Consider the following 57,671-nt stretch of genomic DNA (forward strand, 5'->3'; position numbering starts at 1 on the left):
TTTTAAGTTCAGAGTTTGCAAGGTTTATTGTTAATACATTTTGTATATTGTACAACTGAATTCGATTTGAGTACTAATTTTAAGTTTAATGAATTAGTGAATATTAACTAAACAAAAATAAAAAGAACCATCTCCACTACAGGAAACGGTCCTTTTTCACCTCACATACACATAGGCTTCATTTGCTGTTACATAGTATGTTTTTCCTTTGCTATTGTGTACTTTATATTGTGACAATCCATTGACATTTACTTTCGCATCTATCGTAAATCCTAATGCTGCATCTACAAGACCAGCAACATCCTTATCCTGCCAAGATGGAGATTCATAGAAGCGTAAATTGGCCTCTTTAGAAATAACCCTTTTACCAACTACAGTAAAGGCTTCTGTCCCATTGTAACGAATGTATGAGGAATCATAATAAATCCATTCATTACCTCCAAGGTCTAGCCAGCTTCCTACTTTCCTACCTACTTTATACGCTTCTCCTTTTTGTAGTTTGCGAATGACACTATTCCATGTTGATGGTCCAGAATGAAGGTTTACATTGTATCCCTCAATATATACAACACCATTTGCCTCCACTGTGCTAGATAAGTCATTTGACTTTTGTGGTTTAACATCAACCTTAACTGAATCTCTATTATAGGCATTTAGTACATCCGCTCGAAATTGAGCTTCAGATACACCATGACTACGAAGATAATCCAGAGGATCTTCATGATCTGTCCCACCTAATTTATAAGTAACATCCCTATGTGTCCATAGCCCTTTAGAAGGATGAATATTTCGTTCCCGCAAGATTGCTCCGATTAACTCTACATACCGTTCATAAGAACGTTTGAATTTCAATGAATTACTTGTTTCACACAATTCAACATGAACAAATCTTACATTTGCTGCCGGACCTGCGCCCCATGCTCGATATTTTGTTGATGCAATTTGAATCTTTTCATCCCAATCAACTGCATAGTGAACAAATGCTGAACGCCATGTACGAGACTCATATTTTTGAATATTAATTGCTGGTGCCTCAGGGGTAGCTGTAGAATGTGCCACAACACCTTCATAAGCATCAACACCGTAACGATAAGGCTGGTTAGGTACATCTGGAATAAGTAGCATTCTATCAGCAAATGTGTTTGTTCCAATTGATATTACTAAAATCATAGCAACAACTATGGATAGAATGTATTTGTATTTGTATTTCTTTTTCATTTCCTATTGTCATCCTTTTTTATAATTTTCTTATGGTCAAACAATCCACTTGCTGACAATCCGATAATCATTCCTTGAAATATATTCATTTTGATATCTTGAGACAAAAATAAAACACCCAGTATAATGCCAAGCGTCAAATTAAATATCGGAATATATTTTGTTTGCAATCCATTTGTTTTAGCAATTTGCGATAACCCTATAACAGCCCCAATCATTGCCGTAATTTCAATCATTACATACCGCCACCTTTCAAGAGGAAGGTCAGAGCTGCTCCAATTATTCCACCAATAATAAGGCGTAATATCCATGTTGTATTTGCACTAATCTTATCTAATTGCTTATTAATATTAATAATGTCTTTTTCATTACCTGTTGTCCGCATTTCTAAACTTCTAATCTCTAAACGTATTTCTTTAATATCTTGCCTTATTTCGTGAACATCCCCTTTCACCTCTAGTAAACCATCCATATTTCCACCTCTTTCCCACTTCTTATTTGCTTTAAAATAAAAAACCCTACACTACAATATGCTTGGCTTTATGTTTCATTATTTAGTTCCTTTTTTATCTTTCTCATCTATATGTCCCTCGATAGAATCCCCAACACCAACTTCTGCAGGAACTTCTACTATTGGATCCCCTGCTTTAACAATGGAAACCGTAATTGGACTACCTCTAAATAGCTCCACGTTAACATTAAAATTGCTAGCGGTAATAATCCCAGCATTCACTAAATTGTCTACAACATCATCAATTTCCATAAACTTATTATCATTACCTGGCATCATATCCTCATTCGGGGTTGGATTTTGAATGAATTGCATAACTAACTTCTCTAAGATAGGAATGATTTGATTGATAATTTGGCTCTGTAATTGATTGTCCTCTGGATGTTTATTTTGGTTAGGATTTGTCATCTTGTTCTCTCCCCCTAAAAAACAAAAATAGAGCAGCTGATAGCTGCTCCGTTTTTGTTTTCTTTTCAGTTGTATTTTTGTTAATTCTTCAGTTTTTAATTTTACTTAGAGATCTTCTATTAATACGTTTAAAAATATCTTCTAATGTGTTTAATTTATTTGTGATTACACAATCTTTTTTATTGATTTTTCACTTGAACCATACACCATTGTCTAAGCTAGATATAAATTACTACTCCAAAATCTCCAATGATTTGCTCTTTGTTAACTTAAATACGTGCTTTTTAATGTCTTTATAAAGAATAGTTTCAATATCTATGCAGTCTTTAAACAAACTGATTACTGATTTACTCAATTCCTTCTTGAATCAAGGCATGAGAACAACTTAGTTCAGGACAACAGTACCATTTTTTATTCCCGGTCTTAGCCAGAACCCAAAACGAATAGCCACTCAAACGAGTAGACCTAAACCTTTTATCGAATATCTACAATGTCAAAGTGTTTCTCTGGTGCCCAACGATTCCCACCAATATCAATCCAGCCTTCTTTACGGAAGAATACCGTAAGAGGTTCTTTTGAGTTAATACTGCCTTTGTATGCGCCGTTAATTCCATCACAATAGCTTACTTCATATCCTTCTGGAAATTTTGATATTGCCTTAAAGGGTCTCCAATAATAATGCTCTGCTTTTACCCAACGGCTTCTACCTAAGTCTAACCAAACATCATTATCTTCTCCCCAGTACGCATCCCAGTATAATACCTCTGCTGCTGTCGTAAAGTCCGCAATATATTTACCGTGTGGACTATCATGATAGTTAATTCCATATCCTTCCCAGTATATTGACCTTGCCATCCCAATCCCCTCTGGTTGCCGTGTACCAACAACGCCACCCTTACCTGTAAACCATTCAAGAGATTTTTCACCGTTTAAATAATTTAAATCTACATTACCAGTTACGCCTGCAAGACTACCTGTTTCTGTATACTGCCATAAATCACAACTATACGCTGGTTTATTCCCATAACGTGGAATCCAAAGGAAATCCGCATTCACAGTATTTAGTCCATAGCTTGTATACATGTGGTGTGATACATATAGACCCACTTTCCAGCCTGCTGTACGGCATGTATCAATAAATGCCTGCGAAGCTTTTGCTAAGTTAGCCGCTCCACAACTTGCTAATGTGTCATCTTCTACATCTAATACTAAAAACTTTGCTTCTTTATCAGCGCGTGCCATAAAATCATTTGCTTCTACAATAGCATCCTGAACACTTACATAACATCCATAAGCATAGTGGCCAAATGGGACACCATAGTCTTTACAGCCTTGCACATACTCTTTATAACGTTTATCAATTGTCCTAGATCCATATTGTACACGTATAATAGCAAGGTCTAGCTCCTTACTAGCTGCAGCCCAATTTATTGAATTATTGTGATGAGATAAATCTGCAATTTTCTTCATTTCCATTCGCCCTCTTTCTCCTATAAAAATTTAAGAATAAAAAAACAACTCTTAACAGAGTTGTTTTTATCGAATATCTACAATGTCAAAGTGTTTCTCTGGTGTCCAACGATTCCCACCAATATCAATCCAGCCTTCTTTACGGAAGAATACTGTAAGCGGTTCTTTGGAATTAATACTGCCTTTGTATGCGCCGTCAATTCCATCACAATAGCTTACTTCATATCCTTCTGGAAATTTTGATATGGCTTTAAAAGGTCTCCAATAATAATGCTCTGCTTTTACCCAACGGCTTCTACCTAAATCTAACCAAACATCATTATCTTCTCCCCAGTACGCATCCCAGTATAATACTTCTGCTGCTGTCGTAAAGTCCGCAATATAGTTACCGTGTGGTCCATCGTAGTAATTAATGCCATATCCTTCCCAGTATATTGACCTTGCCATCCCAATCCCCTCTGGTTGCGGTGTACCAACAACGCCACCTTTTCCCAAGTAGTCTAACGGATTCACAGCATTACTCTTATTCATATTCCAGCTGCCTTTATGCATTTCAAAATGTAAATGCTGACCATAGGCTTCTCCTGTTTCTCCCATAACCCCGATTGTTTGTCCTTGTGTAACATAATCACCTTGTTTAACTGTACGGGAGCCACTTCGCATATGAGCATATACGGTTTCCCATGTAACTCCATTAATATTATGGGCAATCATAATACACTCGCCGTAACTAGTTGAAAAATACGAACGACTAACTTGCCCGCCAGCTGCTGCATAAATTGGATGATAACCTGCTTGTGCAAGATCTATCCCATGATGATCTGGTCTGTCACCCCTAAAACCACTTGTTACTCTCGTTGTATCTGTTGGATAAATAAATGTTGCCATATAAATCTTCCTTTCTATTTCTATATTGTCTATATTTATTATTTTTAAATATATTGTAGGTTTTCCAACCTCAAAATGAACAAGACAGAACATTTCCCTATTGTTATCTACTATTAAAATATCCATCTTGTAACCATAAGTTAAATGTCACTGAAATTAGCCAAAAATATCGAAAGCTATTATTCTATATAGCTAACTCTTCTTACCTAAAACACCGTTTAAAGATAAAAAACAACTCTTAACAGAGTTGTTTTTTTATCGAATATCTACAATGTCAAAGTGTTTCTCTGGTGTCCAACGATTCCCACCAATATCAATCCAGCCTTCTTTACGGAAGAATACTGTAAGCGGTTCTTTGGAATTAATACTGCCTTTGTATGCGCCGTCAATTCCATCACAATAGCTTACTTCATATCCTTCTGGAAATTTTGATATGGCTTTAAAAGGTCTCCAATAATAATGCTCTGCTTTTACCCAACGGCTTCTACCTAAATCTAACCAAACATCATTATCTTCTCCCCAGTACGCATCCCAGTATAATACTTCTGCTGCTGTCGTAAAGTCCGCAATATAGTTACCGTGTGGTCCATCGTAATAGTTAATACCATATCCTTCCCAATATATTGATTTTGCGAACCCAATTCCTTCTGGTTGCGGAACACCGCCTGCAGTAAAATCTACATATTGTTTTACAATTTCAGCGTAGAAAAAATTCCCGCCATTTTTATATCGGTAACCACCATTGTAGGCCACAGCAATCGGGTTGCTATATCGAACCATGGCACCTGTTGTATTTCCAAGTGATGGCGCAACAACCGTTTTAGAGTACAGATCCGCTACCGGTAATGAATGTTGTTTATTGTTAGAAGCTAACCAGCGAAGGTAAGCTCGTCCAAAATTATATGATTGAACAATGGCACTTAAATCTGTAATACCATTTTTTTTCGCATCATCAAAAGCTCCTTTTAAATGCTTTACTCCATAATAAATTGAATCTTTAGGATTTTTAATTGTATTCATTGGCCAGCCTTGTGATTCACTTGACTGCATAATATCAGGTGTTTTTTCAGAATTCCCGTCACTTTCCACCATAATGATTCCAAGTACGTAAGGAACCAACTCAGAAACACCTTGTGCAGAACATTCACTTTCTACCATCGATTGCCAACGTAACACTTGTTGTGGCAGATTCTTTGTTTTAGCTGAAGCAGCTAATATACTCATTATTAAACATCTCCTTATTTCCCTATTATTTTTGTCTAAAATACTACTACTTTACGAAATACGACTATCAGTCAAATGCCCATTAATCTATAAAATTACTTCATGTTGCTCACCTTCTTTCATAACAAAAAGAGCAACCATCAAAATAGTTGCTCTTTCGTCGAAATCTTATATTACTACTATAAATCACTTTTTCAATACTTACTGTACACCGCATGTATCCTACAAAAAGGTAACATTAAAATCCATCTAAAAACTTGACAATCTTTCTTATTTCAGCATGTTTTCGTCGGATATAACCCGTACTATAATGCAAGTCAAACGCTATTTGTTCTAAAGTCATTCCATCAACATACTTCATTTTGAGTATTTGATGATCTAATCCTACAAACTTATTAATTAAAACCTTTAAATTAAACATTTCATTCATCTTATGTCCTAATTCATATTCAATAGCTTCAATCCGATTTTCTACTTTAGCCCCTTCCGATTCTGCAGTTAATCGTACATTTTTCAAGTCCCCACTAGTCCAACGCTTTAACTCTGCTTTTGATTTGTCTAAGTTATATTCTAAATATGTAATTTCTTCTTCTAGTTTCTGATAATCTTTCAGCCAGTCAAACATATAATAATCCCCCTATTTTTCTTTATTTTAATTCAGCTTTTATTGTTATCACTAAAGATAATGCAACCTTTATTATCCATTTAAATGAATTTACGAATATTAATTATGATTTATATTTTCTTAATAAATCTTTTAATCTCTCACGCTCTTCTTCAATAGTTAACTCATTATTTTGTCTAGGCTGCTCTTCTGGAACTTCTTCTATTTCACGTAGCCATTCTGGTACCAGTTCTTTTCGTTTGGTATACCCTGACCTAAATTGTTTTTTATTCTTACAAAAATCAAACTGTGCATCTAACACAACTACATCATTAAGTGTTTTTACTTTTTGACTTTCCCAATTTTTAAGAATTCCACGTACATACCTCCACTTTGGTATATTCTCATCAATTGATCTCTTTACTGCTTCCAAAATTAGTTCACTACCTAATGCTTCGCAAAATTCAACGAGCTCTGCAATAGCTATTTCACTTAACAGTATCCCATTCCTCAGCAAAAATTTATGACTTATTTTGAAATCTTCATTTGTCACTCTTTGTGAGAGTGATTTTTCCTTATTATCATGATGATCCTTATTTTGTGTATCAGTGTTTAGTTTTTTAGTACTTTGTATATCAGTATTTAGTAGCTTGCGATTTTCCGCCAGTAGATTCCCATCAACAGGATTTTCAGCAGGTAGGTTTTCCACTGGTGAAAAATCATCCACTGGGATTTCGTAAATAATTGTCTCCCATCTTACAATTTTATTTTTTTCGTCTCTAATCGGAAATCTTTTAATGTATCCATACTCTTTTAATTCCTTCATTCCAGCTCTTAAGCTATTAATACCATCTTTTGCATGTTGAGATAATTCCTCTCTATAAAAAACCCAATCATCTGGAAGTGTAAGTATGTATGCTAATATCCCCTTCGCCTTCCAAGAAAGCCTTTTATCTTTTAACCCTGTATTATTTATGACGGAATAATTATAATCCTTTTTAACTCTACAAATCCCCATAATATCTCCCCCTCCATTATTGTTTAGAACAAATATCTACTTTCAAAGTTCAGTACTCACTACCATTAACTTTCTCATTACGAAATCTATTTTCCACCCTTTTCACACCAACACGAAGTTAAAAAGAACTTAAAGTTCGATTTATTATTAAAAAAAATATCATCTACACTCATATCAAAAAACTGTGCAATCTTTTTAGCAATTCTCATTGAAGGGGTTCTTTCTTTTTGATCAATCATTCGAATATAACGCTCTGTAACTCCACAATAACTAGCAAGTTCTTTATATAACTTCTTTTCCAAATCGTACATTTTGTTACCCATTAGTCCACCTCCGTAAGAACAATTAGTTCTAAATACAGATTAAAGAACTAATTGTTCTTTGTCAATGCAAAAAAGAACTTTTTGTGCTACGATAAATCTATAAAGAACAATTAGTTCAATTAGAGAGGTGAACAATGTGATAGGAGTTAGAATAAAATCCTTACGAAAAAAAGAAAATTTAACACAAAAACAACTGGCTGAAAAAATTGGAGTATCCCAAAGAATGATAGGCTACTACGAATCAGAAGAAAGATTCCCTCCACATGATGTTCTAACTAAATTAGCGGATTGCTTTTCAGTTTCAGCTGACTATTTGCTAGGACGAGCTGTTACGGACGAAAAAAAGAAGCAATTAACGCCGAAAGATGAGAAAGACATAGCAAAAAGAATGGAAGAAATAAAAAAGGACCTTCAAGGAGAAGATGGGTTAATGTTCTCTGGTGAACCTATGAGTCAAGAAGCTGTAGAATCACTATTAGATGCAATGGAGTACATTGTCAAACAAACGAAAGTAATCAATAAAAAATACGTGCCTAAGAAATATCGTAGTCCAGACGATAACTGATGCGAGCTTAGGAGGGAATACATTGAAATTCGTCATTAGAGATCTAGTCCAACAACTTAGTACAAAATACAACACGACAAACCCCTATGAGCTTGCAGATTACTTAAAAATACATGTACTAACATGGGATTTACATGAAGAAATAAATGGTTTTTATAAATATGAAAAAAGAAATCGTTTCATTGTTATTAATACTAATTTATCTCCATCTATGCAGAAAACTGTTTGTGCTCATGAATTAGGACATGCGGTTCTTCATACTCATGCAAATACACCTTTTCTGCGTAAGAATACATTCTTTTCCGTTGATAAATTAGAGATAGAAGCAAACACGTTTGCTTCGCTTTTGTTAATTGATAAAAAGACCATTCAGCCTGGTGATACAAAAGCATGTATAGCATACAAAAATAATATTCCAGTTGAACTTTTGGAATTTTACAAGCCTTGCTAAAGGAATTAAGACATTTTAATTATTGGTTCAAACACTGACGAAAAAAAGAGAATATTCCATCGTTACAGCATAGGAAATGAAATAATATCTAATGTTTAAAAAATCTATACAGTTAAATCGAATATAAAAATGCACCTCCAATTGTTAATTATGTGTCTAACAATTGGGGTGCACTTCAATCACAGTCGGTCTTTTTCGAAAAATCTTTAACCTCTAATATTGTCCATACTTCCCTGTACGAAAATCGATACATTACTTAAAATATTATTTTGCTTGTACAGAAACGTGTAATATAGAGTAATCTGGATTTAGAGTAACTACTGACTCTCCAGGGCCTATTGAATGTAGAGGACTTATAGCTATTTCTACGCTATGATTATCTTTTTCAAAACGATTGATATAATCCTTATTATTTTTTACAAAACTATCAATTTCTTTTTTTAATTCTAGATTTGGATTTACTAATTTATCAATTTCTTTATCAAGTGTGAAATTCGGATTTATCATATGCATCCAGTTTTTCGCTAGCTCAACAGTTGATTTGTCAACGACAAACACGAAATAGAAATTTTCTGCATCCTTCCCAACAAACGAAAATGAACCATGAGAATCAATCATTCTTGGCAAATTAGGAGTATATAGATCAATTTCTGATGCTACGTATCTATATCTTAAATTCGCATTATATTTCTTATTTACTTCAGTAACAAGATTTTGACCTTGTTTAGAAATAGATTGCTCTCTTACAGGCGAAATTTCAATGGAATATCTATCAAAGAAAAAATCATCTGTCACTAACGCATTGGGAATACCTATTGGTGTTACTCCTGGTTTTGTTTCTGGCTTTGTCTCTGGTTTTGTTTCTGGTTTTGTCTCTGGTTTTGTTTCTGGTTTTGTCTCTGGCTTTGTCTCTGGCTTTGTTTCTGGTTTTGTCTCTGGCTTTGTTTCTGGCTTTGTTTCTGGTTTTGTCTCTGGCTTTGTTTCTGGTTTTGTCTCTGGCTTTGTTTCTGGTTTTGTCTCTGGTTTTGTCTCTGGTTTTGTCTCTGGTTTTGTTTCTGGTTTTGTCTCTGGTTTGTTCACACTTTTAATTCCATTGTATAGAAACTGTGCATATTGCTCACGTGTTACAACTCTTTTTGGCTCGAATAAGTTACTTCCTGTACCAGCAGCAATTTTACTTTCCTGCAATGCACTGATTGCCTTCGTAGCCCAATAATTCTTGTCAACATCCTTGAAAGTTGTGACAGTTGTTGCTTTTAATTGAAATGCTTGTGTTAGAACAGCTGCCAATTGTTCACGATTAAGGACCTCATTTGGTCCAAACTTTCCATTACCATATCCGCTCATAATCCCTGCATTTGTGATTGCTAAGATTTCCTTTTCGAACATAGTACCTTTTATATCCGTAAATGGATTTTGAAATTTAGCATCTACATCTACTGGTTTCAAGTATACATAAAGCAATCTAGCAACTTGACCACGTGTAATACTATCACCGAAACCATATATGCCATTTCCATAACCAGCTACGATATTTTTCTCTTTTAGATCCATAATTGCTTTATATGACCAATGATCAGTAGGAACATCTTTAAAAGTTGTATCTGCCTGTACATTTGTTAAAGACGTTAAAGTTGTTGCTGCAAGTACTGCACCTGTTAAAATCATTTTTTTCATTTTCATGCTATTTCCCCTTCTTCACCTAATTATTTTTGCGAACAAAAATATACTTTTTTTCCCAATATAAACATAATAACATAAATACATTATATTTATATATAATTATTTAATGTTATTAGTGATAAAAAAACTAATTCCCTCCAGAATGCTATAAACTCACTAAAAAACTCTTCTTGCCTATAGAAGAGTTTTTACTACTATGTGACTCATACATCAAGATTATTATCAATTTTATCACCTATAAATTAAACCTCATTAATACAAATATTGAGTTGAAATAAAGTATAATCAAAAATGTTCCACAAACCCATATGAAAAATAAGAAGACTCCATTTTGAAAAAAGGTTAATCAAAATGGAGTCTTGAGTTAGAAATTTGAATTTAGTTTATATATTTTTTCTACCTAAAACATCGTATTATTATTAGCTGCCTCATTTGGGATCTCTTGAATTACATCCCAGTGTTCGACAATCTTTCCATCCTTTATGCGGAAAATATCCACTATAGCAACTCCCTTATCTTGAGAATTAGTACGAGAATGTACATGAAGAGCAACTGTATCTCCTTCAGCTACTACACGTTTAATCTCTGCAGAGGAATTTGGATTTTTTACAAAGTCCTCCTTAAAGAAATCCATGAAGGCTTTTCGTCCATCAGCAACAAAAGGATTATGTTGCTTATAATCTTCACTTACATATTTAGGGATAATATCGATATTATGTTTGTTAAAAACTTCATTATAGAAATCAACTACCATCTTTTTATTCTTTTCTTTTTCTGTCACATTATCTTTTGATACTGGTGCAACATTCTCGCTCTTTGTTGAATGACCTTTTGTATTACCAGTTGAAGCTTGAAATATCAAAGTCGACACAATTCCTAAAATAAACACAGAAATAATTATTACTATTAAATTTTTCTCTATTTTCATATATACCTACCTCTTCTAATTTTATGATTCATATTCGATAACACACTCGATAAAGGATAAACCTTACCCAGAATGTGATGTAAGAGATATTGTTAGGAAAATCCATCTTTCCTAACAATACTCCCTATACGAGGCATGTCAGAAACTAGTAACTCTAACTTAATACCTCATTAACAGTTGCACTGTCCACAATTTGAATAAACTTTTTAACCTTATCGTTCTCATCAAACTCATAAAGATGACAAAAATCTGCTATGAATGATTTCCCTGTTACTTTATATGTTCCACTATATTTTCCATATACAATAACAGTATTGTTATTAAAAGCATAAATTTCATCTTTAGCGCTATAGTTATCCCATTCAGTTCCAAGACGTTCATGTACATTTTTCACTACTTCATCAGGACCTATATAAGTGCCCGCATATGGAAAGCCAGCAGCTTCTGTCCAAGATACCTTTTCACTTAAATACGTTTTGAAAGCATCCATTTTTCCTTCACCAGTTAACACATATGTTTCATGTAATAGTTTTTGATATCTATTCATAGCATTAACCCCAAGGCATTTCTTTTGTTACAACTTTTGCACTTAATTCTAATACACCTTTATTAGCATAGGCTGGATATGCTGTTTCAAGTTTTGCTACAAAATCTTTTGAAGTTTTACTTTCCTCAGAAGCCTGAATTGCAGTTCTTAAATAATCCATAGTTGCAGTAATCGCTTGATTATCTAAGGATTTTTCAATTGATCCATGGCTCGGTACAATTACGTCCGCATTTAAAGCCTGTAATACTTTCAAGTTCTCAATCCATGCCTCCATTGCTGCTTTTGAACTAGTATCTGCTAAGAATAGATGGATTTCGTTAAATACATCTATTCCCCCAATTAATAATTTCAGTTCTCTGTTAAATAAGCTAGTTCTGTAATGATCTAAGCCTACTAGTTCAAATGTTAGTCCCTGAAAATCAATAGATTTTTCCTTAAACACTTGTGGTAATACCACATTACTTGGTGCATTTTCTCCAAGTGCATCTTTCCAAACTTTCAATTTCCCTAATACAGAATGAACAATATGTTCAACCGTAGACTCTGTAGCATACGCTATAGCATCTGGGTAAGCAGCTTTAATACTTTCTAACCCAAAATAGTAATCAGGATCCCCATGGATAATAAAGATTTTATCTAGAGATAAGTTATTGTTTTTCAAATAATCCACAATTTCTTTCGAATCAGATTGAGTAAATTTTGAGTTTATTAAAAATGCATGTCCTGCTTTCTCAACTAAAGTTGCAGTGACCATAAAACTTTTTTCGTCTGAACTAAACACTGTCAATTTTACATCTTTTTGATTTATATCAATTGTTTTAAACATAGAATGTTATTCTCCTTTTGTTTAAGTTATTAATTAGTTACCATATTTTTGTCTTATTCCGACAGAAGCTCCCTTTTCAATTCACCTGAAAGTGTAATAGCACCAGCAAATATTCGGGAAATGTATGTCAGTTGGCGTAAGCTAACATGTTTACTACTATAGCCTAAACTTTCTTAGTATAAATTTTTAAAACGTGCTTCAATTTTATCTGGCGTCATTACCCCACCACCAATAGGAATAATTTGATTATCTTTTTGTAAAAGTAATGAAGGATAGCTATTAACCCCAAGCTGTCGAACCTTATTGAAATCATTTTGGACATCTACAATTGTTTCTTGCGCATTTAAACGCTCTAATACTTGTTCAGGGTCCAAACCATGCTCAATTGCAATCTTACGATATGTCTCAGGATCACTTAGGCTTTGTCCATCATAATAAAACGCTTTTTGCATAGCAGACGTGAATTCTAACAAACGGTCTGGTGCTAATGAGCGTAAAGCTGAAAAGCCAATTGCAGCATCTTTTGAATTCATTTTAAAAGTACCTTCTTCCACCAATTTTTGATAGGAAGGACCAAATTCTGCGCCTGTAAGTTGATTAATTCTTTTATTTCCCTCTTCTATATATGAGAAATTTTTTATTGGTAGATCATCTAAAAATAACCCCCCACATAAAACTGTTAACGGCATTTCAGTGTGGTCTTTGTAAAATCCTTTAATATTTTCTGAAAAACCATAGCACCATCCACAATATGCATCCCATACATATATAAGGTTATCTTGTTTTTTCTCCATTTAAATCTCCTACCTTCATTTTTATTAACCAGTCCAGCTATCAATTAATATTCTCAGCTTACTTTCTGGTTTATTAATTACATCTTTTTTCATATCTTGTTCTTTTTTGAAGCACCTTACTATTTTCCCCAAAAACGAATTCTTCTAAAGAAGGACCAACTAAAATTTTTATCAAAAGATATCACTAACGCATTAATCCTCGGAAACCGAAAATACTACAATTTAGAAAATGCATCTTTCATCTTTTAGTGACTTTCTAAACTGAGCGACATCATGTGGGCCAACTTCTTTAAATACATATACTAATCGTATTTTTACGTAAAGAAGAATACACTGTAACTAATTAAGTTACAACGTTTATGTAACTATAATAGTTACAACTAAAACAGAAGTCAATTCTTTTTTTAAAATTTATTAATATGTATGGATAAATTATCAAGGATTTGATTATACTCTTTGGCTCAACACCGAAGATAATTAAATACAATATTGCTGGGAGTAAAAAAGATAAGAAATTAAAACAAATATTATGGTTTATGAAAAGAGACTTTTAATTTTGCATAAAAAATATTGATTATTATATTTGAAAATTTCTTGAAAATAAAAGCAGTTATGATTTGAAGGATAACTTTTCCATTAAATAAAACATACAGTTTCCACATATAGTGTCACGTGGTTTCAAAAAAGTTTCTAACCCTATTTTTCAACTTTCTTTTCATAAAATTAATTAAATTAAGTCTAATAATATTAATAAAATTCATTACATTAAGAGAAATACATGAAAAATGATGTTTTTAATTACTAATTGTACAATCTATGGTTATGATATAAAACCGGTTTAATATCAATCTTCATACCGAAAATAACAAAAGGTATATATATACTAAATAGTATATATATACCTTTTGTTATTTTTAAAAAAATCCACCTGGCATCGCTACATAGGATTCACATTCAGTTTTTGCATCTGTTAGGGAGATCCAAGTTAATGAACAAGAACCATAAGTTACATTTATAAAAGAGAATACAACGTTATAATCATATTAAAAATATTTAGTATATCTTTTTCCAGTTTCTCAAATTGTTAATACTCATTGGATTTCTGCTTGTTGAAACTCTTACTACAGTATCTTTATCAACGTGTTTACTAATAGTTATTTCCTTTCTCCTTTTAGACTAATTAGAAATAAAATCCAACTCACGTAAAATAAATTTCCAAATGGATTCTTCACCCGTCACGACAGAAACTCTGCCTACCATTCCCATATGTAATTCATCAAATTCATTTGTATCAATTGAAGCTTCCATTTCATACATATATGTTTTGGAATCTTTATCAAAAATAGGATGGGCAGATATATAAGTTACAGTCCCAACTTGCTTATCGGTCTTTTTTAATTTAAAGGAATACTGTGCTTTGTCTCCTTTTTTTATCCCTTTTACTTCTTGAGCAGGCATTAATATCTTTATCTTTTTGATATTTTCCTTTGGAATAATCGATATTAACTCTTGACCTGGGTCGACTAAATCACCTGTTTGTAAAATAGAGGTGAATTGTATAACACCATCCTTTTTTGCCTTTATAACAGTCGTTTCACCTTGATAATGTAAGCTATCCATTTCTTGTTTTTTTACAAATAGTTCTTGCTCTACTGACTGAATACGCTGATTAATTGAAACAATAGCATCCTCTTTATATTTACGTAAAGTATATTTCTTTTGCTCTTGTTTTCCTTCCTTAACTGATTCAATTTTACTTCTTTCATTTTCTAATGTTACTTTTCTTTGTTCTACTCTTTTTTCTACATTAGTTTGTTGCGACTCTAATGATTGAATCCTTTCATTAATTGCATCGCTTTGTTCTGATGTCGTCTTTTCTTTCTGTTTTTGAGTAAACTTTAGCTCTCTTTGTATGTTTTCCTTTTCCGCAAGTAACTCTTGTAAAACCTCATCTTGTTCGTTAGGTAACTTATTATTCATGAGGGATTTAATCTCATTATCCTGTTCTTTTTCTAAAGCTTGATACCCTTGCTCATATGCCTTATATTCATCACGTATTTTTTGATCTAAATCCTTAGAAAAAACTGCTTTTTCAGATTTAATACTCTGTTTTAGCTGTTCTAATATTGCTTTTTGTTCTTCTACATGTTTTATAATGTTATTTAGTTGATTCTGTTTACCTGTTAACTCCTGGTTCTTCAATTGGAGTAAAGTCTCTCCTTTTTTTACTTCATCACCAGATTGCACGGAAATAGTGTCTACAATACCTACAATTTGCGTACGAATTGTACTGACATTTGATTTCCCTTCAACTATCGCAGTACCTTTGCTGACAATATCTACTTTACCTACATACGCCCAAATAGCAAAGACTAATAGACACAAAAAAAGAGAAATCAACAATATAGCTATAAAACGAGGCGGTTTTCTTTCTAATAACTCAACACTATCAGTTAATTCATCAAAAGAGTATATTTTAACCATATTGTCCACCCCGCATTGCATCAAATTCAGTCTCCAGATATTCCGCATGAACGGTTTGATTTTTCCATAGACGATAGTACTCTCCTTTTTGAAGTAATAATTCCTCATGAGACCCTTCTTCTAGGATATTTCCTTTTCCCATTACAAAAATTCTATTGGCATGTTGAATGGTACTAAGTCGATGAGCAATCATGATAACCGTTATGCCTTTGGATCCTAAGTCTTTTAACATATCTGTAATATGCTTTTCTGTTGTTGAATCTAAGTTACTGGTTGCTTCGTCTAAAATAATAATATCTGGTTTTTTTAACAGAGCCCTTGCAATAGCTAATCTCTGTCTTTGACCGCCAGATAGATTTGAAGCATTTTCCTCTAAAGGAGTTTCATAGCGTAAAGGTAAATCACAAATAAATTCATGCGCACATACACTCTTACAAGCATGAATAATTTCTTCTAACGAAAGCATTCGTTCTAGTCCAAATCGTAAATTATCATAAATAGATCCACTAAAGAAGAATGAATCTTGTGATACATAAGCAATTCGATCTCTTAGTGCTGTACGATTAACCTCTTTTATATGAAATTCGTCATAATATATGTCACCTTTTTGTGGTTCATAATAATTCATTAATAACTTAGCAATAGTCGTTTTACCTGAACCACTTTCTCCTACAAATGCGACTTGGTGACCTGATTGAATCGAAAAGTTGATATTCTCCAACACGTTTTTACGTGTTCCATATCGGAATGTAACATCTAAGCACTCTATCTTCCCAGATAATGCTTTAGGAGAAACTTTACGATGTTCTGTTTCATCTTTTTCTCCATCTAAATCTAAAATTTCATTTAATCGTTCGCCAGCAACTAATGCAGATTGCATCGTAGGTTGAATACCGATTAAATTTTCAATTGGATTTAAGAAATATCCTAAAAGTGCATTATATGTAATTAATTCGCCAATTGTCATATTTCCTTTTAGGACTTGTATTGCTCCCACCCAAAGAATAATAGTACCTCCAATAAGTGCCAAAACCATTTTAATAGAACCTTGTAAATTTGATAACATTCCTCTTTTAAATATATGTTTTAATAAGTTTACAAAGCGACTTTCTGTTTGAAAAAACACTTCTTTTTCCGCATTATAGGACTTTATTGTCGCAATTCCATTTAATGATTCCACTAAATACGATGTTAATTTAGCGCTGCTTTCCATTTCATTACGATTTATGGTCTGATAGGGCTTATGAAATAAAAAAATAACCCCTATATAAAATGGGATGAGAAGTAATGTAACCACAAATAAAGTGGAGCTTTGCACATATAATAAAATACCACCCAACAAAACCATAACTGTATCAATCATTAATGTAATAGTAATTGTCGATAAAGCTTCACGTATTTTACTTGCATCCATAAAGCGAGAAATAATTTCACCGACTTTTCGGGTTTCAAAAAAATTCATAGGTAAGCCTACAACATGATGGTAATATCCAAGCATTAATTGAATATCCATCCGTCTACTTAAATATAGAATGAGGTGCGTCCGAAAATAGGAGAGTAATACTTTAAAAATGTATAAAATAACAATTCCTATAGATACTATATGCAGTGTTTGTAACAATTGTTTCGTCACAATATCATCAATTAAGAACTTAAAATAAAATGCGCCAGCAAAACCAAATATATTTAAAAAAATAGAAGCTACAAATAGTGGCAGTAGCAAGCTCATTTGAGGTCTTAATAGTGAAAAAAATCGAGATAATGTTCCTTGAGATTGCTTCCCTTTTTGGAAATTCTGACGAGGAGCCAGTAGTATCAATATTCCTTGCCAAATCTGACTGAAATCAACCGATGTATATGTAACAAGCCCTTGTGCTGGATCTGCTACATAAATTTTACCGTTCTTTACTTTGTGTATGACTACATAATGAAGTAGTCCACCGTCCATAACGACATGAGCAATAGCTGGCAAAGGTATTTCTGACAATGCATCTATGCTCTCTGCTTTTACACCCTTCGTATCAAAATCCAATCTATTAGCCGCTGTTAGTAAACCCTTGATGTTTGTGCCATGTAGGTCCGTTCCAGCAATTTCTCGAATTTTTGATATGGATATTGTAAGGCCGTAATGACGTGAGATCATAGCTAAACAAGCTGGACCGCAGTCTTTTAAATCGTGTTGTTTGACACAACGAAACTTCTTTCGAACCAATATACTACCTTCTCTCTCAGTGATAAAACTGCTAAGTTACAAAACATTTTATTATCAACGTGGCAGATACGAAATTTGCTATTACTTTTTACGTAGGGTATTTACTGTTTCTACAAATGTAGTAGCATCTGCATTCGTAATTTTATTAAATTTCAAAAATTCATCATTGTACTGCATTCGGATTCGTATTCCGAAAATATTTTTTTTCAATGTCAATGAAGAGATCCCTTCATAAAGGAATTCTTCAACTATTTCATTTTTAAAATTCATAAGGGGTGTTCCGTAAAAAATCATTCTTCGCTCAGTGGCAACCAATATGCCGGGACGAGCACAATTTCGGTTGACATATTGGTCGAATGAACATTGTAATGTACACAAAATGTTTTCAGTAGAATCCAATTGTTCCTTTATTTTTCCTAATGACTTTTGCATTCCAAAAACTCCTTACAATTTTATTTTGAGTTAGGATCTATCTCTCTTAGCCATAAATCCTAACTCAAAATAAAAGTATTTACAGTAGTTAGGATATACTATTCATTTACTTAAAAAATTTTCAATATTATCTTTTAATGCATTTAAGTTTGATTTGATTTCATCTAGCATAATGTCATCCTTTATTATAGAAAACATTTGAAAAGCCTTTGCATAATTCCCCAGATTAAAATACAGCATGCCTAATAGATAAAAGATATGATACCCATTAGAATTTATTATGGAATAGGGAGATTCGACCTTTCTCATATGTTGAAAACTTTTCTCGGCAAGAAGTGAAATTTGAGATGACTGGTATGCCCAGCTACTGATTAAATTATAGTGTAATCCATCAATACAATACGGGAATCCATTAGATACTTCATTAGCAATTCCATGTAGCGCTTCAAAATTATGATTATTATGATAGATATCTGCTAACATTAAAAGAGATAATAAATAAAAATGGTTATTTTCTTGCTTATTTTTACTATTCTTTATTCCTTGTGCGAGTGTATGAATTACCGCTTCATCAGAGTAACCAGCTAGTTTCTTTTCTCTGGCTAAGAAATAAAACCATCTGATATTGTCTGGTTCAATACGTACCATTTCATTTTCTAAATCTAGATTTCTTTTATATTTGTTTTTTAATTCAATTATTTCTGGCTTGTACCCATCATGGTTAAGTACAAAATCAGTAGTAAAATAGATTAAGTCGTCCCCTTTTTTCTGGATATTATAACGTAAATCTTCATGAATCATTCCAAAGTATCTGAGATTATCATTCTTTTTAAAAATCCTTTTATTAAAATCCAACTCTTGGTTATCATGATTTTTAATTTTCGGACAGATAACCAGTGGTGACTTAGGAAATTCATAAAATAATTCTAAGAAATCCCTTAAATCCTCTTGGTTGATTTCTAAATCCTCATCCGCATCAATCTGAAATATCCAATCGCCCGTCGAATAATCTATTAACTGATTTCTACATTCCGAAAAATCATCTTTCCACTCTGCGCAATATAATTTTACATCCGGGAATTTTTTTTGTATGATTTCTATTGTTTTATCAGTAGAACCAGTGTCTAAAACAATAATTTCATCCGCAAAATTTTTTATACTTCTAATACATCTCTCAATACATCTTTCTTCATTTAAACTCATGATATTCACAGAAATTTTAATCCTTTTAGTGACTAGAAAACTTTTTAACATTTCTATAAATTGTATATCACTTAAATGATTTAGCTCATCAACTGTGCCTGAATGTAATTCAGAAAGTAGTTCATTAACTTCTTCTGAATATTTATGAATGTGTTTTAACAATGCTAATCGTTTCTTAACCTTTTTTAATAAGCTATTATCATCAATATTCATCGTTAATAATTTATTACATGCTATTTCAAAAAAATTTATATTATATCTTAATTCTTTTGAAACATAATTAAAGTTTGTCATATATCATCCCTGCTTTAATGTAATAGCTACAGGGTTAGTTTTGTAAACTAACCCTGTAGCTATTTCCTATTAATAAAAGTTATTAACGGTGGCCATATGCTCCGTTTAAGTAACCACCACCACTACTAGTGTATGTGCTACCTTTAGTATATGCATCCCCCATACCGCAACCATAATTGAAGGAAGCAAGTCCTCTACCGAAATCTGCTGCCCATCTTACGTGGTCTCTCCAGCCACCACCATTAATTTCTTCTAATTCAATTTCTTCTAGATTTTTTAATAAACTATTTTCTTTGTTTAAAGTTTTCATACATAACATCCTCCATTCTTTAAAATCACTATATAAATATATTGTAAGCTTACGATATTTATTATACACCTATCAGAAAACGTTTTCAATAGTATTTTTTGTAAAATACTATTTTAATATTTTATTTGCAGAATAATATATTAAGTATGCATTTTCCAAGTTTGCCCATCATTATAATTAATAGTATAGTAAAGTAAAATACATGTTTCCTAACCAGGATGTATAATTTTACAACATGCCAAAGGAGTATATCATGCAGAAACGTTTACATCATTTTATTTATAACTTAGGATACCCCTATTTCATCATACTTATGACTATAGCTACATTTGTACTACCATTGGTATCCTTTCTTATACCGATGGAAGAAGCGGAACGAAATCCGATTGAGGATATCTCTCTTATTCGGCAAGTTATATCCGGTTGTGTCGTAGCTCCACTAATAGAAACAGCCCTTTATCAAATGTTTTTGTTTTGGATTTTAAAAGATATTCCATTTGTGCGTAAATACGATAATATCCCAACAATTTTTCTTTCAGCCATTATTTTTGGAACTATTCACTCATATGGGCTTTCCTATATCGTTTATAGCGCTCTAATGGGTGTCATTCTAGGATACTCATATTGGATTTATCAAAAAAAGAAAGAAAAAACATCCAAAGTCCCCTCCGCCTATTGGGTTGTTTTTTTAATCCATGCATTACATAATTTAATTACCTTTCTATTAAAAAATTTCTTTTAAACGGATTATGATTTGAATAGAAATCTAAGAAATTTCCATAGTAAAAATTATAGTTCACCTGGAATTAAAAAATTCATAAAAAACGCTATTCTTTCTGTATATTTCTACAAAAAGAATAGCGTTTTTTTATTTAAATTAATATAAAATTATTTCAGCTTGATAATTTTCATTCTAGATTAAACTTCCTGCAAAAACTTTACAGAAATAAGTACTTGTATAGCAAAGTTATGCTTTCTGTTATAAAAGATATGTTTGATATTTTTTATAACAGGAAACATAACTCCCCATTAAACCTTTCCACATTCAGAGCTCCTTGGCTTCAAGATACTTTCTATCCAAAATTCACAAAAAATGCTACTCTATTTAGCCCCCTGTACCACTTCCTTTTGTTGAAACAACCAATTTAAGCCCCTTTCCTAAATCATGTGAAGCTTTTGGAAGTTTACGAATGTCCCCTGTTTCAATTGTCTCCTTTATCATGTTATAAGTTTTCTCAAACTCATCCACTTCTTCAGGAGTAAATGTAACCGTGAACTACCCGCCACTTAACGTCCTAATGGACTGTTTGAAGTGGGGGCTTCTCGGTTAGTCGTTACTTTTGATAGCTAACGAATTCGTCCTAAGACAACCGAGCTAACTCCCTCGTTCCAAGGGTTATTTTATTGCTATCTATGTTAACGCTAATAGGCGTATTGCTTCATTTTTGATATTGATAGCTGCGTTATAATCTCTATCGATATTTACACCACATATACAAGAATAGACTCGCTCAGACAATGACATATTTTTTACATTTCCACAACTGCAACATGTTTTTGTGGAAGGAAACCATTTGTCTATTTTCACAAGTTGTTTGCCTTGTTCGTGTAATTTATAAGCTAAAAAAGAAGTGAACATACCCCAACCATTGTCAGCGACACTTTTTCCAAAATGAAGTGCTTGCGACATTCCTTTCATATTTAGATCTTCAATAGCTACAACATCAAAATGAGTAGCTAACTCTTTAGACTTATGATGAAGGAAGTTCTTACGTTGGTTCGCTACTTTTTCATGTAACTTAGCTACACGGATACGTTGTTTATTCCAACGAATAGAACCTTTTATTCTTCTTGATAATACTCGTTGTGCCTTTGCTAATCGGTCTAACATTTCACGATAGAACTTAGGATAATTGGCTCTCTCATCCTCAGAACTGACGTATAATTGATCCATCGCAAAGTCTAATCCAACAACTGTTTCTATTTCTTTTTGTACAATCTCTTTTTCGTATTCAGTCAAGATAGACACATAGTATTTACCAGTAGGTGTCATAGAAATCGTACATGACTTGATTACATGGTCTTGTGGTATTTCTCTATGCTGTTTGATACGTACCATTTTCAGTTTTGGCAATTTGATATGACCGTTAAGCAACATAATATTTCCGTTCACTACATTCGTTGTATAAGACTTTCTGTCTTTTTTGCTTTTGAATGTTGGGAAGTCATTTTGACCACTAAAGAAATTCTTATAGGCAGTTTGCAAGTTTAGTTGAGCATTTGCCAAGGCTAATGAATCAACTTCTTTTAACCACTCAAATTCTGCTTTGTATTTCGCAGGAGTGGGAAGCTTTTGTTTTTTTAGTTGTTCCTTATCATCTTTGTGTTTTTCATATACTTTTTTCCGTTCGGCTAACATTCTGTTATACACGAAACGTACACAACCGAAGGTTTTACGCATAAGATGTGCTTGGTCTTCTGTTGGATACAAACGGAATTTATATGCTTTATTATGCTTTGTCATATCATTTCACCTCACTTTCCCCCTTGATTTTCAATATATTTTTTTACTACGTCTATTGATGAACCACCAGTAGTTAGTAAGCAAAAACTTCTTGACCAAAACATCTCTTTCCATAGTTTCTTTCTCACTTGTGGAAAGTCTCTCTTGATAAGTCGAGAGCTTGCACTTTTATAAGCATTGATGAATTTTGTCATTTCTGTATTAGGGTGTGCCTTGAACAAAATATGAACATGATCTATATCATGATTCCATTCAACTAATGTGATGTTATAGCTTTCAGATAGTCGAACAAACATATCTTTTGCATAGTCTGACATATCATTATCAAATACATTTCTTCTGTATTTCACGACCAATACAAGGTTATAATACAACGAGAATACTAAATATTTTCCAGGAAGACTCTTCCCAAGAAATTTCAAAATCTGCAAGTTGCAAAGTTCTGAACGTTGCTTTTTCTATAGGACTGTTGTCTTCTCGAATTGATATATTTTTAATTTAAAAATTAGATTTACTGAATACCTCATGCTTCTCTGGTAATTCCTTATCTGCACCTACTATCCTATTAGATACTATTTTACTAATACTGTTAGGTATTTTTTTGCTGGATTACGCTTCTCAAAAAGATTTAATATATCTAATTGATTCATCCCCTTATACGGTTTTAGTTGATTCCAAATGTATCCTTCAGGTGTTACAAATACATTAGATTTTTCACCTCTGTCCGTTCTTTCTACATGGCTTCTCAAAACACCACGAAAGAAAGAGTTTTTTAATGAGAATGCTCTTGTAGGTGCAAAGATTTCTGAATTAGGCTGTTCTGCTTTTTGTCCTTTCTGTCCTTTTGTGGCTGCCCCTAAAATAACGGTATCACCCTCGGACAATTTGTGAGCAAATCCTTCTAGCACTTTTTGCTTTATTGTATAAAAATCATTTCGGATTATTGCTTCATCTTGCGACATATCATAGAGTTGAAAATCTCGAATTATAAAATCTCCATATGGAACACCTTTCATATATTCGTACCAAATAATGAGCAACTTTTTGTTCTTAAAAACAACTTTGCTAAACTCATATTCTTCATGAATAATATTTTTATAGTTAATCATGCTTAAAGAAATTCTTTCCTTTGCCGACCATAATCCATTTCGAAGTTTATTAAAACCAGAAACTTTCAACTCAATTCCTAATTCCCCAAAGTCTGCCTCAGGACAATTATTTAATTCATAATCGTAAAATCCCGTCTCAACAACCTTACCCAATATTCCTTTATCGTTACTATTTCCTTGTAAGATTCCTTTTGTATCAATTTCTTTAAAACTCTTCCCAATAATTCCTTCAGTAAATGCTAATAGTTCTTCCTCTGTTTTAAATTTCATACTCATCCCCACCTATCTTTCATTAATATTTAATTGCAAAAACTGTACAATGAACTATTCATACATTAACATTGAAAAAACTATATCCCTCTCCTAATCTCCTTATATATAAATAATTTACTCGTAATTGTTCTCCCCTTATATAAATTTCCTTTTTTACTCTGTTATTGTATACAGAAATACATTTTCATACTTGTTTCAACCAAAACAAAAAGGGCTTTCTCAAGTCGATTAATTGTGCACAGCAAAATAAGCTATTTACACTAATCGGCTCAAAGAAGCCCTTTCAAAATTAAAGTAAGAACACAACTTACTTCTACAACTCAACCACAACACATAAGGTGTGGGAATAAACGGAATCAAGTAAACTAATAATATACCTATATATTACAAAAAAAGTATATCCATATCAAGATATTTTCAAAAACTATAATACTACTACTTTTCTATTCATTTAATTTTATTACATTCCTTTTTGACTTTTCATTTACTTAAATTCCTGTATATGTCACATCAAAATTTTTTTACTATATTTGTATTTATAGATTCGTTGCTCACGTTCATGAATTGATTATTTTTTAGATTCCCTATAAATATTTCAAGGAAATCATAATAATCTTTGGAGAAATTATTGTTTTTGTAAAGATTCAATTTCTCATCAAATCTCTCTCTGTCACCTAAAGGGAAAAATAAACAAATACCAGTAGCTTTTTTCCAAGGGCTTTTCACATTATAAACTACAGCCTGATCAACTGCACTCATAATTCTTCTTGAATAAAATGGATACTGAGAATACATTTGTTTTGCCAAATCTCCCAAGTCTACCATTTCTGAATCCTCTGGGCCATCCATTTTTCCGTACTCCTCTACATTACGTCTTGCAGTAAGGATAGATTGAAATTTATCATCATTTAATACATCTACTTTCAATAATCTTGCTATATCATCAAAAGCTTTTGTAATAGGTTTTACCTTAGACAAATCTATCACAGACATAGCTACATCATCTTCTTCTTCATTTTCTATGGCTTGCTTATAAAAACCATCTGCTATGATTCTTCCCAACTCTGCTCCATTCATATTTGGTTTATTTAATAATTTTTCAAATGTATATATATAATTTAAACCATGACCTGGAACCATATCTTCTGAACCAACAACATAATTAGCATACTGATTTATATAACTAAGAGTTTCTAGATTTGTAACTAAACAAGCATCAAATGCTACAATCTCTAATTTTTTTCTTGTTTTTTCATAAGTTTCTTTAAGCGTTTTTTCAAGTTCTGGCAATGTAAGTGGATCCAATCCAAATCGTTCATCATGACCATATCCATATACAGATCCCGATCCATGCCCCCATAAAATCACAGCATATTTTTCTGCTGGATACTTTTCCATACCCCAAATCATAAAATCGCTAAGTGTAGATGCTTCCCCCATATTCTTAAGTCCAACATCCTCAATTAATTGTAGGGAATCTTTGTGAATTATCCATCTTTGATTGGTTTCCGGATTAATCGCAGGTGTATGCCATTTTTTTGCTCCACCTGTTTCAATAACTATATTGACTTCTTCTGAAGAGCCTATCTTCAGCATCTCTTTTAAATCTTCAGAAGCTAGCTCAAAATCACTCTCTAAACTAGAACCATCCAAATAAACCATCACAGTATATTTTGCTTTATTTACCTTATTTGTATCTGCTGAAACTTTTATTGCATTATCCTCTACTAAACTACAAACCCCTATTAAAAACATTAAAATTAATAGTATCCTATTCGTTTTTTTCATCCTTATAACCCCCTTTTACTTGTAAATTGTTTCATAAGTAAATCTCGCATAAAACAAAGAATAGAGTTATGGTCAACAAAATAAATCTTCACATTAAAATATTAGCTGTATTTCTTAGCTTGAATAGAATACAGCTCTGCATACTTCCCATCTTTAATTATTAATTCTTCATGGGTTCCTTGTTCTGTTACATGGCCTTTATCCAAATAAATGATATGGTTTGCTAATTTTGCAGTACTTAACCTATGCGTTACAATAATAACAGTCTTATTATCCGCCAGGTTTGATAAAACTCTTAATATTTCATCTTCAGCGTATGGATCAAGTGCTGAAGTTGGTTCATCAAATATTAAGATTTCCGCTTCTTTATCATGCATAAATGCTCTTCCAATGGCAATTCTTTGCCATTGTCCACCTGATAATTCTTGTCCACCAAATAATTTCCCCAATTGAGTGTCATATCCATCTGTCAAAGTAGGAAGCAATTCCTTCACATTGCTTTTATCACTTGCTAGTTGAATCTCATGAATATTATTAATATTTTTCACATCACCAAGGCCTATGTTTTCCCTTAGTAACATTTCGTACCTTACAAAATCCTGTAAAACTGCGGTACACTTTTTTTTGTATTCAGTTGAATCATAATCGTTTAAGTTTTTATTATTATAGTAAATCGAACCTTGACTCGGATTATATAGTCTTAATAATAATTTAATAAGTGTCGTTTTTCCTGCTCCATTTTCGCCAACTAATGCGGTAATTTTCCCTTGGGGTATGTGCAATTTCTTTATACTAAGAGAACTTTCTTCTGAATTTTGATATGAAAAATCCACTTGCGATAAATAGAAACCCGAATCCTTCTCCTGACTCTCTACTAAAGATGAATTTACTCTCTTAGGATTAGGAAGTTGAATAAAATTCAGTAAGTTCCTTAAATGTCTTCCTTCCCTCGCCCCTATAGCAATTAATGCAAAATACTCATTAACGCCTTCACATAATTGGATTGTCATACCTAAAAATAAAACTACACTTCCAATTGATACTTCATTATTAATCGCACTATAAATAATAAAAATTATGCTGAAGGAAATTACACAAGATTGTATTAGCCCCCAAAGCAGACTATGAACAGCCAATTTTCTTTGATCTTTACTTAAAGTTGCTGACAGCTTTTGTACCGTCTTAACATATTTCTCTTTAAAAAAAGGTGTTAAATGAAATAATTTTACCTCTTGCGCTAATTGAGGTAATAAAGGAACTGACGTATAATATTCAGCTCTCCTCCTTAATTCCATTAATTCTGGCCTACCTTCAAATGTTGCTTGATTTAAATTTACCTCTTTAATAAGTTTTGGAATAGAAACTACTAAAAGAAGAAATGGATACCACGGTAAGAGAGAAAATAGTAATGCAACACTAGCTATAATCTTTACAGTACCTCCAAATGATTTCATGATTAAATCAATCCACATTGTAATCCAATACTCATTATTTCTAAAAGATCTTATTTTGTTATAAAGTTCTTTATCTTCAAAAAACTCAAGACTCTCCAATGTATTAGCTTTTTTCATAATTAATACATCGATATACATCTGTAGTTTCGCTACCAACAACCTTTTTTTCACTTCAAAAAAAGGATTAAACAAATCTGCAGTGATTGTGAGAATAATAAATGTAATGATTATCCAAAACGTGAAATTCGAGTTTAATAATGCTGCAGGGTCTTTTGATAAATCATCAATTACCTTGGTACTTAACCAAATAAGCAATGGCTGAATAATTGATTCCAGTATTTTAATGAGCATAATGTAGGTAAATCCCACTTTATCAGCTTTCCATAGCATTTTTAAAGAAGTCAATGTTTCCCTTGTAAATTTATAAGTATGATATACCTTATTGAGACTTTTCATTTTTCACAGTCCCCTCTAAAGAAAAACTAGATGCTTGCATTAAATACATCTTTGCATATTCTCCTTGCTTATCCATTAATGCTTCATGTGAACCTTGTTCAATAACTTCTCCATCCTTAATTACAATAATGGAATCCACCATTTTTACAGTACTAAAACGATGCGAAATCAATAATACTGTCTTTTGTCTCGTTAATAAATAAAATTGATTGTACAATTGCTCTTCTGATTTAATATCTAAAGCGGCTGTAGGTTCATCCATTATTAGGGTAGAAGCGTTTCTAAAAAAGGCCCTAGCTAGTGCTATTTTTTGCCATTGTCCACCTGAAAACTCTATCCCATTCCATTCATTTCCTACCATTGTTTTATAGGAATCTGAATAATTATTAATTTTCTCGTGTATACCAACGCGTTTAGCTATTTCTTGAATTTGTTTCTTATTTTCTATACTTTCATAATCACCAATTCCAATGTTCTCATCTATTGCTAAACCATATTTTCCAAATGATTGAAAGATGGCAGAAATATGTTTACGAAGATGCTGAATGTCTATTTCTTTTATGTTTATATTATTAATTAGAATCTCCCCTTCATCGGGATCATAAAATCGACAAAGTAATTTTACAATTGTACTTTTCCCTTCACCATTCATTCCTACAATGGCTGTACTTTGCCTTGCATTCAGTCTAAAACTAAGATTTCTTAAAATTTTATGTTCTTTATTAGTTGAATAACTAAAGCTTACATTTTTAAATTCAATATTCATTTCAGACAAATCTACAAACTTTGAATTTGGAGAGATTTGTACATCCGGTTTTAATTTAACAAAATCATGAAAATCCCCCCCCATTCTCCAAAGCTCAAGTGTTTCAACAAATTCATTGGAAACATTTCTTAATAATACGTTTAATTGAAATAAGGCAGTTAAATATAAGGCGATATCTCCTATTGTCAAAGAAGCGTTACTTATTTTATAAGTTACCCACAAATAACCCAGTCCAGCTACTCCCCCAGATAATAAACCGGTTAATGTAATTGGAATTAAAGATTTTGTTTGAATTTTTTTATATGCTGAAAATACTACGTCAAATGTTTCTTTATATTGCTTCAAAAAAAATTCACCCAAATTAAACAATCTAACTTCCTGTACGGTATTTTTTATTAATAAATTATCCCTATAATAGGACATCTTTCTTCGATTTGATGCAAATTCATTTTCATATACCCATTCCATTGCAGTAAATTTATTTGCATATATGACATAAGGAATAGCGCTTACAATTAATATCACTGCTAAAAGAGGAGAAAGTGTACCAACTACTATGATGATACTAATTAAAGAAATTCCTCCTGTTATTACACTGCCCGTTGATTCAACTATTTGCATAGGTAACCAACTAGTACTGTCTCTTAAAGTCTCAAGTTTATCCCTATATTTCGTTTCTTCAAAAAAACGCATACCTGGCATTTTTTCTATAGCTTCTAAAAGTGTCGTATTAATTGTTAACATAGATTTTTCACCTAATAACTTTTGAATCCAACTGGTAATTGATACAGAGAAAATTCCTATAACAAAAGTTGAACAATATACAATTCCCCAAATAAACACGTATGTATCACCAGGATTTGCATTTTTAATTCCATTCAGAATCTCCCTTGTAGCAAATAACTGTATAGCAACAATTAAACCCTCAGCACTAAGTAAAACTAACAAAACTATGACCAAAATCGGACTAGATTTCCATATTATTTTCCCTAAAAAAAAAGCTATGCTCATCGTATTTTTAAAGTTGAGCATACGCTCTTTACAAAAATTAAACATTGCTCTCCTCTACTTTCAATAGACTGTTGCTTGTCTTAATTCTGAAGAAAAAATACACTTTCCTATATTACGAGGATCCACTGGTTTACTTCTTTCTAAAATATAACCTCTTCCCTTTTCAACTTCTTGTAACCAAATTTCTAACTCTAAAACAGAACGTAAATATTGAAAACTCATCCCTAAATCATTATTTGGATCATTAGATCTTATTAACATTGCAATTAAGTGGTCCCTATATTTCTCCTTATCAATAATCCCTAATTCCGCTACAAAATTCTTTTTATCTTTTGAGAACAATTGTAAAATATTATGTTTTTCATTTAATAAACATTTTCTAGCCATGTGTGCATAAGTCGTTTTTATTTTTCTATTCAATAAATAATCTGGTAAAACATCGTTAAACGCTTTTCTCATCAATTGTTTAGACCCTTTATAATATCCATTTTTATGCCCTTCTAGTAAATCATAATGTTCTTCAGGTGGAACGCAAAAACTAAGTTCAATCATTTTTTTATCATAAAACGGGTACATATAATCTGTTGCTACCCTAGTTGTATCTAAACATCTTGCCCTTGGATATAAGTAATCATAGTGATATCGGTGTCCCCAAAGTTTAAAATCCTTACTTTTTTTATACTGCTCATACTCTCTTTGATTACCTTTATTTTCACGTTCAATATGTTCTGGGGTAAAAAATGGCATATTTGCTTCCACTTTTTCAGCCCAAACGGTCTTATAGTATAACCTCTCGTTTAAACCTGGAATAAATGGTGCAATTCCATAAGTAAATGTTTTATCTAAGAATCCTCCTACCTTTTTATCAGACCAATTCCATAATTTTGATACTGCTTCTTTAAACTTTTTCTGTCTAAGTAAAGAATCAATGACTAATTCCTCTCCACTCGCTACATAATCTCCACCATCGCCAGATATGGAACGATTGGCACCAACTTCAATAGAGATTGCTGCTACAACTTCATCATACAAAGGATTCCCTCGTGGATCAGGTCCATCTATATACCACATCGGATCTCTTCCTATTTCTGCATTTAAAATCTTGTTAATATCATCCCCCATAATAATGGCATGTTCAATGTTTAAGTCTTGTAATAACTTTGTTACAAGTTCTTTATCATGACTAAATGACATATCGTTAGATTCAAAAGATAGATTAACTCCAAAAATAGAGGAGCTTGAGCCATTGGCAATTGCAGCTCCTAAAATATTTCCTGAATCTAAGCCTCCACTTACATCTAAAATTGTCTTTTTATCTGATATACGAAGTTGAACAACATCAAGCATTGTCTGTCTGAACTCATCCACATAATCCGTAATATTCGTATGTTTTACTTTATTAAGTAGATTATTTAGTCCCCAATACGAACGAATACTTAATTTATCATTTTTATTCCATTGTAAAATTGAGGCTGGTGGTAATCGATAAATACCTTTAAAAAATGTTTCATTGCTATATTCCGCTTCACTAATTGCAAATTGTGTAGTTGGATAATTTAAGCATGCGTTGTAATTAACTGTAAAAGGAATTTCATAATTTAATAGCAACGTTCTTAAATCATTTGATGCACAAAAGAAATCGTCATTTGGATGTTTATAATAATAGATTGGCCTCGTCGCATAAATGTCATTAGCTATTACAAGATTATCCATATTTCGATCAACATATGTAATTGTGAAATCCCCATTAGCATTTTGTAATTGATAATCTATATTTGATGTTAAACCCTTATACAGATTTTCCCTAGCTTTTGATGTTAAACTTTCAACATAAGAATGCTTTAAGGAATCACTTAGTACACCATTCATAATTAATGGAGTAGCTAAAAAGGAAATTTGCTCATTGGTCTTTTTATGAGAATTTTTATAAGAGAAATCAACTTCACTTAAAAAAAATCCCTCTCTATCAAAATTAAGTTGGTTACTTATCTTCATTGAACTTAACCAATTTCTTAAATTCTTGCTCCATTGTTTTTTTATAGTATTATTTTCTCCCCACATAGCTATCCACATTCTCATTTTCCGTAACCCACCTTTCAACTCCATCTCTCATTTTAAAAATATGCATTACTTGTAATTTCCCAAGATGATTTTGAGGATCAATAACTTCCCCATTCTCCAACTCAACCCAAGCATGAGAATGTAACTTTTCATCTATTTTTTTAAATCCAATTTTTAATTTTGCATCAATTCCATTTGAATATAGGACAATTTGATTTGTTAAAGAAATAGATACACATGAGGCGATTAAAGCGTCTTGTTCATCCATTTCATATAAATATTTACTAAATGTTATCAGTTCTTTTATATTTATCGGCATTGCTTTTCTCCTTTTAGCACTTTCATACATTGGAAAGAACTGAATGGAGACTTTATTAAACACAACATCAAATGAATCCTCAATTAACAATCCTCTTACTAAATTATGTAAAGCGACAAAATATTCTTTAGAGTTATTCATATTTATCAACAACCATTATTAATTTATAATTAATTAAATCCATTACACTTTCATCCACTAATTTTTGTATCTCCTCTTTAGAATTATCGAATTTAGATAAAAATTCTTCTACAATTGATTTTTTTTCAAATAAATTCTGATTAAAATTATCCCAAATTTCTTTATGAGCACCCTCTAGGCCATAGTATTCACCTTCACTAATATGCAACACAATTGTCTCTTCCTCATTAGCAATAGAAGTGACAGTATTAGAATTCTTTTTTAACAGCATAATTGTCTCCTCCTTCATTTTTTAAGAAGAATAGTAGAACTAGATTTCTACTATTCTTCTTAGATAGTTCATAAATCAAGTTTTCTATTTTACAATTTTTAACGCCTACGGACTCCTTTAGCTCTAGTGCCATCACCTGGCTTCTTTGTCTTAGCTAAGGTTACCGCCATAAACGATCCGTATCCCTTTATTTTCCCTACTTCTAATTTTTTCATTTTTCTTCCCTCCTATCCTCTTTATTTAAGAAGGTTTATAGTCCTTTACGAATTCCTTTTGTTCTTGTTCCGTCACCTGGTTTGTTTTTCTTTGCTAATGTTACTGCCATAAATGATCCATATGCCTTTACTTTCCCTGCTTCTAATTTTTTCATTTTTCTTCTCTCCCTTATTTTTTAATTTAATAACGTTTATAGTCCTTTACGGATTCCTTTTGTCCTTGTTCCATCACCTGGTTTGTTTTTCTTCGCTAATGTTACTGCCATAAATGATCCATATGCCTTTACTTTCCCTGCTTCTAATTTTTTCATTTTTCTTCTCTCCCTTATTTTCTAATTTAATAGCGTTTATAGTCCTTTACGAATTCCTTTTGTTCTTGTTCCATCACCTGGTTTGTTTTTCTTCGCTAATGTTACTGCCATAAATGATCCATATGCCTTTACTTTCCCTGCCTCTAGTTTTTTCATTTTTCTTCTCCCCCTCCTTTCTATGGAATTAAGTTGAAGTTTATACACAAGAAATTAGAATGTAAACTACCCAAGAAACTACTTTTTTTTACATTTAACATCAAAATTCTACAAATGGATGTATTTTTATCCAAAAAACAACATTTTATAAACACATATAAACAAAAAAATGTATTTTTATTACTTATCTGAATTATTTGTTTACTATTGATAAAAATGTAAATATTTTCTAAACAAGGTCTCTTCAATCTGTTTTTTCAACTTTATATACTTTTATGTAAATATAAGTAAATTATGTAATACCGCCCCTAAATCATAAGGTGTAAGTGCACTTATTCCTCTATTAGTAATTTGAATATTCTGTTAAATATTTCTAAATAATGACTTTCAGCCTTTATTTTCTTATAAATAAAAATAGGATCACTATAGTAGCGAAATGCTATTATTATAGTGATCCTATCTTTATTTATACTTTCATTATATTGATTAACTATTAGATAACAGAAAAAATTCTTTTTCAAATCCTGTATTCTCCCAAAAATTCAATGCTAATTTATTAGCTAAGTCAACATAGACATGAATCAAAGAAACATTTTCTTGATTCAACCAATTGCTTATATTTCCAACTAAATTTTGCGCAATTTGCTGTCTTCTATATTCTGCTTTCACATAAACTTCCTCTATTTGACCATATAACATATCTGTAACCAAATCTTGCTTTATTGAGCCAATTCCATAACCAATTAGATTATTAGTTTCATCAGTTCCTACAAAAACCGCACCATATCTTGATTGAATCAATTCCACTAATTGCTCTTCAATTCCTTTTTTATGACTTTCCTCTAATTCACAATCTGCAGTTTCTATTGCGTTTAGATTCCATAATTCTATTATTTTTTTAATACTCTCTCGATTGTCTATTTTTTTATCTAGTTTTTTAATACTAATTTCCATTTTAAAACCTCCTTTGTAAGTTTCTACTAATATAGTGTAATAAATTGTATCTGGCAAGTTAAACCAAGTTGATAAAATGTAATCTTAATATTAAATAATATGTAAAAAAGTTATTCTTCTTCTAGAGTTCATTATATTTTTTATTTTTTCCAAATGCTTTTTCTACAGGATATTTTTCGGCATTCTTTATAAGCTTAGAGTGTACTGCCTCTTCTAAATTTATATTTAATTGATCACTTAGCAGAAGCAAGTAAATCATTACATCAGCTATTTCTTCTTTCATTTCCTGCATTTTAGTCTCCATCGCTTCTTGACTGGACTTCCATTGAAAAGTCTCAAGCAATTCCGCAGCTTCTAAATTCAATGAAATGGCTAAATCCTTTGCATTATGAAATTGTCCCCAATTTCTCTCATCTCGAAATCTTATTACTGCCTTTTGTAAATCTTCCATCACTATTAGTCTCCTCTCTATTTCTTACTATCTTTTCAAACTAGAACACACTATAAGTAGTTTGCCTACTAATTAACCTTAACCCAGATATAATTATCTTCATATTTGACATTTAATTTTGAGCGGAGCCCTTTCATATAATTTTTTAACTGTTTTGTAAAATTCTCATCACCGACTTGATCATTTCTGTCTACATCTAAATACAACTTGAATATATTTCCTTTCGTTAACTCAAATTCCCATTTTAGAAAGTTATGTAGCATACTTTCCTTACTCAAGTACTCATTAACTTCCATATATTCTAATAGCTCATATAGATTATAGTACAATAAGCTACTCGGCCTAGGCATTTCACATTTCGGGCAATATTCTCTATATCTATCTTGCAGTTGCGTAATTATTTCAGTCCCACATTGATTACAATTATACATGTAGCAATCTCCTTTAATGGATAACCCAATTAGTCTCTCCTATATTTTTTACTCCCCTAAAATTATATATTATACTATCCGGTTTTTACATATTATTCCCATCCTACTTAAATTAAGCATTAAAAAACCTTCCATACCTTATGAACTACTTGTGCGCCTCTAGCTCCCCAAATAATCACAGGAATGGCTAATGGGAAGGCAAATCGTTCTAATTGGCTAGATTCTTCCACTTCAATTTTACTATCTTCTACTGTTTCTACACTAATAACCGGTACATTATCTAATAATGATGTTGCTAATATCCTTTTCATAAAAATCTTTAACTATTCTTATATTTACCTTACATATAGATTTAACGATTTATAACTAAAATAATTTGTTATAATTATTATAAGAAAACTTGGTTAATACAGTAGGTTTATTATTTATAAAAAAATAATAAACCTACTCCACATCTTCCTATGAATTAGCTAAATTCCATCAATATAGACAACCCAAAAATATTTAATAATATAAACATAATTATAAGCTCTATTGAAAACAAATTAGTAGATCTTATTTCATTACACTTCTTTGAAAGGTACAGAAATTCTATGAACAATATTTTCTTATTTAAACAGGAATCCTCATAATATAAAATTATTATATATAAAGTTCCCTACTTAATAACAGGAAATTTTTCACTTTTTATTAACCTACTAACCTACAAGCCTAAAATTCCAACAATCTGACGAGCTTTAGCATTATCTATATAATAATGCATCTCTAATCCCTTTCTTTCTGCACGAAGTACAGTTCCCCTTAATTTTGATAGATGCTGTGAAACAGTAGATTGTGGGAGTCCTAATATTTCCGTTAACTGCGTAACATTACACATTTTATGATACATTAATTCATTTACAATTTGTAATCGAACCGGATGTGCCATTACTTTTAAAACATCTACGTCTTCTTCGCGGATTTCAGCTAGATCTCTATCAGTTACTACTGTTTTCATTTCGCATTCTCCTTTATTATTAATTTCTACTTTTCTTATTATCCTTATAAATAGTACTTATAGATGTTTACCATTTGTCCTGTTGAGAAAATATATTCTCTTCTTAAAACAAAAAGGACACCTATTCTGAAAACAGTTTTTTACATAACTTTGAACTATGATTAACACGCTTTACTAAGCAAAAGTATTTCTTCTATCCCTTGTTTAAAGCAAATAAAAATTCTGCTTATGCCTTCCCATCCTGAAAAATTAATAGGCAGTATCCCCCATCTCACACTCTACAAAATAATCATTTTATTTCTCAATATGAATGCCTGGAATTAAAATACCAAAAATGGTAATATGAAGTCACCTTCAGTTGTCAATTGTGTCCCTTTTTGAAAGGCCCTGTCTATAATGACAAGGCCTTTTAAATTTCCCTAAATATACTTTCTATTTCGTTTTCTTTTAAATAACCAAAGTATGTATCCCCCTTTTAATCTATTAATGCTCTATAACGAATCAGAAATAACAAATTTATATTTTAGAATAAAAACGTATCCCCTCCTACATTTTCCTATACGAATCTAAGAAATAAATAATTTAAAAGGAAAAATAAAGATACTATGAAAATGAACTTGTATTTGTTTCTTTTCGTTGGTTTTCTAACATGTTGTATATAAAAAAATTTGATAATAATCAATCATCTGTAATCCCCCTCCATACAAAAAATAAGAAGCCTCTTTTTGAGAGACTTCTTATTTTTAATACAAACGACATACATAGGCTAAATATACACAATAAGATTAGGATGCTGAACCTTATTGCAGCTTTATTATAACATATAACCTCTCATTTTGTTTAATAATTCCAAATTATACAACTTTATCAACAATTGAGTGTTTGTTTACATACAATGAATGCACAATAAAAAAACAACAAAATATTCACTTATAGAACCAACGTATGTAAAAATCAGCTACCATCCCATTCATAGTTTTGAAAAGTTGTTCTCTCCTTCTTTAAGAATATTTTAAACTTCGGATAGATTACCTTATATCGACATCTTATGTATGCAGAATTACATATCAAATCTAATTGAAAATCATTCTCGTTGTAACTATAATGGTTTCAAGAAGTGATATTTTCACTTCGTTTTCAAATCTTACAATATATTAAAGGAGGAACTAGCATTATGAAAAAAGTTATTTTAGCAGGGGCATTAGGAATTGCAGTACTATCAGGTATGAACTTACCAGGAGCAGAGGCACCTAAAGCGAGTGCGGCAACTACAAACTTAGATATTCAAGAAGTGACAAAATATTACTCTATGAGTTCCTATGAAGTTTCTCAAAAAGAATCATTTAATCTTAGTAAAGGGGAAGAACTTACGGTCTTTGTACAAAATTCCGGGTTCCCAATTTCTTATACAGTCTTTGATGCGGATGATCAAGTAATTGGCACATACAATGCTAATTCACCATACGGTCGCGTATTCAAAGCACAAAAAGACGGTAATATTTCTGTTCAATTTCAAGCAGGAGTAAATTCTTCTTACATGAAGAAGATGAATTTCACAGCCAAATTTGCAGTGTCTAAATTTAACTAGCAGTAAAGATTTTCACTATCCTCTTTAAAGGCAAATTAAAAAGGTATATCCCTTCCATGGGATATACCTTTAACTTTAGTGAATTTTATATTGACCAGATAACTGTTCTTGCGCCATACGAACTAATCGTTTTGTAATTTCTCCACCTACTGAACCATTTGCTCTTGCTGTTGAATCCGGTCCAAGTGTAACACCAAACTCCTGAGCAATTTCATATTTCATTTGTTCAATTGCACTTGCTGCAGCTGCTATTAAGATTTCGTTTGAATTATTATTTTCGCGAATTTGCATTTTTTACACACCTCCGTTGAATTTGGTAATATCATGCTCTATTTCCAATAAAGTATGCAAAATTTTTTTCTTTTAGCTATTTTACATATATAACTAAGCTTTCATCCCTTATGTGGGAATAAATAAAGGTATAGGTCATACCTACACCTTCCTCTACACTATTTACTTTGGAATTCTCCTATTAACTCCTTTAACTCTTGGGAGAGCCAATTTAAAGAATTTGCTAACTCTGCAATATCTTGTACATACAGTTCTTGCTCTTTCATACTTGTCTCTACATTACCACTGCTATTCACATATGTATTTGCAATGTGTGATAATTCATTTACAACCTTAACAATAGTTTGATTATCTTTTAAAATGTCACTTGAATTATTCGAAATCGCTTTAATTTGATTTGTAACAGATTGTGCAGATCCTGAAATCTTTTCAAAGAAAGCACCACTACTTTGAACAAGTGTTATTCCTGATTCTATTTCCTTTGAACCATTCTGTATGGATCTTACAGCCTCCTCTGTTTCAGCTTGGGTTTCACCAATTAATATAGCTATATCCCTTGCAGATGCCTCGGTTTTTTCCGCTAATATACGTACCTCATCCGCAACAACTGTAAATCCTTTCCCCACCTCTCCAGCACATGAGGCTTTAGTAGAAGCATTTAAAGCTAATAAACTTGTTTGATTTGACATAGTTGTAATTACATTAAGAATTTCACTAATTTCCTTAGATTGTGCTTCTAATGCATACATACTAGAAGATACATCTTGAACTGTATCTTGGATGCTTTTCATTTGATTCACAACTTGCTTAATCAAATCTTTTCCTTCTCCAGAATGCTGTTCCATGTCTTCCGAAGCATTCCTAACTTGTTTGGCAGCTCCTGTAATTTCTTTCATCTTACTTTCCATTTCTTGAATAATTCCTAAACATTTTTGCACTACATATTCATGAGAATGTGCTCCTAAATTTAATCCTGTAATAGCACTTGCAATTCCTTTAAAGGCTATGCTATTCTCTTTTGTACTTACCGACAATTCCTGTGAGGATGTTAAAACTTGTTCAGCAGTCTGCCTTACTTTATCTATAATCCTATTAAACTTTTTAATAGTGTTATTAAAATAGATATTAGTTATCCCTATATCATCAGACCTTTCATTCAATTTAATACTTAAATCCCCTTTACCAACTTTACGTAACCCTTCTTGTAAATCCTTTAAAGGCGATAGAGATTTTCGTGAGATGAATATTTGAATTGTAATTGCGATTGTTAATGAAGTGATTATAAATAGTAAACCGTTCACTATAAATTCTTTCTTTGTAAGAGGAATAATAGAAGCGTCTATATCCGCTGCAACAATTGCAATTATATTATTATTTTCATCAGTAATAGGCTCTAAAATTGTTACCCATGTACCTAATACATCTTCATACACTTCTGTTATTTGTGCCTGTTTCGTTTTCATTACTTGGTCGTATGTCTTCTTCCAATGAGTAGGATGCTCATAATAGTCACCTGTTTTTACAGAACCTAGTTTTACAGAAACCGTATCTGCTAATTCTGTATCCAAAGCTACTAATTTTAGTTCAGCTTTATCATTTAGCTTGGCCCCTGTAACATATGTTTGTCCGACACTTTTCATATTTTTTATAGCTTTATCTAATTGCTCTGTCAATTTTTCTTTCTTCACTCTTTGTGCTGTGGGGTCTTTTGCTACATCTCTTACTATTTCCAGATCTAATTGATTTTTTAATGTATCTCCTGTTTCAAAAGACTGCCTTTCAAACATAGACATCATACTATTTTGAAACATATTAAAACTTAACGCCCCCATACTTCCCACAAGCGTCAGAATTACTAATACCGTTAGTAATATATTTTTCTGAAGCAACGATAGCTTATGCCAATATTTTTTCATTGATTTCACCTTTCTTATTTTCAACAATACAAAAACAAAGTAGTAACATATAAAAAGGTTCTCTTTCTGTTATTAATTTAAATATTTGAAATAGCATACTAGTCATTCAACCAAACGTTCCAATTTTTTTCGTTTGATAGAGTTTTTTTCCTTTTATACTGATAGCTTCACTATATTTAAAGTAATAATTTAACGAATCTAAGCATTTATGTATTTAAATCTCAAAGCATCATGCTATTGTAATGAGCATTAAAATGCAGCTAATTTTCAACACCCTTTTATATAGCAGAACTAAAGAAATAATAGTTATGATACCTTTGAATAATAATGCTAAAGTTTAACTTCTATTTTTTGAAGCCAATTCTAATCTATTGTACAAATATCAGTTTTCCCATTTGCAATCTCATTTTTTATATATCCAGCTGATTTGGGAAATCTATTAGTAGGAAGACGTTTACCTTCTACTACTTCACCTTTTCCATTTGTACTGATACCTTCTAGATCCATTATGTTAAGTGTTAGTTTTAGACGAAGAAAAGAATTCTTAAGCTCTCATCTTTGGCCATCTTTATCTCGCACAACAAAAACAAACTGGAAAGTTCCTTCCAGTTTCCTATTTTATAACTATTTTCCTTATTTTTCTATAACATTTTAATATCTACTTGTACAAAGTAAACCTAAAACCTTTTAGCCTAATCCAATTTATTTCTTCAATTATCTTAAAGTCGTATGAAATAGCACAATCAGTAAATTCTTATTACGAAACTTTTGTATTAAAAAATACTAAAGGACATACTCCTACAATATAAGCCATGGATGTAATTGTAGTACGATTTTCATCAGTAATAAACGTACACATGTTAAATAAAAAAAGACTCAATTATTTATACCTCATACATTCTTTTAGTATACATCCAATACTTTTTTCTTATATTCTACATCGTCAGTGACTCTAATTTTACCCATAGAAAAATCCCCTCCATAATAAATAGGTTAATGTGTTTTCTTTTTCCTATCTACTATGAGGGGAGTATGGCATAGCTTCTTTTGTGTAAAAAATCTAAGATTCTAGCGCAGTAATTAATTGCTGACGTTCTTTATCTCTAAAAATTTTAATTTCATGTTTAAATCCATAATTTCCTTCTTCAAATCTAACCCATTCCTTACTTGTCCAATATACAACATCTACATTTGCATCTAAAATTACAGAACATAGGTCTACTAATTCTTCTTCGTAAAATGGCGCTTCTTTTGCTAGTTCAAAAGCTAGTACTTTTGGATCCTTACTTTTAATTTGAAGTTCCCTTGAAGTTTGCCCTAAATACTGCCATGGAGAGTGTAGAGATTGCACATGAACATTTTGAATTTCTTTAAAATGTGATGGAGAATGTATTGTAGCAGCAAATATAGGTTTGCTCACTCCTATTGTTGTGCCTAAAGCAATAGAACCAATAATAAGTTTTTTAATCATATTTTCAGCCCCTTTAATTATTTTGGATATGTTTCATTTTTATACTACGTTTATGCTCATGTAAATGAAGATGATTTTACATGATTCGTCATTTTTTTAAAACTGTATATTAATTAACCATTATAAATTTACCCAAAACAAAAAAAGTTTCCATAAGGAAACTTTTTTTGTTTTGGGTATACATTATATGTATAAAAATTAGTTTTGAAAATATTTACTTATTTGTTGATAAAATTGTATATGGATATTGTTCCTACTATTTATCTACACACATCTCATGCAAAGCTTCACTACAACATAAACAAATTCCTCTTATGACCGCGTTTCTTCTTACGAAATTAAGTGATTGTTTCAATAGCTGGTTTGGGAATCATAGAATTACTTTCTTTCTCAGCCTTATTATTCTGTTCTTTTGCCTAAAATTCCAATATCCCCATTACTTCTTTCGTAAATAGTTTAAAATCAGTTAAATGTTTTTCAATAATTTGACGAACAATATCTAAATTTACACTTTGATAATCATGAACAGCAATATTACGAAATCCTACCATCGCCTTTAACTTATTTGCTAGATCAGCGCTAAGTAATCCTGCTGTAACCAATAAATCAAAGGCCTCTCGACTAGATTGGGGTAGTCCTAATTTTTTCCCTGCAACAATATGCATTGCTAAATCAATACTCGCTTCACAAGCTCTTTGTATATTCAATATTATTGAATCTTGTTTTGTAAAGTCCTCTAAATTTTCAGGGTCATTTCCATACACATCTTGGATTCTTTTTATACAACGCTCTATTGTAGAAATTTTATTTAAAATAACCTCATTCTTCATATATAGAACCTCTTTTCTTTATATCATCAAATACTATCTGTCTTTCTTCATTCAATTTTGAATACATTTTTAAGGTCTTCATTTCAAAAATGACCTTACGTTTTTCATCCGAACAAAATATTGTCTTTCCTGTATGTATAATCTGAGCTTGAAAAACTGTAGAAGCTTCGAATAAATCAACTAAATCAACATCTCTATGAACAATGTTAGCTAACTCCTGCGCTAATAAAAAACGTTCATAGTTCCCTAAAGTTGTGTCACTTAAATAAGCTATATCAATATCACTATCTTCTCGTTCTCTGTTCTCAGCCGTTGATCCAAACACAATTATCCAATAGGGATTCACCGTCTCTTGTAATTTTTCTATAATAGCTGTTATCATGCCTTGAAAAATCATCTCATTAATCCCCCTTAGTATACTTGAATTTTATTATATCATAACCAATCATCAATCCTTTAAACTACTACAAATACTTAAACAAAACTAGAAGCTTATTTCTGACCTAAAATTATTATAGGTCAGGAGTAGGTATGTTGTAGCTTTGAATCTTAAATAATTGTTTATAATCCTACACTTCGCCTATTAAATGTCTTTTATATTTTCTTCTTGCAAAAGTAAAAGACTGACAATAACTGTCAGCCTCTTACTTTTGTAATTCTAAAGAATTTTAGCCTATTTCAATAGACCTTCTAATAATTGGAGGATATATTGCTCTAACAAAGAATTATATATTAATCCACCTTTAATTTTTCTTTTACCTTTGTAGGGAGTTCGTCTTTTTTAACTTCTTCCCAAGATTTCACACCCTTTTTCTCAGAGTGATATATACGTAAAAACGCTTCTTTACGAAGGTTTTTTAACGCTGTAAACTCCATTTCTTTCTCTTTACCATCCTTATCAAATCCAGGTAATTTATATTCGTAAGTCGTATCCCCATTTACATTTTTCTCTTTTAATTTTTCACCATCCTTGGTAATTTGCACATAATATGTATCTGTACCAAGACGATTTAAATTACACCCCGATAACAACACAGTAAACATCACAAAAACACTACACATAAGCACTATTCGTTTCATATTATTCACCTCATATCTTTTCTCACAAAAATTATATCCTAATCTATTGGCTGCCAAAATTCATTTCCATTACGCTAACATTACGTTTTTGTAAGGTAGTAAAAATAGCATAATTAAAAGGATATGAATTCATATTTCTATTGAATTCATATCCTTTGTTCTTATTGAGTATACTATTTTGCCTTATTCTAAATAGGAGATAGTTCTATTATTCTGGGAAAATGAAGTTAGAGTTTTCTTCACTATTATCGGAATCCTCTTTCGGGAACGTAATAGTAGAACCTTGATTCCCTTTATTTATTTCTTGCTCCTCAGGAAATACAATGGAAGAATCATTACCTAAGTTTGGTGAAAAACCAAGTTTAGATAAAATGGCTTTTAAGTCAGGTAAAACACCAATTTTATCATTAATTGGATCATTAGATTTCGTTCCGGTACTAGAATCACTTAAAATATCCCTAAGTTGGCTTGGTGTATATACTTTTCCCTGATTATTTTTTGCAATTCCTTGAATTGATGCAGCAGCACCAGCAATAATAGGCGATGCACTAGATGTTCCAGCAAAACTAGATGTATATAGATTTGTTATAAATTCACTTGGTTTAGCGTCTGTAGTATCTACTGCATTCCCCCATCCATACACATCTACTCTACTACCATAATTAGAGAAATATGAACGTTTATGAGGAACCCTTGCAGAAGCTGCCCCAACCATAATTGCCCCTGAATCTTTAAAATCAGGACTATTACGATTTAAAACTTGTTTACCATTACGGTCTCTAAATTGATCTAAATCGTTTCCGCCGTTTGCACCTGCTTCAATAATAATAATTCCTTTATTTGCTCCCAGACGAATTGCATCAAATATATCCGGTTTTACTTCTACAGGAAGATAGTTCTTATCTCCATATCCATCATAAGTAGCCTGAGCTTCTAATAAAAGGATATCTCCAGCTTGCATATTGTTAACTGCACTTAAGATGGCATCAGCTGTATTATAATTTCCGTTATCCCTAATCTGAGATACAACCTTTACCTTAGCTTTCGGTGCAATCCCAATTCCACCTATGTTATTATCCTCTGCCGAAACAATCCCTAAGACTGAGGTACCATGATCATGGTGTTCACTCTTATTCTGTCCGGATATCAATTCAATCTTTTGATTCACTAAATCCTCATGACTAAATAACCAGCCATACTCCATGTCTACGAAAGTAGTTCCTTTTCCATCTCCACCTTTTATGCTCCAGGCATAAGGTGCATTAATTCCTAATGGTGCTGGTTCAAGGTAACCTTGTCTTGTAAGTCTAGGCTCATCATATGGATTAACAGATAAATTTGGTAAACGCTCTTCTGGTGGCGCCTCTTCTTCCTGTAAATACGCCGTTTCAACAAGAGATGATTTTTCAATTTTTGTAAGTAATGCTTGTACATCTATATTATCTTGAGTTTCTACAATATAATAGTTTAGCAAATTAGAAGAAATTTGATTGGAATCTTTTATTTCTTTACCTAGATTTTTAATTTCTTTAGGATTTAAAGAACTAAAAAGTCGATTTATAGTTACATTTGGGTATTCAGCTAAAATTCCAACTAATTCAGGATCTTGTTTTTCTTCTTTAATGAATTTTTCTATTCCATCCTGATATGGTAAATTCGCCTCATTTTTAAATTTTAAAATTAATTGTTTAGTAGCTTGCTTATGTACAGTAGAATTCAATTGCTTATTTGAATAATTGTAAGTAGCTGCGTAGGCAACTTCTGATTTTTCACTTGGAAGTATACCGCCTACTCCATTAAATGCTGTTAATGCAATTGAAGAAACTAGAATTCCCTTAAAAATTTTCAAAACGTGCACCTCTTCTTATCAATATATAATTATAAAAAAATGTATATTACCTAACTTCTTTTTATCAAACCGTTTTATATGTAGGACTGTATTTTCAACTCCATTCATTATTTAATACTTGTTTATACACCGTTAATACAACTAATTCATACCGACAATTTTATTCATTCAGTCGCACAACTGTAACCATTATAGTTACACCTTTATAAAATAGTCAACCTTAAATGCAATTTTGCATGTAAAATCATACATACTTCTATTAACTTGCCTCCAATTATTTCAAAAGAAGTTGAACTTCTATCATTTTGAGTAATTGCATATATGTAATATAAAACATATAAGGAGGTTAAAATGTGGTAATCTCAAGACAAGATTCCTGGACTGATGATAACGATTTACTTCTCGCATCAACAGTACTTCAGAATATTCGTAACGGTGGAACACAGTTAGCTGCATTCAAAGAAGTCTCAAAACTACTAGCTAGAACATCCGCAGCCTGTGGATTTCGTTGGAATTCATATGTGAGAAAACAATATCAAGAAGAAATACAACAAGCAAAACAAGAGCGAAAAGCGGGAAACAACATTCCCTTCTCTCCACCAGAAAAAGAAACAAACTCTTTGCCTATTACATTAGATGACATTATTCTCTTTCTACAAAATTATAAAGATGTGAATGAATTGACAAAGTTACAAAATCAAATTGAAGATTTAGAAGCTGAGAATCAATCCCTTCTACAACGTTTATCTATGTATGAAGAAGAGTATCGTATGTTACTGAACCATATCGATAAGACAAGAAATTTAATTGTAGTGGATTAAACAGCATAACTATATCGAGTTTCAAGTAGGACCTTTACCCTTCAAAATCACTAATTAAAAAGAAAATTCTAACTATTATAATTGGTAATAAATAAAATACACATACATAATGTATGTGTATTTTTAATTTGACTATTATTAAGAGAAATACTTAGTCTATGTTACATCTTTTCTAATATTTCTTGTCTTTCACACCATTTTGTTAGCTTTTCTAATGCTTTTTTAGATAAACGTTTTGTTTTATGATTACAAAATCTCGATAATGTAGACGGAGAAATACTAATTTCATCTGCTATTTCACGAATGCTTACCTTTTTTTCATTGTGTACTTTCAGTATTTGGTCACGAATCTTTTTCTCTATTTGCTCGACCGATTCTACAGTCTTCTTTATCTCTTTAACAACTGTTACTTCAGGTAATTGTTCTTGAGGTTCTTCTATGCTCTTCTTTCCAATTACCCTATCCATTGATTGCAGCATTTCCTCAGGAGGTAAAATAGTTATTCCTAAGTTAGCGTAATAATTTTTAAACCAGTTACGTTTCCCAATTTGTTGTTCATCCAGCGGATCACTATACTCCCAATGAGAGATTACTTTCTCATTTTCCAAATCCATTAGAACATTTTCTAGCTGTTCCTTAATACGATTCGGCTTCCAATCTTTTGGAATGTCCATTACTGCTAGTAATCCTTTGTCCCCTCCTATAGAATAAGGCTTTTTCAATGATGAATACATTTGCCTAATTCTCCATTGCCACGTTAAATATCGAATTAACCTTTTATGATATTTATGTCTATAGCTATTATATTCAAGTGCTTTTTTAGACAATAAGGCCGTTGTATTATTTGATCCATATAAGTAATTAGTTAAAAAGCTGCCGGGCTTAATACGACAAGACTCAATACCCATATACTCATTTGTAACACTATGTCTCCACAATACAACCGAATCTAATACGAATAATCTCTTAACAACCTCACGCTTTAATTCTAGTCGTTCTCCTTCATCATCCCGGTCATTTAATACTACAACCTCATTTTCATCATTTAAATAGATAAAAATACTCGCTAAAGCAGCAATTCTCTTTGCTATTTTAATTTTATCTTCAGCTCGATAATATTCTTTATTTTTAACGACTGTCTTTGGAATGTTGCACATTTCTAAAACTTGCTCATATGAAAAATCAATAAACTCATCTGGAGATTTTGCTTCGTTGATCCACTGTATTGTAATTGCATCTAAACAATCTGCCGTTAAATCATCCATATTACTCATTACATCATCAACAAGGGTATTCCATCGGGCAGCTTCTTCAATATTTGTAAGTCTTAAATCCTCGTCTTTATGTGAAGAAAGTTGAGCCATCCCATTAGAAGACTTCGTTTCAATAGGATATTGTAAAACTTTGGTATTGTCATCCTCTTCAAATTGATTCTTTGCAATTCCATCTCTTAATTTATAATAAACAGCAGAGTTATTTACCTCATAATAATCCTCGTGGTTTACTATGTTGGTCTCTTCTATATTTTGATCATTTTCTAATATTATGGAACTTGAAGATGCTACATTTTGAAATTCTTTGTCTATAAATCCTTCAATTTCTTTATATATTTCTTCCTTATAGGAATCAATTTTGGCATAAATTTGTACTAATGTAGTACCGGATTCTTGCTTTTTTTCTAGCCAAGACACTAATGCAGTAAATGATGGGGAAGCATGCGGTGAGGTTAATACTTTATTATTATTGTTTTCAACATCTTTAAAGTATGCATTCCACTTATTCCATACTAGCTCATTCGTTTTATAAATTGGCTCAGAGATTAGCAAAGCATCTCGAAACATTTGTAATAAGTTATCCACTTTATATTCCTCCCTAAACCATGGATCACAACAAAGTAGTTTTTATCATAAATTCTTTACTACTATTTTATTTAATACATTGTAACAGATATTTATAAGATTTTGCGTCTTTCTTGCCATAACTCCTCATTTTGCAACATGTTTATTCGTTCTTTTTCCTATCTCTCCTTACTTACATTCCTTTTACGCTTTGCTTTCCTTAACTTTTCAACTTGCAACAGGCTGCTCTTTCTATTCCACTTTACTTGCATTCCTTTTGCGCTTTGCTTTCCTTAACTCTTCAACTTGCAACAGGTTGCTCTTTCTATTCCACTTTACTTGCATTCCTTTTGCGCTTTGCTTTCCTTAACTCTTCAACTTGCAACAGGTTGCTCTTCCTATTCCACTTTACTTGCATTCCTTTTGCGCTTTGCTTTCCTTAACTCTTCAACTTGCAACAGGTTGCTCTTTCTCTTACCTATCTCTCCTTACTTACATTCCTTTGCGCTTTGTTTGCCTTAACTCTTCAACTTGCAACAGGTTGCTCTTTCTCTTACCTATCTCTCCTTACTTACATTCCTTTTGCGCTTTATTTTCCTTATTTTTCTCAACTTGCAACACGTTTGCGGTATCCTTGCCCTATTTCTTTCAACTTGCAACAGTATAATTTATTTCTTAACCAAGTAATTTTTAAAAAATCATGTCATTTTAAAGTTTTTAAGCTATTTTTCTCATATTTTGAATAAGTTACATACATGAAATGCAACATGTTTGCGGTATCCTTTCCCTAACTTTCCTATCATTTTTACTCTAATCCTTTATATACCAAGGGTTTAGGTACTTTTCCACTTACTTTTATACATATCACACAACTTGCAACACGTTTGCGGTATGCATACCCTTATTTTTCTCGCAAGATGCAACACTGTTTGCGGTATCCTTTCCCTATTTTTAATCTATAAATGCCAACAAGTCCTTTTATATCAAGGTTAATCATTGTAATTCATTTTTAATGATTGCGTTCATCAACTTGCAACACGTTTGCGGTATCCTCTCCCTAACTTCCCTACAGATTTTAATCTAATTCTTTATATACCAAGGGTTTAGTTACCTTTTCACTTACTTTTATACATATCACACAACTTGCAACACGTTTGCGGTATCCTTAACACAAAAAAAAATTATGAAATTCTCTTATCCCTTGATACAACTAGCTTCATAAGCTGTTGCAAGTTGCTAATTTTCTTCTTAAAGGAGCACATTTTGCCAAATTTCGATTTGCTATAATCAAAATTGGTATATTTTATAGTATTCTGGCATACATTTCGAATTTTGCAGAACGGAGGTGAAAAAGATGGGGAAATCATTTGTGATACGTAATCAACGTAGCTTAAATGGGGAAAAGACAAACGCAGTTTTAGTCACACTAAAATCTTGGCAAAAGCTTGTGGAAACATTTGAGGAGAAATACTACAGCTATAAAGATACATATTTAGAAGATATTCTGCAGCACATGACATACGAAGAACGTATTGCTGACGTAGAAGGCTTTGTCGAAAAAGCCAAGCCATCTTTTTCACGTCGCGCAATGTCTGCAATTGCAGAAAAAACCGGAAGAAAACATAAATTATACGGTATTACGAATGCAGATCTTGAAGTATTCTTGTACCTACATAAAAAATGCTATACAAATGGGGTCATTCCAAATGTAACAATACATATGATGTGGGAAGATTACAAGCAATATAAAGAAGAATTTGCTTATATCCAACACTCTCAATTCTATATCGCATTAAAGAAATTAAACTTACATAACATTATCTCCATTGAAAATGGCGTAGATGGCCGATATACAATTAAACTGACTCATTTTATGAATGAGGAAACAGAAAAAGCAAATCCGTACGTATATATTAGTCCGGTTGTATTTACAAAGGATTTCTTTAAGCTCTCTGTAGCGGCTAAGAAGCTATTCTTAGATATCGCAATGCAACAACATACAGAAACAACTTTAAAACGTTCTTTGGACAAACAGGACGAAAGAGGCAATAAAACTCACTTTGGCGGGATGTATCGTTTCTTACATAAAAAATATCCGCATCAAATTCGTGCGGTTATCGAAGAATTAACAACTGCATTACCATGTACGGGGAATCCCCTATTCAAAATTTGTAAAATGCAAAAAGGTGTAAAGCATACAAAAAGATATACAACACTATACCTTTCAATCCATTCAGACTTCTTATGCACGAAAGAATCTGGTGAAGAACAACATAGGGATCCATTTACACCAAAAGCTACCTATGCTCGAAAAGCGAAATTTATCGAAGCAGTCTTACAAGAGATGAATATCGGTGAACTATCTGCAGACATGAATAAATTCATTCATGTTTTAAAGTATACTTGTCATCGTCAAATTCGCAGTGTCATTCGTGGTCTTCGTGACATGGTTGATCGAAAAGAAGGATATCCAACGAAAATTGTATATACATTGAAAAAACTATTGCATCAAACATCTCAATATCAAATTCTTGATACAGCGGCAAAAGAAGGCATCTACCCTCTTATTGCGCAACATATACCAAAAGAGAGAAATAGTGAACGTGAGCAAGCTGTCTTTAATTTTGGTCTACATTATTCTATGTACTCTCTTCATAACATTAAGAAGATGTTTAAAAATGTGCATGCACTACTGAAGCAGAAGTTTGCGGTACCAGTGACGGAAGAGTCTTATCACCGTAATTATCTAAAATACCAAGAAGAAACTTTATTTAGAAAATATGCATATGATCAGGGTGTTAATCTCCATGCATATATCGCTTTAGAAATTGAAATGCGTGAAAAACTAAAAGTTCGTGGTCATAAAGAACGTACGATTCCAAGTGATGTACGTGAATGGTTTATCGAAGCCATTGATAAGCTACCACAAGAAAAACTTCGTGTTATTGAGCTACCAAAGCAGTTTAATTTACTAGAGTTTATGCGTACCTTCGAACGTTTAGTACGTGCTGGTGTAACAATAACAAATCCGGATCAGGTGCTAACCGCGATGGAAATAAAATAAAAAGCAACAAGCTCTCTATTTTTGAAAAAATCGAAAGTGGAGGGCTATTCGTGTTTGTTTCATTAATACCCCTTTTCCACTTATCTATTTATACATACCAAATCAGAAGGGCTTCATGTAAAATGGGGTCTTTTTTTATGCAATTCTATACAAATCTTCTTCTGGCTATACAAAAATCTCCACACTACACATTTGGTATTCTTCACGTATAGTAAAACATTCGATTTTATATCTACAAAAAATCAGAAGGATATTTATAAAAATAGTGGATATGAGGACAATTATAATTAAATGTGAATAAGATTTCCTCAATATCCTTGATAATACTAGTGTCGTTCATTTTACCTAATAAAAATCATCAATAATAATGTGAGTTATGTGTAAATACTGAGTTATGTTAACAAGTAGAGACTAAATCTGAATAAATTGTGGATATTAGCACGCTAAATATCATCCCATTTACTAAAATAAAGAAAATACCTTCTATTTACATGGTTGAATAAATATACTGTGATTTGTATTAATTTCCTTCCGATTTCATGTAGAAACATATAATTTTCTTTCTGCTTTTTTGTAGAATTGAAAGTCTAATAATCATTAAATCTACGGATACATTTTCTACTATTTATGATTTTTTATGTTCTAACATCAAATTTTCCCTTGTGGGAGTAAATCTTCCCCCTATTTTTGATAACCTATAATAGTTTTATCTTTATTTCTTTTTAATATATAAGATATATATTTATAATAGATTTTATTATTACTAGTATGATTGTTAATAAGATGTCAGACCTAATTGATAATATTTGTTAATTTAGTTATAATAATGGTAATTAAGGATAGCATTACCCTCATACAAAAGGACAAACCTACGTATCCCTAACAGGGCGAGGTTTGTCCTTTTTTCATTATAGTAAACAATTATTATTAGGAGGATAAAATATGGCTGTACTAAAAAATACAAATTACATAGATATGAATACGCATAATGAGATTAGATTTTTCAAAGGGATATTTTTGGGACTAATCTTTGTAGTTCCTTTTTGGAGTAGTATGATTGCCTTATTCATTTGGCTTTGTAAATAATAATCAACATATCAAAAAGCAAAAAGTTGTTTGTTCGTTTGCTTTTTGATATACCAGTAACCATGCGTAGCAAAAAACAATAGCAGGTCTGCACCCTACTTTCTGTTATAATACACCCAAAGAAATTAGGTAATTATAATGAAGGTGACAATTAGTCTAGAGAAAATCTTAGAAGCCTTTTCTACTTATTTGAATGAAGACAAAGGGGTTAACTTAAAGACAGGCTAAATAACGAACTCTAATTATGGATAGAAACGCTTGTATAATCAATTTAATAGTAAACTATGGTTTATCCTTGAAAGAGCTTGTATCGCTTAATATGAGCCATATACAGTTTGCTAGAAATACCTTCGTGGTATCTGGAGGAAATGGATTAACTAAGTCTGTCTCCTTAACTAAAGAAAATACACAACAGCTTTACAAATATTATACGACTATTCCGGAACCAGTAAGATCTTGACAACACACAGATAGTCCCCTGTTTGTGGCATTTCATTTTAATCGAGGTACGTTTCGTTTCGTTGAGTGTACGAAACGAAACGTACCTAAAATGCGGGGCTATACAAAAAGCCCTAACTTGAAGACAACAAAAAAGGCTTCTTCAAGTTGATTAAAAATGTACATAGCAAAATAAGCTAATAATACCTCTATATGTTTCATAATTGAGGTTACTATAGCAAGAAATTTTCTAGCTTTTACAACTTTTTAAATATAAAAAGTTGTAATTAAGGAATCTAAGTTGATTGAGATAATTATTATTTTTAATATGTTAGGAATGGAAAAAAGCGTATTTTGACCCCTAGTCACAATACGCTTTTTTATTTATTTTGTAAAAGGTGTATAGGTTTAGCTGATAATGATTGTTTAGCTGCTATCCACACCACAATGATTGTTGTTATAACAGATAAAAGTATGCCTAAAATAGACCAAGTCATATCTATTTTCATCGGCATTTGGAACAAGAAGCGCAAAATGATACCTGAAAAGGCTAATGCAATTCCAGCACCAACTAATCCGGCTGATAGGGAGATAATCGTATTTTCTAATAAAATGGATTTCATCAAATTACTAGAAGACATACCAATTGTTTTCATAATAGCAACATCTTGTGTCTGTTGCATTAAGCGAATGACAACTTGATTTCCAATTGTGAGAACAGCCGTTAAAAATGCGAATAGCGCTACAATTGAGAAGAAAGCACTTTGCATTTGAATAATATACTGAAGACTATCGATTGCTGTAGCGGCAATTGAATATGCCATTGCTGAACTAGGAAGTTTTTCATTTAATTTTGTTAATATAGCATTGGTTTTTTGAGGATCACTATCTAAGGAATAAGTAATTCGGCTTGGTTTCCCATATGTAGCTAATGTTTCAGTTGGGATACGTATGCCAACTGTTTTAACTACACCAGATTTAAAGAAACCTATAATTTCGCAGTTTACTAATTCATTTCCAATTTGAATGTCAACTGTATCGCCAATTTTCATACCTAATTTCTTATAGCTGTCCAAAAGAACTGCTTTTTTCCCTTTTACATCCGATAGAGATAAATCATGTCCTTCAGAAATTGTATAAGCTCTAGAATTAAGGGCTGTACCCACGCCCTCTATAGAGATTTTAGTTGAACTAAAAAATTTATCATCTTTTGCATTTTTCGTAAATATAGATGCTGCGTCTACCCCGTTAATATTTTGGAGTCTTCCATCTAGTTGATATCCTTTTTTCCATCCTTTTATGTCCTTAATAGAGTTTAGTTGTTTTTCAACTTTCTCTTCATCATGAATGGAACTGGTAATAAGAAGATTTCCCATTGCTTCTTTTTCCAATTGGCCTTGAACTGATTCAATTAAATTGTCTGCAAATACATGGCTAGAGACAACAGAAACAACACCAATCGTTAAAGTAACTGCCAATAAACCACTTCGTTTACTTGTAGTAGCCATGTTGTGTAAAGCAAGGAATAGAGTTTGTGGCATTATGTTTTTCATAGCACCAATTAACTTAAATAATAAAGAATATATAAATCCTATAAAACGGATAAAAGCAAAAATAAATAATAAAACTGCATTTGTAAGTAAAAAAGCAAGAAACCACTTAAAGATGGCGTTGCCATTTGTATTTGTTGTAAAAGCTATATTATAAACATAAATAGAAAGAATGCCACAAATAAATATAAAAAGTTGAAATTTCTTTTTAAATGGTAAAGTATAATTCACAGTTGTATTCTCGGTATCACGTAACATTTGAAGTGGTGATACACGCATGCCACTTTTTACAGGTATCCAAGACGCTACGAAGGTTACAATTAATCCCACAATAATGGTTGTGAAAATTACAGACCATGAAATTCCCCAATGTAGAGGTAGTGAAAGCACGTCTGCTAGATATGAAGTTAGCCAAACGCTGGCTAATAAGCCAAGTACAATCCCACCAACTGTTCCGAGAATCGCTAACCAAAATGCTTCTAATAGAAAATATCGAATAATATATTTAGTTTTCATTCCTACTGACTTCATAACAGCGATATCATGCGTACGTGAAGCAATAATGACTTTCATTGTGTTAGAAGTAGTAATAGCAGCAATTCCAAGGGCTAATACGCTGAAAAGTTGAAGAAATGGTAACAACATCCGTAAATCTTTTTGTCTCTCTAGTTCTTTATCCTGAACATCTATTACGCTACTTTGTGGTAATTGTTTTTGGATATTCTTTTTAAAAGAAGTAGTATTAACATTCTCATTTAATAAGATTAATGCTTCATTAAATGTACCTGTAGGTACATTTAAGAGTTGCTGTACTTGATCTAAATGTAAATAGGCAGTTCCAAAAATCGAAGCATCGCCATAGGATTCTTGGACACCCTCTACTAAACCACTGATTTTATATGAGGACATTGCCCCAGTAGAACGATTAGGAATCTCTACTCGATCTCCTATTTTGACTTGCAAACGGTCAGCTGTATTTTTGGAGAGTAGAAGTTCATCTTTATGTAAAGTGCGAATCTTAGGAAACAGATTATCACCAAAGAAAGGATAGTGATTCGTTTCAATTCCTTTTACGATTAAGCTTGTTGTTTTTTGATCAGATTTGACCATACTTTGACCTAATAAAGAAGTTGTGAGCGCTTTCTGTTCTTCTTTAGGTATGGAAGAAATAAGAGTCTCACGATCCATCGGTTTCAAATAGGACTGGACTGACACATCCCCTCCTAAAAGGATTTTAGAAGATTCGTGAATAGATCGAGGAACTAGCTCTACCAACATGGACATAGAAAAGAAACTAGCTATTCCTATTAAAATACTGAACACTGTAAAAAAAGTTCTTAAACGATTACGCGCTAAACTACGTAGTGCAGATTTTAGTAGCATGATGTTATGCCACCTTCTTGTTTACTAGATTTTGTATGGTTGTTAAGAGTTTCTTGAACTAGGAGACCATCTTCCATTTTTAAAACACGATCTGAGAGTTTTGCCACATGCGTATCATGTGTAGCGATAATAAATGTCATATGGAGTTGATCACGTAGTTGAAAAATCAAGTCCAAAATATTTTTTCCTGTTTTTGAATCTAAGTTCCCGGTTGGTTCATCAGCAATAACAATGGTTGGATTATTTACTAATGCACGAGCAATTGCTACACGCTGCTGTTGTCCCCCGGATAGCTGGCTTGGTAAATGGTGATATCGCTCTTCCATCCCAACAAGGTCCAACATGTCCCTAGACTTTGTTATCATTTCTTTTTGGCTTTTTACTCCAGCGCACATAAGCGCCATCATAACATTTTCTTGAGCGGTCATTGTTGAGACTAAATTATACGATTGAAAAACAAAACCGATTTTTTGGGCACGGAAATCAGCTAGCTTTTCTTCTGACATGGAGGTAATATCTTGTTGTTCAATAATAATACGTCCTTCGGTAGGTGTATCCAATGATCCGAGTATTCCAAGTAGTGTGGATTTTCCACTTCCACTAGGACCAATAATACTAACAACCTCTCCAGAATAAAATTGAGTACTCATCCCTTTTAAAATTTGGATTGTTCCTGCCTCGGTTTCATAAGCTTTCTTTATTTTTTCTACTTGAAGGATTACTTGTTTGTTTAGCATCCCGTTCCCTCTCATCCCTTTTAAATTTTAATGCAAAGACAATTGAAAATTATTTTGCTACACCAGTATTTTTCCATTATTTGGAGATATCTCGATGATTATAATAAATGGAATCATATGAAAATAGCAACCCTGAAAATCTGAATATTTCGTGACAGACTTTTTAAATATTTTAATATAAAAATGATTTTATAATAATTAAGTTAATAGTATTGAGGACGACATTACATACGTTTTTGGGGTATTAATTTATGTTGTAATTTAGGATTGTCTAATAGTTACACTCTCATATTTTTTACATTTATACCAATTCATCGGTTGATATTATTCTCTTAAAAGCTTTTTGGCCCAGGAAATTGATATGGTTATTTTATAACGTTATTTCATCTCAAAAATGAACAAATATCTTTTCCTATTCATTTTTTTCATAAACTACAGAAAAAAAGACATTGAACCAATTAGTTCAATGTCTTCTCGCCTCTTACATATTTGTATATTCAAAGTACAATTTTTCCGGTTTTCCATACATGTTAATTTCATTTTGATATACAACAGCTAATTGCTGAGACATCTGAATGTTTTCCATATAAGATAATGAAGCAGCTGCTTCTATTTTTTCTTTAATTTCATTAGGGATAACTGTGTAAGATAAATTCCCCATCTTACTTCCTAACTTAGTATCGGTAGCAGCTTCATAATAAATTTCGGTAATTAAAACCTCATTATCATCTGGATCATACATATATCCTCGGTTAACTGTAATCATATTATAGTGCTCCTCTCATTTTTTGTTTTCTAATTCCTTGTGCTTTTAGCATTGTAACGAGTACCTTATTTCTATATAAAATCCCTAGTTCTTAATTTATATATTCCATTCTTTCTCTACTCTACCATAAATTAGCATTAAATATCTTTTTTTCGTTTTGAATTCAAAAAGTCTTAACAATACTAAAAAGTTAGGCTATGAATTCATTCTTTATTGTACTATTCCTACAAGAGTATAAAGACTGCCAGTAATTTTTATCTCATTACAGGTATCCTGTAGTAATCTTAATGTTTCATATCCATTATGAATGACTTTAGTTTGTTCGGTTGAACTTAATTTTTGATAGTTTAGCCATTGCACACAATCGCAATCATGTACGCTTCCTTTTAATAAAACTTACTGCTTCATAAGAAATACGATCACATATTACGCTTACATTCTTTTTCTTATGCCGTACTTTGTAAAGTTTCATATGATCCCTCCTCTAATTTAAATAAAAAAGCACAATATATGTGCTTTTTTCACTTAGCATATTATTAGCTCAAAAGGTCTATTTACAAGTGATTCCTAACTTAAAGACAACATAAAAAGGGCTTCTTTAAGTCGATTGAAAATGTGCATAGCAAAATAAGCTATATACATTAATCGGCTCAAAGAAGCCCTTTCATAATTGAAACAAGAACACAACTTGCTTCTACAACTCAACCACAACTCATAAGGCGTGGGAATAAACGGAATCAATTAAACAATAAACATACGTTTATATTAAACTATTTTTATATTGTATTCAATTGTTTTAATTGAACGAATATAAGAAGAGGTTTTATATGCAGTTGTTATATGTATTGAATAATAATGTCCCTGCTTCCCCTGCTACAAATC

The 57,671-nt window shown here is 31.9% G+C and carries 56 protein-coding genes and 1 pseudogene; 8 read left to right on the forward strand and 49 right to left on the reverse strand.

The genetic code is table 11. The features are described 5' to 3' along the window. Positions 1 to 156: 156 nt before the first annotated feature. From ACXY7N_RS26695 to ACXY7N_RS26740, 10 genes are all read right to left on the reverse strand, one after another. A complete protein-coding gene (locus tag ACXY7N_RS26695) occupies positions 157 to 1,218 on the reverse strand; it encodes an N-acetylmuramoyl-L-alanine amidase (RefSeq protein ID WP_016135775.1) in 1,062 nt (353 codons plus the stop codon). Further along, positions 1,215 to 1,454 carry a hypothetical protein gene (locus ACXY7N_RS26700; RefSeq protein ID WP_016135774.1) on the reverse strand — a complete coding sequence of 80 codons (240 nt, stop codon included), beginning with the start codon at positions 1,452 to 1,454 and terminating at the stop codon, positions 1,215 to 1,217. The genes ACXY7N_RS26695 and ACXY7N_RS26700 overlap by 4 nt, the downstream gene beginning before the upstream one ends. Continuing rightward, positions 1,454 to 1,690: a hemolysin XhlA family protein gene (locus tag ACXY7N_RS26705; protein ID WP_098413162.1), complete on the reverse strand. Its 237-nt coding sequence runs from the start codon at positions 1,688 to 1,690 to the stop codon at positions 1,454 to 1,456. Before ACXY7N_RS26705 ends, ACXY7N_RS26700 begins: the two co-directional genes overlap by 1 nt. A gap of 78 nt (positions 1,691 to 1,768) precedes the next feature. Beyond that, positions 1,769 to 2,137 carry a hypothetical protein gene (locus ACXY7N_RS26710; RefSeq protein WP_098413161.1) on the reverse strand — a complete coding sequence of 123 codons (369 nt, stop codon included), beginning with the start codon at positions 2,135 to 2,137 and terminating at the stop codon, positions 1,769 to 1,771. Positions 2,138 to 2,611: 474 nt separating this feature from the next. Next, positions 2,612 to 3,607, reverse strand: a complete 996-nt coding sequence (locus tag ACXY7N_RS26715) for a GH25 family lysozyme (RefSeq protein WP_098413164.1) — start codon at positions 3,605 to 3,607, stop codon at positions 2,612 to 2,614. Positions 3,608 to 3,673: 66 nt separating this feature from the next. Continuing rightward, a complete protein-coding gene (locus ACXY7N_RS26720) occupies positions 3,674 to 4,495 on the reverse strand; it encodes a M23 family metallopeptidase (protein WP_016135770.1) in 822 nt (273 codons plus the stop codon). A gap of 255 nt (positions 4,496 to 4,750) precedes the next feature. Then, complete coding sequence (locus ACXY7N_RS26725; protein WP_116349125.1) at positions 4,751 to 5,719, reverse strand: lysozyme family protein; 969 nt, start codon at positions 5,717 to 5,719, stop codon at positions 4,751 to 4,753. A gap of 238 nt (positions 5,720 to 5,957) precedes the next feature. Beyond that, entirely contained in the window at positions 5,958 to 6,344 is a 387-nt protein-coding gene (locus ACXY7N_RS26730; protein ID WP_016089866.1) for a hypothetical protein, read from the reverse strand. A gap of 103 nt (positions 6,345 to 6,447) precedes the next feature. Next, complete coding sequence (locus tag ACXY7N_RS26735) at positions 6,448 to 7,341, reverse strand: DnaD domain-containing protein (RefSeq protein WP_016135767.1); 894 nt, start codon at positions 7,339 to 7,341, stop codon at positions 6,448 to 6,450. 86 nt (positions 7,342 to 7,427) lie between these two features. After that, the gene (locus ACXY7N_RS26740) at positions 7,428 to 7,664 is read right to left on the reverse strand and encodes a helix-turn-helix transcriptional regulator (protein ID WP_016135766.1); all 237 of its coding nucleotides are present in this window, start codon (positions 7,662 to 7,664) and stop codon (positions 7,428 to 7,430) included. Between the two features lie 136 nt (positions 7,665 to 7,800). On the opposite strand from ACXY7N_RS26740, the gene ACXY7N_RS26745 reads away from it, so the two are divergent. Both ACXY7N_RS26745 and ACXY7N_RS26750 read left to right on the forward strand, forming a co-directional pair. Further along, positions 7,801 to 8,229: a helix-turn-helix domain-containing protein gene (locus tag ACXY7N_RS26745; protein WP_016089863.1), complete on the forward strand. Its 429-nt coding sequence runs from the start codon at positions 7,801 to 7,803 to the stop codon at positions 8,227 to 8,229. A gap of 22 nt (positions 8,230 to 8,251) precedes the next feature. Continuing rightward, positions 8,252 to 8,680 carry an ImmA/IrrE family metallo-endopeptidase gene (locus ACXY7N_RS26750; protein WP_016135765.1) on the forward strand — a complete coding sequence of 143 codons (429 nt, stop codon included), beginning with the start codon at positions 8,252 to 8,254 and terminating at the stop codon, positions 8,678 to 8,680. Positions 8,681 to 8,944: 264 nt separating this feature from the next. On the opposite strand, the gene ACXY7N_RS26755 is transcribed toward ACXY7N_RS26750, so the two are convergent. The 10 genes from ACXY7N_RS26755 to ACXY7N_RS26800 all read right to left on the reverse strand — a co-directional run bounded on the left by ACXY7N_RS26755 (position 8,945) and on the right by ACXY7N_RS26800 (position 20,393). Then, positions 8,945 to 10,363 carry an S-layer homology domain-containing protein gene (locus tag ACXY7N_RS26755; protein WP_488592782.1) on the reverse strand — a complete coding sequence of 473 codons (1,419 nt, stop codon included), beginning with the start codon at positions 10,361 to 10,363 and terminating at the stop codon, positions 8,945 to 8,947. Between the two features lie 400 nt (positions 10,364 to 10,763). After that, a complete protein-coding gene (locus ACXY7N_RS26760) occupies positions 10,764 to 11,291 on the reverse strand; it encodes a nuclear transport factor 2 family protein (RefSeq protein ID WP_016135763.1) in 528 nt (175 codons plus the stop codon). A gap of 154 nt (positions 11,292 to 11,445) precedes the next feature. Further along, positions 11,446 to 11,838, reverse strand: coding sequence for a nuclear transport factor 2 family protein (locus tag ACXY7N_RS26765; RefSeq protein WP_016089859.1), 393 nt, complete (start codon positions 11,836 to 11,838; stop codon positions 11,446 to 11,448). A gap of 4 nt (positions 11,839 to 11,842) precedes the next feature. Further along, positions 11,843 to 12,664, reverse strand: coding sequence for an MBL fold metallo-hydrolase (locus ACXY7N_RS26770; RefSeq protein WP_016135762.1), 822 nt, complete (start codon positions 12,662 to 12,664; stop codon positions 11,843 to 11,845). A 173-nt stretch (positions 12,665 to 12,837) separates the two neighbouring features. Further along, complete coding sequence (locus ACXY7N_RS26775) at positions 12,838 to 13,458, reverse strand: DsbA family protein (RefSeq protein ID WP_016135761.1); 621 nt, start codon at positions 13,456 to 13,458, stop codon at positions 12,838 to 12,840. A gap of 1,176 nt (positions 13,459 to 14,634) precedes the next feature. Further along, positions 14,635 to 15,942 (reverse strand): putative HlyD family type I secretion protein, encoded by a 1,308-nt coding sequence (locus tag ACXY7N_RS26780; RefSeq protein ID WP_016135760.1) that lies wholly within the window; start codon positions 15,940 to 15,942, stop codon positions 14,635 to 14,637. Continuing rightward, positions 15,935 to 18,154 (reverse strand): peptidase domain-containing ABC transporter, encoded by a 2,220-nt coding sequence (locus ACXY7N_RS26785; RefSeq protein WP_016135759.1) that lies wholly within the window; start codon positions 18,152 to 18,154, stop codon positions 15,935 to 15,937. Before ACXY7N_RS26785 ends, ACXY7N_RS26780 begins: the two co-directional genes overlap by 8 nt. Positions 18,155 to 18,235: 81 nt before the next feature. Beyond that, entirely contained in the window at positions 18,236 to 18,586 is a 351-nt protein-coding gene (locus ACXY7N_RS26790) for a PH domain-containing protein (RefSeq protein WP_016135758.1), read from the reverse strand. Positions 18,587 to 18,688: 102 nt separating this feature from the next. Then, entirely contained in the window at positions 18,689 to 20,083 is a 1,395-nt protein-coding gene (locus ACXY7N_RS26795) for a glycosyltransferase family 2 protein (protein ID WP_098412951.1), read from the reverse strand. Positions 20,084 to 20,165: 82 nt separating this feature from the next. After that, the gene (locus ACXY7N_RS26800; RefSeq protein WP_016135756.1) at positions 20,166 to 20,393 is read right to left on the reverse strand and encodes a hypothetical protein; all 228 of its coding nucleotides are present in this window, start codon (positions 20,391 to 20,393) and stop codon (positions 20,166 to 20,168) included. A gap of 253 nt (positions 20,394 to 20,646) precedes the next feature. Between ACXY7N_RS26800 and ACXY7N_RS26805 the strand changes: the two genes are divergently transcribed. Beyond that, positions 20,647 to 21,135 carry a CPBP family intramembrane glutamic endopeptidase gene (locus ACXY7N_RS26805; protein WP_016135755.1) on the forward strand — a complete coding sequence of 163 codons (489 nt, stop codon included), beginning with the start codon at positions 20,647 to 20,649 and terminating at the stop codon, positions 21,133 to 21,135. 669 nt (positions 21,136 to 21,804) lie between these two features. Here the strand turns inward: ACXY7N_RS26805 and ACXY7N_RS26810 are convergent. From ACXY7N_RS26810 to ACXY7N_RS26895, 18 genes are all read right to left on the reverse strand, one after another. Then, entirely contained in the window at positions 21,805 to 22,917 is a 1,113-nt protein-coding gene (locus ACXY7N_RS26810; RefSeq protein ID WP_488592783.1) for an RNA-guided endonuclease TnpB family protein, read from the reverse strand. Positions 22,918 to 22,928: 11 nt separating this feature from the next. Continuing rightward, the gene (gene tnpA, locus ACXY7N_RS26815) at positions 22,929 to 23,339 is read right to left on the reverse strand and encodes an IS200/IS605 family transposase (protein WP_033659952.1); all 411 of its coding nucleotides are present in this window, start codon (positions 23,337 to 23,339) and stop codon (positions 22,929 to 22,931) included. A gap of 150 nt (positions 23,340 to 23,489) precedes the next feature. Next, the gene (locus tag ACXY7N_RS26820; RefSeq protein WP_016135752.1) at positions 23,490 to 24,296 is read right to left on the reverse strand and encodes a MutH/Sau3AI family endonuclease; all 807 of its coding nucleotides are present in this window, start codon (positions 24,294 to 24,296) and stop codon (positions 23,490 to 23,492) included. Between the two features lie 513 nt (positions 24,297 to 24,809). Next, on the reverse strand, positions 24,810 to 26,087 hold the full coding sequence (locus ACXY7N_RS26825; protein WP_016135751.1) for a clostripain-related cysteine peptidase: 1,278 nt from the start codon (positions 26,085 to 26,087) through the stop codon (positions 24,810 to 24,812). 101 nt (positions 26,088 to 26,188) lie between these two features. Beyond that, positions 26,189 to 27,997 carry an ABC transporter ATP-binding protein gene (locus tag ACXY7N_RS26830; protein ID WP_488592784.1) on the reverse strand — a complete coding sequence of 603 codons (1,809 nt, stop codon included), beginning with the start codon at positions 27,995 to 27,997 and terminating at the stop codon, positions 26,189 to 26,191. Further along, on the reverse strand, positions 27,981 to 29,819 hold the full coding sequence (locus ACXY7N_RS26835; protein WP_016135749.1) for an ABC transporter ATP-binding protein: 1,839 nt from the start codon (positions 29,817 to 29,819) through the stop codon (positions 27,981 to 27,983). The genes ACXY7N_RS26830 and ACXY7N_RS26835 overlap by 17 nt, the downstream gene beginning before the upstream one ends. 15 nt (positions 29,820 to 29,834) lie before the next feature. Continuing rightward, positions 29,835 to 31,853 carry an asparagine synthase-related protein gene (locus tag ACXY7N_RS26840; protein ID WP_488592785.1) on the reverse strand — a complete coding sequence of 673 codons (2,019 nt, stop codon included), beginning with the start codon at positions 31,851 to 31,853 and terminating at the stop codon, positions 29,835 to 29,837. After that, on the reverse strand, positions 31,819 to 32,295 hold the full coding sequence (locus ACXY7N_RS26845) for a lasso peptide biosynthesis B2 protein (protein WP_016135747.1): 477 nt from the start codon (positions 32,293 to 32,295) through the stop codon (positions 31,819 to 31,821). The genes ACXY7N_RS26840 and ACXY7N_RS26845 overlap by 35 nt, the downstream gene beginning before the upstream one ends. Next, on the reverse strand, positions 32,288 to 32,566 hold the full coding sequence (locus ACXY7N_RS26850; RefSeq protein ID WP_016135746.1) for a PqqD family protein: 279 nt from the start codon (positions 32,564 to 32,566) through the stop codon (positions 32,288 to 32,290). The genes ACXY7N_RS26845 and ACXY7N_RS26850 overlap by 8 nt, the downstream gene beginning before the upstream one ends. A gap of 98 nt (positions 32,567 to 32,664) precedes the next feature. Then, entirely contained in the window at positions 32,665 to 32,781 is a 117-nt protein-coding gene (locus tag ACXY7N_RS26855) for a lariocidin family lasso peptide (protein WP_016135745.1), read from the reverse strand. 35 nt (positions 32,782 to 32,816) lie between these two features. Then, positions 32,817 to 32,936 carry a lariocidin family lasso peptide gene (locus tag ACXY7N_RS26860; protein WP_016135744.1) on the reverse strand — a complete coding sequence of 40 codons (120 nt, stop codon included), beginning with the start codon at positions 32,934 to 32,936 and terminating at the stop codon, positions 32,817 to 32,819. Positions 32,937 to 32,972: 36 nt separating this feature from the next. Then, a complete protein-coding gene (locus tag ACXY7N_RS26865) occupies positions 32,973 to 33,092 on the reverse strand; it encodes a lariocidin family lasso peptide (RefSeq protein ID WP_016135744.1) in 120 nt (39 codons plus the stop codon). A gap of 36 nt (positions 33,093 to 33,128) precedes the next feature. After that, positions 33,129 to 33,248 carry a lariocidin family lasso peptide gene (locus ACXY7N_RS26870; protein ID WP_016135744.1) on the reverse strand — a complete coding sequence of 40 codons (120 nt, stop codon included), beginning with the start codon at positions 33,246 to 33,248 and terminating at the stop codon, positions 33,129 to 33,131. A gap of 486 nt (positions 33,249 to 33,734) precedes the next feature. Further along, positions 33,735 to 34,202: a GNAT family N-acetyltransferase gene (locus ACXY7N_RS26875; protein ID WP_016135742.1), complete on the reverse strand. Its 468-nt coding sequence runs from the start codon at positions 34,200 to 34,202 to the stop codon at positions 33,735 to 33,737. A gap of 121 nt (positions 34,203 to 34,323) precedes the next feature. Continuing rightward, positions 34,324 to 34,653 carry a nucleotide pyrophosphohydrolase gene (locus ACXY7N_RS26880; protein ID WP_016135741.1) on the reverse strand — a complete coding sequence of 110 codons (330 nt, stop codon included), beginning with the start codon at positions 34,651 to 34,653 and terminating at the stop codon, positions 34,324 to 34,326. Between the two features lie 68 nt (positions 34,654 to 34,721). Further along, positions 34,722 to 35,084 carry a hypothetical protein gene (locus ACXY7N_RS26885; protein WP_488592786.1) on the reverse strand — a complete coding sequence of 121 codons (363 nt, stop codon included), beginning with the start codon at positions 35,082 to 35,084 and terminating at the stop codon, positions 34,722 to 34,724. A gap of 119 nt (positions 35,085 to 35,203) precedes the next feature. After that, complete coding sequence (locus ACXY7N_RS26890; RefSeq protein ID WP_016135739.1) at positions 35,204 to 35,395, reverse strand: hypothetical protein; 192 nt, start codon at positions 35,393 to 35,395, stop codon at positions 35,204 to 35,206. 392 nt (positions 35,396 to 35,787) lie between these two features. Continuing rightward, on the reverse strand, positions 35,788 to 36,081 hold the full coding sequence (locus ACXY7N_RS26895) for an ArsR/SmtB family transcription factor (RefSeq protein WP_488592787.1): 294 nt from the start codon (positions 36,079 to 36,081) through the stop codon (positions 35,788 to 35,790). A gap of 1,174 nt (positions 36,082 to 37,255) precedes the next feature. Here ACXY7N_RS26895 and ACXY7N_RS26900 point away from each other — a divergent pair. After that, positions 37,256 to 37,669: a hypothetical protein gene (locus ACXY7N_RS26900; RefSeq protein ID WP_070169553.1), complete on the forward strand. Its 414-nt coding sequence runs from the start codon at positions 37,256 to 37,258 to the stop codon at positions 37,667 to 37,669. Positions 37,670 to 37,744: 75 nt separating this feature from the next. Here ACXY7N_RS26900 and ACXY7N_RS26905 read toward each other — a convergent pair whose 3' ends face one another. The 7 genes from ACXY7N_RS26905 to ACXY7N_RS26935 form a co-directional block, all read right to left on the reverse strand. Next, positions 37,745 to 37,960: an alpha/beta-type small acid-soluble spore protein gene (locus ACXY7N_RS26905; protein WP_001167047.1), complete on the reverse strand. Its 216-nt coding sequence runs from the start codon at positions 37,958 to 37,960 to the stop codon at positions 37,745 to 37,747. 158 nt (positions 37,961 to 38,118) lie between these two features. Continuing rightward, entirely contained in the window at positions 38,119 to 39,876 is a 1,758-nt protein-coding gene (locus ACXY7N_RS26910; protein WP_016135735.1) for a methyl-accepting chemotaxis protein, read from the reverse strand. Between the two features lie 1,060 nt (positions 39,877 to 40,936). Beyond that, positions 40,937 to 41,347, reverse strand: a complete 411-nt coding sequence (locus ACXY7N_RS26915) for a hypothetical protein (RefSeq protein WP_488592788.1) — start codon at positions 41,345 to 41,347, stop codon at positions 40,937 to 40,939. Between the two features lie 416 nt (positions 41,348 to 41,763). Further along, positions 41,764 to 42,177, reverse strand: a complete 414-nt coding sequence (hepT, locus tag ACXY7N_RS26920) for a type VII toxin-antitoxin system HepT family RNase toxin (protein ID WP_000787540.1) — start codon at positions 42,175 to 42,177, stop codon at positions 41,764 to 41,766. After that, a complete protein-coding gene (mntA, locus tag ACXY7N_RS26925; protein ID WP_098986888.1) occupies positions 42,167 to 42,574 on the reverse strand; it encodes a type VII toxin-antitoxin system MntA family adenylyltransferase antitoxin in 408 nt (135 codons plus the stop codon). The genes hepT and mntA overlap by 11 nt, the downstream gene beginning before the upstream one ends. Positions 42,575 to 42,909: 335 nt before the next feature. Then, on the reverse strand, positions 42,910 to 43,257 hold the full coding sequence (locus ACXY7N_RS26930) for a YxeA family protein (RefSeq protein WP_016135733.1): 348 nt from the start codon (positions 43,255 to 43,257) through the stop codon (positions 42,910 to 42,912). Positions 43,258 to 43,465: 208 nt separating this feature from the next. After that, the gene (locus ACXY7N_RS26935; RefSeq protein WP_016135732.1) at positions 43,466 to 45,106 is read right to left on the reverse strand and encodes a S8 family peptidase; all 1,641 of its coding nucleotides are present in this window, start codon (positions 45,104 to 45,106) and stop codon (positions 43,466 to 43,468) included. Positions 45,107 to 45,459: 353 nt separating this feature from the next. Here ACXY7N_RS26935 and ACXY7N_RS26940 point away from each other — a divergent pair, with 353 nt between their 5' ends. Continuing rightward, positions 45,460 to 45,927, forward strand: coding sequence for an RsfA family transcriptional regulator (locus tag ACXY7N_RS26940; protein ID WP_088083634.1), 468 nt, complete (start codon positions 45,460 to 45,462; stop codon positions 45,925 to 45,927). Positions 45,928 to 46,088: 161 nt separating this feature from the next. On the opposite strand, the gene ACXY7N_RS26945 is transcribed toward ACXY7N_RS26940, so the two are convergent. Then, positions 46,089 to 47,786 carry a helix-turn-helix domain-containing protein gene (locus tag ACXY7N_RS26945; RefSeq protein WP_016135730.1) on the reverse strand — a complete coding sequence of 566 codons (1,698 nt, stop codon included), beginning with the start codon at positions 47,784 to 47,786 and terminating at the stop codon, positions 46,089 to 46,091. 1,333 nt (positions 47,787 to 49,119) lie between these two features. On the opposite strand from ACXY7N_RS26945, the gene ACXY7N_RS26950 reads away from it, so the two are divergent. The 3 genes and pseudogenes from ACXY7N_RS26950 to ACXY7N_RS26960 all read left to right on the forward strand — a co-directional run. After that, on the forward strand, positions 49,120 to 50,829 hold the full coding sequence (locus ACXY7N_RS26950; RefSeq protein WP_016135729.1) for a hypothetical protein: 1,710 nt from the start codon (positions 49,120 to 49,122) through the stop codon (positions 50,827 to 50,829). Positions 50,830 to 51,771: 942 nt separating this feature from the next. After that, entirely contained in the window at positions 51,772 to 51,915 is a 144-nt protein-coding gene (locus ACXY7N_RS26955; RefSeq protein WP_016135728.1) for a hypothetical protein, read from the forward strand. 232 nt (positions 51,916 to 52,147) lie between these two features. Then, positions 52,148 to 52,438: pseudogene (locus ACXY7N_RS26960) on the forward strand (integrase); the annotation flags it as partial. A gap of 295 nt (positions 52,439 to 52,733) precedes the next feature. On the opposite strand, the gene ACXY7N_RS26965 reads toward ACXY7N_RS26960, so the two are convergent. The 3 genes from ACXY7N_RS26965 to ACXY7N_RS26975 all read right to left on the reverse strand — a co-directional run bounded on the left by ACXY7N_RS26965 (position 52,734) and on the right by ACXY7N_RS26975 (position 56,789). Continuing rightward, positions 52,734 to 55,286: an ABC transporter permease gene (locus ACXY7N_RS26965; RefSeq protein ID WP_488592789.1), complete on the reverse strand. Its 2,553-nt coding sequence runs from the start codon at positions 55,284 to 55,286 to the stop codon at positions 52,734 to 52,736. Continuing rightward, a complete protein-coding gene (locus tag ACXY7N_RS26970) occupies positions 55,277 to 56,023 on the reverse strand; it encodes an ABC transporter ATP-binding protein (protein WP_016135726.1) in 747 nt (248 codons plus the stop codon). The genes ACXY7N_RS26965 and ACXY7N_RS26970 overlap by 10 nt, the downstream gene beginning before the upstream one ends. A gap of 481 nt (positions 56,024 to 56,504) precedes the next feature. Continuing rightward, positions 56,505 to 56,789 (reverse strand): hypothetical protein, encoded by a 285-nt coding sequence (locus tag ACXY7N_RS26975; protein ID WP_088060726.1) that lies wholly within the window; start codon positions 56,787 to 56,789, stop codon positions 56,505 to 56,507. Positions 56,790 to 57,671: the final 882 nt, after the last annotated feature.

The organism is Bacillus sp. 5w2 (genome assembly GCF_054353775.1).

Excerpts from the sequence above, each read along its gene's own strand:
- ACXY7N_RS26695 (WP_016135775.1), bottom strand. The coding sequence starts at position 1,218 with ATGAAAAAGAAATACAAATACAAATACATTCTATCCATAGTTGTTGCT.
- ACXY7N_RS26705 (WP_098413162.1), bottom strand. The coding sequence starts at position 1,690 with ATGGATGGTTTACTAGAGGTGAAAGGGGATGTTCACGAAATAAGGCAA.
- ACXY7N_RS26780 (WP_016135760.1), bottom strand. The coding sequence starts at position 15,942 with ATGGTTAAAATATACTCTTTTGATGAATTAACTGATAGTGTTGAGTTA.
- ACXY7N_RS26905 (WP_001167047.1), bottom strand. The coding sequence starts at position 37,960 with ATGCAAATTCGCGAAAATAATAATTCAAACGAAATCTTAATAGCAGCT.
- ACXY7N_RS26845 (WP_016135747.1), bottom strand. The coding sequence starts at position 32,295 with ATGAATAACTCTAAAGAATATTTTGTCGCTTTACATAATTTAGTAAGA.
- ACXY7N_RS26930 (WP_016135733.1), bottom strand. The coding sequence starts at position 43,257 with ATGAAACGAATAGTGCTTATGTGTAGTGTTTTTGTGATGTTTACTGTG.
- ACXY7N_RS26715 (WP_098413164.1), bottom strand. The coding sequence starts at position 3,607 with ATGAAGAAAATTGCAGATTTATCTCATCACAATAATTCAATAAATTGG.
- ACXY7N_RS26835 (WP_016135749.1), bottom strand. The coding sequence starts at position 29,819 with ATGTTTAATTTTTGTAAAGAGCGTATGCTCAACTTTAAAAATACGATG.
- ACXY7N_RS26900 (WP_070169553.1), top strand. The coding sequence starts at position 37,256 with ATGAAAAAAGTTATTTTAGCAGGGGCATTAGGAATTGCAGTACTATCA.
- mntA (WP_098986888.1), bottom strand. The coding sequence starts at position 42,574 with ATGATTTTTCAAGGCATGATAACAGCTATTATAGAAAAATTACAAGAG.
- ACXY7N_RS26975 (WP_088060726.1), bottom strand. The coding sequence starts at position 56,789 with ATGATTACAGTTAACCGAGGATATATGTATGATCCAGATGATAATGAG.
- ACXY7N_RS26770 (WP_016135762.1), bottom strand. The coding sequence starts at position 12,664 with ATGTTTAAAACAATTGATATAAATCAAAAAGATGTAAAATTGACAGTG.
- ACXY7N_RS26970 (WP_016135726.1), bottom strand. The coding sequence starts at position 56,023 with ATGCTAAACAAACAAGTAATCCTTCAAGTAGAAAAAATAAAGAAAGCT.
- ACXY7N_RS26950 (WP_016135729.1), top strand. The coding sequence starts at position 49,120 with ATGGGGAAATCATTTGTGATACGTAATCAACGTAGCTTAAATGGGGAA.
- ACXY7N_RS26855 (WP_016135745.1), bottom strand. The coding sequence starts at position 32,781 with ATGAAAAAATTAGAAGTAGGGAAAATAAAGGGATACGGATCGTTTATG.
- ACXY7N_RS26885 (WP_488592786.1), bottom strand. The coding sequence starts at position 35,084 with ATGTATAATTGTAATCAATGTGGGACTGAAATAATTACGCAACTGCAA.
- ACXY7N_RS26710 (WP_098413161.1), bottom strand. The coding sequence starts at position 2,137 with ATGACAAATCCTAACCAAAATAAACATCCAGAGGACAATCAATTACAG.
- ACXY7N_RS26765 (WP_016089859.1), bottom strand. The coding sequence starts at position 11,838 with ATGAATAGATATCAAAAACTATTACATGAAACATATGTGTTAACTGGT.
- ACXY7N_RS26720 (WP_016135770.1), bottom strand. The coding sequence starts at position 4,495 with ATGGCAACATTTATTTATCCAACAGATACAACGAGAGTAACAAGTGGT.
- ACXY7N_RS26880 (WP_016135741.1), bottom strand. The coding sequence starts at position 34,653 with ATGGAAGATTTACAAAAGGCAGTAATAAGATTTCGAGATGAGAGAAAT.
- ACXY7N_RS26740 (WP_016135766.1), bottom strand. The coding sequence starts at position 7,664 with ATGGGTAACAAAATGTACGATTTGGAAAAGAAGTTATATAAAGAACTT.
- ACXY7N_RS26800 (WP_016135756.1), bottom strand. The coding sequence starts at position 20,393 with ATGAAAACTTTAAACAAAGAAAATAGTTTATTAAAAAATCTAGAAGAA.
- ACXY7N_RS26895 (WP_488592787.1), bottom strand. The coding sequence starts at position 36,081 with ATGAAAACAGTAGTAACTGATAGAGATCTAGCTGAAATCCGCGAAGAA.
- ACXY7N_RS26730 (WP_016089866.1), bottom strand. The coding sequence starts at position 6,344 with ATGTTTGACTGGCTGAAAGATTATCAGAAACTAGAAGAAGAAATTACA.
- ACXY7N_RS26955 (WP_016135728.1), top strand. The coding sequence starts at position 51,772 with ATGGCTGTACTAAAAAATACAAATTACATAGATATGAATACGCATAAT.
- ACXY7N_RS26870 (WP_016135744.1), bottom strand. The coding sequence starts at position 33,248 with ATGAAAAAACTAGAGGCAGGGAAAGTAAAGGCATATGGATCATTTATG.
- ACXY7N_RS26725 (WP_116349125.1), bottom strand. The coding sequence starts at position 5,719 with ATGAGTATATTAGCTGCTTCAGCTAAAACAAAGAATCTGCCACAACAA.
- ACXY7N_RS26760 (WP_016135763.1), bottom strand. The coding sequence starts at position 11,291 with ATGAAAATAGAGAAAAATTTAATAGTAATAATTATTTCTGTGTTTATT.
- ACXY7N_RS26875 (WP_016135742.1), bottom strand. The coding sequence starts at position 34,202 with ATGGAAATTAGTATTAAAAAACTAGATAAAAAAATAGACAATCGAGAG.
- ACXY7N_RS26790 (WP_016135758.1), bottom strand. The coding sequence starts at position 18,586 with ATGCAAAAGTCATTAGGAAAAATAAAGGAACAATTGGATTCTACTGAA.
- ACXY7N_RS26700 (WP_016135774.1), bottom strand. The coding sequence starts at position 1,454 with ATGATTGAAATTACGGCAATGATTGGGGCTGTTATAGGGTTATCGCAA.
- ACXY7N_RS26805 (WP_016135755.1), top strand. The coding sequence starts at position 20,647 with ATGCAGAAACGTTTACATCATTTTATTTATAACTTAGGATACCCCTAT.
- ACXY7N_RS26910 (WP_016135735.1), bottom strand. The coding sequence starts at position 39,876 with ATGAAAAAATATTGGCATAAGCTATCGTTGCTTCAGAAAAATATATTA.
- ACXY7N_RS26820 (WP_016135752.1), bottom strand. The coding sequence starts at position 24,296 with ATGAAATTTAAAACAGAGGAAGAACTATTAGCATTTACTGAAGGAATT.
- ACXY7N_RS26965 (WP_488592789.1), bottom strand. The coding sequence starts at position 55,286 with ATGCTACTAAAATCTGCACTACGTAGTTTAGCGCGTAATCGTTTAAGA.
- ACXY7N_RS26825 (WP_016135751.1), bottom strand. The coding sequence starts at position 26,087 with ATGAAAAAAACGAATAGGATACTATTAATTTTAATGTTTTTAATAGGG.
- ACXY7N_RS26830 (WP_488592784.1), bottom strand. The coding sequence starts at position 27,997 with ATGAAAAGTCTCAATAAGGTATATCATACTTATAAATTTACAAGGGAA.
- ACXY7N_RS26755 (WP_488592782.1), bottom strand. The coding sequence starts at position 10,363 with ATGAAAATGAAAAAAATGATTTTAACAGGTGCAGTACTTGCAGCAACA.
- ACXY7N_RS26775 (WP_016135761.1), bottom strand. The coding sequence starts at position 13,458 with ATGGAGAAAAAACAAGATAACCTTATATATGTATGGGATGCATATTGT.
- hepT (WP_000787540.1), bottom strand. The coding sequence starts at position 42,177 with ATGAAGAATGAGGTTATTTTAAATAAAATTTCTACAATAGAGCGTTGT.
- ACXY7N_RS26735 (WP_016135767.1), bottom strand. The coding sequence starts at position 7,341 with ATGGGGATTTGTAGAGTTAAAAAGGATTATAATTATTCCGTCATAAAT.
- ACXY7N_RS26865 (WP_016135744.1), bottom strand. The coding sequence starts at position 33,092 with ATGAAAAAATTAGAAGCAGGGAAAGTAAAGGCATATGGATCATTTATG.
- ACXY7N_RS26850 (WP_016135746.1), bottom strand. The coding sequence starts at position 32,566 with ATGCTGTTAAAAAAGAATTCTAATACTGTCACTTCTATTGCTAATGAG.
- ACXY7N_RS26810 (WP_488592783.1), bottom strand. The coding sequence starts at position 22,917 with ATGACAAAGCATAATAAAGCATATAAATTCCGTTTGTATCCAACAGAA.
- ACXY7N_RS26860 (WP_016135744.1), bottom strand. The coding sequence starts at position 32,936 with ATGAAAAAATTAGAAGCAGGGAAAGTAAAGGCATATGGATCATTTATG.
- ACXY7N_RS26890 (WP_016135739.1), bottom strand. The coding sequence starts at position 35,395 with ATGAAAAGGATATTAGCAACATCATTATTAGATAATGTACCGGTTATT.
- ACXY7N_RS26915 (WP_488592788.1), bottom strand. The coding sequence starts at position 41,347 with ATGATTAAAAAACTTATTATTGGTTCTATTGCTTTAGGCACAACAATA.
- ACXY7N_RS26840 (WP_488592785.1), bottom strand. The coding sequence starts at position 31,853 with ATGAGAATGTGGATAGCTATGTGGGGAGAAAATAATACTATAAAAAAA.
- ACXY7N_RS26795 (WP_098412951.1), bottom strand. The coding sequence starts at position 20,083 with ATGACAAACTTTAATTATGTTTCAAAAGAATTAAGATATAATATAAAT.